Here is a 57,671-nt window from a genome sequence, read left to right on the forward strand (position 1 = left end):
TTCGTCTTCCATGGCCGTGCTCATGTGTCATTCCTTTCAAGGTTAACACCTGAGCAGGATTTCACTGGGTCAATACAGTTCCTAGCAAGTCAACTTTCGTTCACTTTCGATCTCGTGAAGAAAGGCAACAAGATAACGCCGGGTTATCTGGCAGTGTTGCTCGCCCAGAAAGGCCTGAGCATTGCCGACCTCGCCGCCGGGAATCGGTTTGACTGCGCAATAACCGCTTTGCTCTTGGGTACGTCGCTCACAAAGGCGATTGCCCTAACAACATTCACTGGACCGGCGCATCTCGCCATTACCGCCGCCGAGCTTCTTTCTGAGTGCTACAGGATGGACAAGACATGCGGGATATCAGATACAGCCTATAAGGAAGTTGAAAAGGTTTCGTTGCCTGCTTATATGTGGCTTGAGCAAGGCATTGTCGAATGGATGTCGCGCGGAGGAACGTAGCCAGATGCCCAATCCCTCGTTGCAACGGACGGCCTTCTGCCGCCGCTGAACTCCACCGTTAGGCCTTAATCAGTGATCAAAACAGTATCTGAAATGCTCCTGGCCTTTATGAAGGCGGAGAGCAAAGCGTTAGCTGACTACGACCTCAAGCATGCCCCATCGATCGGGAATATGTATGAAGGGTTGTCTTCGAAAATTCTGGATAGCGCAGTTCCGCCTGGCCTAGACCTTAGGGTAGTAGACGGCTTTATTGTCGACGCACAAGGCAACATGTCCGGGCAAATTGATTGCATGCTTGTGACGGGTGAGGGAGAGCAGATTCCATACACAAAGTCCTATAAGTGGCCGATTTGGGATGTCCTTGCGGTAATCGAAGTTAAGAAGAATCTATATGGGGCTGAACTCGCAGATTCGTTTCACCACCTTCGTCAGGTAGCGGAATCATTCAGCAACTGGTTATTTACGGAAGGCGGCGAGAAGCGCTCATTTTCTCTTGCGCCGGCGATGCGTGCCTTTTCCACAATCACAGGAGTTCACGCACCACGGTACGCGGATCGCGAGTCTCTTCCAGAGCCGCTGCAGCTTATCTATCACACGTTGGTTAGTGAACAGATCACGCCTATCTTGATTGTTTTTGGATACAACGGGTATAAATCGGAGACTGGCCTTCGGGAAGGGCTATATGGTTTTTTGAAGGACCGAGATTCCGGCAAGGGATATGGCGTGCCGTCTTTTCCTCATCAGATCACGTGCAACGGAAACTCATTAGTGAAACTCACAGGACAGCCCTACATGGCTCCGATGGAAGGCGATTATTGGACGTTTTACGGGTCAACGAAATCAAACCCGCTCTGGGTAATGATTGAGTTGATTTGGACGAAAATTGCGAACCGTTTTTGCATCGGCATGCCTTGGGGGGAGGATTTAGACGTTGAGGTAATACATCGCTTGATTGAAGCCAAAGCGGTCGTTGAAAACGGCCAGGGAGGCTGGATGCTGAACTATACGTCGATGAGCGGTGAAGATGATGTATCTATTCATCAGGAAGCATGGACGCCAGTATTTGTTTCAGATACCCAATTCGTAATCTTCAATCAACTATGCAACAAAGAGGGTGTAGACATTACCGAACCTGCTTTCGTTGAGTACATCTCCAAGAAAGAGAAGAGTGTAGAAGCCTTTGTTGCCGATTTGCAAAAAACGGGCTTGGTATCACTTGACGGCACCACTTTGAGACTTACGACTGCGGAACTTATGTGCGGTATATTTCCGGAAGGTGGGTTTGCCGTGGGCGAGAACAACACTGGGCGCATGACCAGATACATGCACAGGAAAATGCATGAAAAACAGGCCTAATCCATCATTCAACACGGACTGGCGCGATAAAGCCGCGCTAGCCGGTAAATTCGGACGCTGAACGACAGCTTTCGTCAAAGCTCAGCGGCTGCCTTGGGTCGAAAGCTGTCCTCGAGCGAGAGGCATACTGCATCTGCTACCGCAGAGACCCTGCCTTTGGCACCCCTTAAAGAATACAAATCCGTCAGATCTACGCAACTTTTCACAGGATCACGCATGACAGAACTTATCGAGATTCTAAAGTCCTGGCCGGCAGTTTCGGCAGCTACCGTGGCAGCAATAGCGTCTCTGATAAAGCTGACCAAATCGATTTTCTATTTCAATGACGAACAATTACAGAAGCGCAAAATAAAGAAAATAACCTTCCTCGCAAAGGAGTGCGAGAAGAACCAAACATTAAACCAACTGGTCGAGATCGCGAGAGACGAAGAGGTCTTTCGGAACATGTTTGGGAGAACAGGGTCGCCACAGTTTCTTCATGCGCTTAAGCGCGCTTACGATACAGGAAGGTTCTCGTTGTCTGAGCTTCGACTTTCCTCCTCATACCTTAATGTTAAGGATGAAACCCTTGTCGTAGACTTAGGATGGGGAGCGCATGCACTGCTCTGGTTTTCGATTGGTGCCATGATCCTCATGGGGCTGTACATTGGAGTTTTACTATTCACTATATTCGGGACTCCCTCCGGAAATTCCTACATAGCAGCCCTCATGCTAATGGTTTTTTACTTTCTTTTTGCTTGGTTCATGGGAGGCGATGCACGAGCCGTACTGATTGCAAAGAGAGTCCGAAAAAATCTAGACGGAATCGAAACTTCTCCCTAACCCAATGAATAAGTTGTTTTCCAGTCACGATCTTCCGCAACAGATCACGATCTGTCGTATGCAATACGCGCATGAAGCGAGCGGCATCTTTACCTCAGACTTTTCTCAAAAAAATCTCACTGCTGAAGCAGCTTCACTTTTAGCCCACAAACACATTCGCACGCGGAGAGCTGCTTGACCACACAAAAGGACATCAATCAACCTTTTATTTTTAAAACCTGAGGTTTTGCCACAGCAATTAATCAGAGAAAAATATGAATTTGATTAGACTGACTCAAGCATTACTTTTCTTTGCTGCTTCCACGGCCTGCCAAGCCCAGATACGTGACCCCTCGCTACCAGATGAGTTTTACACGGGCTCGGTAGTTCTTGAATACAGCTTGTTTGGCAAGGGCGCCTCTGGGGCAAAGGATCTCAAGCAACTCCACGATCAAGGCGAGTGGACTTCCCTCGCACGAAAGGTAATTGAACAGAAATCACTCGGATACGACGTCTACTACTATTACTTGGCCGTCTCGGCAAAGAAGCTTGGCTTTGAAAGCGCAGCAAAGGCGTTCGGAGATCGAGCCTTGTCCAGCGCCGACAAGTGCAAAAGCGTTGTATTCCTTAACGTTTGCCAAGGAGTCGATGTCAAGCGAAGCATCAATGCGCTTTTTGGTCTTAATAGGAAGCTCGTTGAACTCCCTGTACCTGCAGTCCTTGAGCAACTCTCGCAGTCGCTTAGATCCCCGATCGGCATAGGCGAAATGAAGCTGGGCGACCGAATGGAGCAAGTGCTCAATCAGGACCAATCAAGAAGTGTACGGGTTATCGCCTCAACCAACAGAGGGGAGAAATTCGATGAGGATCTTGAGGTATCAGGTGCTGAGTTTGTAAGTGCGACCGTATCAACACCGCTAAGCAGCAAGCCACTTCCAGCCCAACTGGAGTTCAATGATGGCCGCCTCATCGGTCTTGAACTTACTCTGGGTGATGGGGAGCTTGGAAGCAGTCGCCTTCAGAGTGTCAAAAATCAGATTGAGGGGCGGTTTGGAGCACCGGCAAAGGTGCTTGAGGAAATGACAACAGTTCGCTGTGTTTTTGGAAATGCAAACTCATACGTGCTGAATAGTGGCAATAATTTATATACTTGGAACCATCCAATGAAGGATGGCTGGTTCGTTGTAGCTGAGTTAAGTGATTCAGCTACAGGTATATGCCCAGACAAGAGCACCTCGTCAAGAACAGAGGCGAGAACTGCCACTTATCGCGTCAGCCTCAAAAAGCTCTCTGCAAACCCTACAAAGCCATCTCTCTTTTGACGGCTTAGCTGAGCACTGAAGCCCAAAATGTGGTCGCCAATATTCAATTTAAGTCGGATCTAATTAGCCCACTACAGCCGGCCACTTCCCCTTACACCACCCTAACCTGCCACCTCCACCACTCCGCCGACACCATCCGCCCAAACGCGCCCACCATGTTTTCAATCCGCGCATTGAACCCTTCATCTGCCTTCCCGTCCGCCAAAAATGCCAGCGGCTCACTCCAGACGGCGCGGAAGCCCGGGCAGACCTTGTCGTCCATCACCAGGGCTTCGTAGCGCAGGCTCACTTCGCCCCAGGGGGCGTGGGCGAAGATGGGGGTGAGGGCGCCGCTGTCGAGGGCGCGGATGTAGTAGTCCATGTCCCGGTCGTCGGCCATGGGCATGGCGTCGGGGCTGGGGTCGGAGTCGGGGTCGACATCGGCTTCATCGATGGGCCGCTCTTCGTCTCGCGGCACGGCGTTGGACGGGCCCAGGGCCACCACCACGCCGGCGTCGCGGTACAGGGCCTTGAGGCGGGCGGCGAGGGCTTCGCTGGGGCCGTCGGTTTCCAGGGCGCGCATCAGGGCGCGTTGTTCGATCTCGAATTGTTCGTACTTGTCCATGGTGCAAGAGGGTGAACTGGGGCAAAGAGGCGGAAGGATAACGGAGTCGGGGTGGAGCGCGATAAGCGCCGTCTCGAACCGTCTGGTGATCACATCAGATCTGATGCAAAATATCATCAACTAGATCACATCAGAGGATAACGTCATGAGAACAACAGTCACGATTGAGGATGCGCTTTACGAACGTGCTCTGGAAGTCGCCGATCCGGCCATGGACCGGGCAGATCTGTTTCGGGAGGCCATCAAGACTTTCGTCCGGGTCCAGTCTGCTAAGCGTCTGGCGGCCCTGGGCGGGTCCGCTCCAGAAATGCCTGACGTACCCCGCAACCGGGACGTCGCGCAGCAATGACCGGTGTGCTGGTTGATACCTCGGTCTGGGTCGATCACCTCAGGCAGGGCAATCCGGATCTGATCGCCCTGCTGCACCAGGACTCAGTAATGATGCATCCACTGGTTCTGGGGGAGATCGCATGCGGTACGCCCCCCGCCCGTACCGCAACCCTGTCTGATCTGGGACAGTTGCAACACGCACGGCAGGCCACGGTGCAAGAGGTTCTCGACTTTGTCGGCCGGGAGCGCCTGTTTGGGCAGGGCTGCGGATTCATCGACATGTGCTTGCTGGCATCCGCGCTGCTGACGCCGGGTACCCGGCTATGGACCCTGGACAAGCGTCTGGCAGCCATTGCCGAACGATTCGAGGTGAGCTTCAACCCCCAAAGGCACTGAAGACCTGCAATGAATGAGGTTTTCACAAAGAATCTATCGCTGGCCGGCGATGCCGTGTGCCCCCGTCCCCACCCCGCCTTGATTTGCCCCATCCCGTGTGCTTGACTGCCTCACAGGGGCTCTCTTCCTGTGCGCTGGTGCACATCTTCTCTTCATGCCCGACACCCGGCAGCGCCGTGCTGGCGCGGGTTTTGGCGTCTTCCCGGCACGTCGGGTGACAACACCCATTTTGGGAAACATGCCGTCCGTGTTTGTCCTTGAAGTTTCATGAAAGTAGTGTTGAATGCATAAATAGCCCGTCCAGCCGGCGGTCGTCCGGGCGTGGATTTCGCGTTCGTCGAGGCCGCTGTCACCAAGGGAGATGCCATGTTCATTGCCGGAGCCAGCGCTACCCTGCGACGCCTGCTGGAAGATCAGCTGGTGGCTTCCGGGGGGCTGGACGGCTACACGGTGTCGCTGTTTTCCACCCGCGATTTCACCCCCAACCTCAACAGCCAGGTGGCGCTGTTTCTGTACCGGGTGGAGGTGGACGAGGCCCGGCGCACGGTAGATCTGCCGCGCCTGGCGCCCAATGCGCCGCGGCGGCAGGCGCTGGGGCTGGAGCTTCACTACCTGCTTACGGTGTGGGGGCTGCGGGATGCAGAGGGTGAGCAGGTGATGCTGGCCCGCTGCATGGACATCCTGGATCGCCATGCGGTGATCACCGGCCCGCTGCTCGACCCACGCTACCAGTGGGAGCCCGAGGACGGCCTGCGGGTGTCGATGAACCACCTGAGCACCGAAGACATGCTGCGCCTGTGGGACAGCCTGGAGCCGCCCTACCAGCTGTCGGTGCCCTACGTGGTGCGCACGGCACGGCTGGCCGCCCGGGAGCGGGCTGACCCGGCGATTGCCGATTCCCGCACGCTGGTCTTCACGCCCCAGGTGCCCTGATGCTCGCCCCCGCCGACACGCCCCTGGCCTGGGCCGCCCGCCACTCTCCCGACAGGATCAGCGCGGTTGGCGTGCTGGCGGTGCGTGTCCGGCGCTATCTCACCACCAACGCCGACCCGAGCCTGGCAGCCCTGCCCGGCTTGCGGGTGCGGGTGGCCGGGCGTCCTGAGCGTCCCATTTGGCACGAATCCACCGGCCTTTACGGCTTTCTGAACATCCCCTCGGGCGAAGCCCGCATCGAGATCGACGACCCCGCCGGCCGCTACCAGCCCCAGGCCATCACCGCCACGGTGCCTGATCGCTCCGCGCTCAAGGCCGCCCTCGAAGCCGCCGAGGCGCCCCCCGTGGTGCCGCCGCCCGCCTATCCGGCCGTCGATCTGCGCCCCGCGCTGGCCATGGGCCTGCCACCCGGCACCACGGCGATCTGGGGCGTGCTGCGGGACGGCAACCGTGCGGTACCCGGTGCCCTGCTGGGCCTGGCCACGGTGCGCAGCGGCGCGGCCGATGCAGTCAGCACCCTGAGCGGGCCGGACGGCAGCTTTCTGCTGGTGCTGCCCTTCGAGGTGATCGACCGCAGCACCACCCCGCCCACGCGCAGCTTCAATCGCAGCCTCACGGTGTTCGCCCCGCGCCCGGCGCTGGCCGCGGCCCTGGCGGCGCAGGGTTTTATGGCCGGGCAGCCGGCCAATGTCTTCGGGCTCTCGGCGGCCGAGCGCAATGCGCTGTTCCTGCCGCGGGGCTTTCAACTGCGTGAGGCTGGCGGCGCCCTGCACCCGCAGGTCGGCGGCCAGAATCCGCCCGTTTCGGTTTCGGTCGGCAGAAAAGTCCGGCTGGATATCGAGTTGTTACCCTAGCCATGATGGAGGCTCGACATGCCTGAATACCTCGCTCCGGGAGTTTACGTCGAAGAAACCAGCTTCCGCGCCAAGTCCATCGAGGGCGTGGCGACCTCCACCGCCGGCTTCGTCGGCCAGACCCGCTTTGGCCCCACCACCGGTCTGCCGGCACTGGTTACCGGCTTCGAGGAATACCAGCGCCTGTTTGGCGATGGCGATGACCTGCTGCTGGGCGGCGTGCCCACCCCCAACCAGCTGGCCCACGCGGTGCGCCTGTTCTTCGAGAACGGCGGCAAGCGGGTGTATGTGTCGCGCATCTTCGTGCCCACCGGGGGCAGCTCGGTGGCGGCCAGCCGCTCGGTCAGCCCGGCCATCTCGGTGCTCGGGGTCAATCGCTTCCTGCGGGCACGCTTCGCCGGCCGGGCCGGCAACGTGGTGGTACGGGTAGCAGCCACGCGCAGCGGCAACCTGCTCACCGGCACGGCGGGCAACCGCCGGGTGATGGGCCTGCGCCTGGGTGACGTGGTCGAGGCCGGCGCCCTCAAGGACAGCCGGGTCGACGCCGCCGGTGCCAACGCCGTCACCGCGGCCAACATCTACAGCGTCAGCTTCGACGCGGCCGGCAACCCGCTGCTCACCAATGCCGGCGGCAACCTCGACCTCAACGCGGCCGCCCTGGCCGCGGTGCAGAAGGTCACCCTCGACTTCAGCATCGGCCCCAACCTGGACGGCTCCACCGGCACCCGCAGCGAACAAATCCAGCGCCTCTCGCCCCACCCCGACTCCGACCTCTTCGTGGGCCGCATCCTGCGCCACGAAGACCCGGACGCCGGCATCGAGCCGCCCGCCGACCGCAGCCAGCGCATCTACTTCGATGCCGTGGCCGCCCTGCCCACGGTAGCCGCCCAGCGCACCACCTTCGCACGCGACCTGCTCACCAGCCTGGTGGCCGCCTCGCCCCTCACCCTGGGCAACGGCAGCGACGGCATCGCCCCCGACAGCGCCGCCTTCACCGGCGGTGGCAGCGGCCACGACGCCACCGGCCTGGCCGCCCTGGGCGAGATCGAGGACATCGCCATCGTCGCCGCGCCAGGCTCCGCTGCCCTGCCCCCGCCCATCGACCAGGCCGTGCGCGACGCCCTCGTCAGCCACTGCGAAAACCTCCGCTACCGCTTCGCCATCCTTGCCGGCCCGCGGGAGGCCGACCAGGCCGCCATCCGCCAGGTGCGCGGCCAGCACGACTCCAAGTACGCCGCCATCTACTACCCCTGGCTTGTCGCCACCATGCCCGGCAGCGCCCGGGAGACGGTGCTCTACTCCCCCGAAGGCGCCATGGCCGGCATCTACGCCCGCAGCGACATCGAGCGCGGCGTGCACAAGGCACCCGCCAACGAGACGGTGCGCGGGGTGCTGCGCTTCTCGCGCAATGTGAACAAGGGCGAGCAGGACGTGCTCAACCCCGAAGGCGTCAACTGCCTGCGCTTCTTCGAGGGCCGCGGCTACCGGGTGTGGGGCGCCCGCACCATCAGCTCCGACCCCGAATGGATCTACATCAACGTGCGCCGGCTGTTCATCTACCTGGAGCACTCCATCGACCGCAGCACCCAGTGGGCGGTGTTCGAGCCCAACAACGAAGAGCTGTGGCTCAAGATCCGCCTCACCATCGAGGGCTTCCTGTACGACGTGTGGCGCACCGGCGCCCTGCTCGGCTCGCGCCCCGAAGACGCCTACTTCGTGCGCTGCGACCGGACCACCATGAGCCAGTCCGATCTCGACAACGGCCGCCTGGTGTGCCTGATCGGCGTGGCGCCCACCAAGCCGGCCGAGTTCGTGATCTTCCGCATCGGCCAGTGGACCGCCGACGCTTCCATCATCTGAGCGCCCGCCCTCCCGGCGATAACTGCATCCTCAAAGGAGACCGGCAATGGCCACCCTGCGTGAAGACCCCTACGGCCCGTTCAACTTCAAGGTCACCATCAACCCCGCCAGCGGCGGCGAGTTTCGCGGCGGCTTCTCGGATGTGTCGGGCCTGTCCACCGAGATCACCCACGCCGACTACCGGGAAGGCACCGACGCCTTCAACCGCCCGCGCAAGGTGCCGCTGATGTACAAGGCCGGCGACGTGACCCTCAAGCGCGGCATGATCGCCTCCCTCGACTTGTGGAACTGGGTCAACCAGGTACGCCGCGGCAACATGGAAGCCCGGGCCACCGTGGTGATCGAGCTGATGAGCGAAGACCGGGCCAGCACCGTGGCCCAGTGGAAGCTCATCAACGCCCGCCCCTCCAAGTGGACAGGCCCTACCCTGGCCGCCAAGGGCGCCTCCGACGTGGCCATGGAAGAGCTCACCCTGGTCTGCGAAGACCTCGAGTTCGAGTGATTCCACGCCTGAACTGAGGCCCATCCCATGAGCGTCGCGCTGCTCGGCAGCCTGTGGCGTCCCGGTCTGCCCCCCGGCATCTACGAGGAGAAGCCCGCCGTGGCCTCCCGTCCGCGGGTGCGCCTGGATGTGGCCGCGCTGATCGGGCTGGCCGAACGCGGGCCGGTGAACACCCCGGTGGTCATCGACGACGCCCGCCAGTTCGAGGCCGTCTTCGGCCATGCCGTGCCGGGGCTCAAGCTGCCCCTGGCGGTGCGCCTGTTCTTCGCCAACGGCGGCCGGCGCTGTGTGGTGGTGCGCTGTGTCGACCATGTGAACATCCGCACCACGCGCCTGCTGCTGCCCGGGCTAAAGGCCGTGCGCGGCAACTCCCGCAAGCAGGTGCGCCTGGCCGCCCGCAACCCGGGCAGCTGGGGCAACCGCCTGCAGCTACGCTGCCAGCTCATCCAGCGCCCCATCGCCCTGGGGCTGGACCCGGTCACCAAAGCCCTGCGCATCCCCCCCGACCGCCCCGCCGTGGGCGCCACCCTGCGCCTCACCCGCCGCGCCGCAGGCCCGGGCAGCACACCGCGCAGCCGTTTCTTCCGGGTAGACCTGGACGCCGCCCGCCAGCCCATCCTGGTGCCCACGCCCACCACCCCCTACCTCGACCCCGAGCTGCTCGCCGCCGCGGTCGAGCTCACCCTGCGCCTCGACATCTTCCTCGACGGCAGGCTGGTCGAGAGCTGGGACGACACCGCCCTGCACCCCAGCCACCCGCGCTTTCTGCCGCGCCTGCTGGGCCGCCGCGCCGCCGCCGAAGCCCTGCTGCCCCCGCGCACCGACACCGCCAACCCCGAAGACCCGGCCTACGAGGCCGACCGCCGCTGGGGCAGCGCCGACGACCCGTGGGGCTCCGACTTCCTGCGCCCCAGCCTGCAACTGGCCGATGCCTGGCTGCTGCCCGGCCGCGAACTCTTCGCCGCACCCGCCGGCCTGCTGCTGTCCGCGGCCGACATGCCGCCCTCCCGCCACGGCCGGGACGCCAGCGCCAGCACCGGGCGCAACCACTTCTTCGAGGGCACCAGCATGGCCCTGGCCGACGCCATCGAGGACGCCGACCACCGCTTCGTCGCCTTCAACGCCCGCCCGCCGGCCCTGGACGCCCTGGGTGTGTGGGACCAGCTCCAGCCCTTCGAGCCGGTCGCCCTGGTCTGCATGCCCGATCTGCTCCACCCCACGCCCCCCGACGCCCTCACCGTGCCCCCGGCCCTGCCCGACGAGCTGTGCTTCGGCGCCCAGTGCAGCCGCGGCCAGGCCGAGCGCACCGCCAACGCCCTCGACTGGCCACGCCTGGGCTTTGAGGCCGGCGAGCTGCAGGACTACCAGCGCCGCCTGGTGGCCGACTGCGAGGCCCGCGCCACCCGCATCGCCCTGCTCGACCTGCCCCCCGGTCTGCGCGCCGGTGACGTAGTGGCCTGGCGCCACGGCGTGGCCAGCCCCCGCGCCGCCCTGTACACCCCGTGGCTGCGGGTGGATGCCGACGGCAGCGCCGCCACCGTGCCCCCCTCGGCCGCCGCCTGCGGCATCACCGCCCAGGTCGAAAACGACACCGGTGTGTGGGCCGCCCCGGCCAACCGCCCGGTGCTCGGCAGCTTCGCCCGGGCCGACGACGCCGGCCTGCCCGAGCCCGGCTTCCTGTTCGAGGAGCGTATCGACGAGATCCGCCGCACCGAGCGCGGACTGATGCTTCTCGGCGCCCGCAGCACCGCCACCGAGCGGGACTGGACCCACCTGTCGGTGCGCCGCCTGATCGACTGGCTCAAGGCCCAGCTCGCCGCCGACCTGGCCTGGGCCCCCTTCGAGCCCAATGACGCGGTGCTGTGGTCGGCCATGGCCAGCACCGCCCGCCGCCGCCTCAAGGCCCTGTTCAACGCCGGCGCCCTGGCCGGCCGCAGCGACACCGACAGCTACTTCGTGCGCTGCGACGCCCGCACCCACACCCCGGGCGATCTGGACGCCGGCCGGGCCATCATGGAGGTGGGCGTGGCCCCCGCCGTACCGGCCGAGTTCATCGTCTTCCGCCTCGTCCGCAGCGGCGCGGACGACCCGCGCATCGAGGTGCAGTGATGCCCGACCCGGCCCTGCTCTCCAACTTCAACTTCGCCGTGCATATCGAGCTGTCCGGCCTGGGCGGTGACGAGGGGCTGGCCCTGGGCAACCGCCGGGGCGCCTTCTCGGAGGTGCAGGGCCTGGAGATCACCCTGGAGCCGGTGAGCATCCGCGAAGGCGGCTACAACCGGGGCGCCCGCCAACTGGTCGGCAAGACCACCAGCCCGCCGCTGATCCTCAAGCGCGGCCTGTCCCTCGACCCGGCCTTCTGGACGTGGGTGCAGCGCTGCATCGACGGCACGTTTCCGCTGCCCTACGTGTCCGGCACCCTCCGCGTGCTGCAGGCCGACGGCAGCGCCCCTGACGCCGGCGTGTGGCACTTCGAAAACGCCATCGTCACCAAGGTGAAGTCCGCTGACCTCAACGCCGGCAACGCCCGCGAAGTGCCCCTCGAAGAGCTCCATATCGTCCATGAAGGACTGAGCAGGGAGCTGACATGACTACCGCCCAGTTCCGTCGCGCCAGCCTCGTGCCCTTCGATGCGGGGGGCAAGAACACCGAGGAAGGCCGCGCCATCCCCCTCGACTTCAACCCCGAAACCCTGACCCTCAAGGTCTCCGGCGGCGAGCAGAAGGACAAGGGCCGCAAGGGCCGCCAGCAGGTGCAGAACGTCGGCTCCTCCAAGGCCACCCTGTCCTTCGAGTGCGTATTCGACTCCACCCGCCCGCGGGACAGCGATACCGGCGAAGGCGGTGGCGGCGAGGAGATGCTCGACGTGCGCGTGCGCACCAAGCCCATCGCCGACCTGGTGCAGACCTACGGCAGCGGCAAGGAGCAGGCGCCGCGGCGGGTGCAGTTCCGCTGGGGCACGCTGCTCTTCAATGGCGTCATCTCGTCCCACCAGGAAGTGTTTGAATACTTCAGCCCCAGCGGCGTGCCCCTGCGCTCCAAGCTGCAGCTGACCCTCACCGAGCAGGAGTTCCGCTACGAGGTGAACGCCAGCGACGCCGCCCAGCGCCGCCAGGCTGTGGAGCAGGCCGCCAGCGACGCCCGCAGCCAGGCCAGCGCGGCCGGTGCCGGCAGCCTGCTGGGGGGCGGGGCCAACGGCGGCGCGGGCTTCGACCTCTCCGCAGGCTTCGAGCTGTCCGCCAGCCTCGACGTGAATCTGGACATGAGCCTGTCGGCCCAGGTGGGCTTGTCCGCCAGCCTGGGCGCCTCGGCCGACATCGGCATGGCGGTGGGCGCAGGCATCCACCTGGACGCCTCGGCGGCCATCGACCTGTTTGGCCCGGCCGCCCTCGGCAGCGCCCCCGGCGACCTGGGGCGCAGCGGGCTGACGGTGCCCAGGCCCTCCCCCGGCCTCGCCGCGGCCGGCGTGCCCCCCAACCCCTGGGCGCCCGACGGCCCGGCCCCCGGCAGCAAGGCCGCCGGGCTCGCCGCCGCGGTGAGCAGCCAGCGCGCCGCCGGTGCCATCGCCCCGGCGCCGGGCGCGGCCACCCCAGCCGCCGCCCCGCTGCCCGTGCGCGGCAGCCCACCCCTGGCCCTGCGGCGCAGCCCGCCCGCCGGTAGCCCCCTGTTTGCCAGCCGCAGCACGCCCATCGAAAGAGCCGCCGGCGAACGCCGCCCCCGCTGGGAGAGCCTGCCCAACGCCACTGCCACCCCGGCGGCCGCGGCCCACGCACACCCCGCCGGGCACACACACTGCAGTTGCGGCGGCTGCGGCTGCCGGCGCTGCTGCGGAGGCTGACCATGCCCGTCTCCATCGGCGAAGTCTCCACCACCATCGAAACCCTGCCGGGCAGCAGCCCTGCGGAGCCGGGCAGCAGCGCCGCGGCCGACGACGCTCCCTTCGAAGTGCGCATGGAAGACCTCCGCGCCCTCGTCCGCGCCCTGGTGGCCGAAGAGCTCGAACGCCAGCTGCGCCACCGGAGCGACTGTCCATGAGCGCAGAAGCCCCCTTCCTCGCCAGCGGCCGCCCCCAGATCAAGGTGGACGGGCGGCGTGCCGAGCGCCTCGAGGCCGACCTGATCCGCCTCGAAGCCCGCGCCGATGCGGCCGGCGTCGCCTCGCTGGAAGCAGTCTTCCTCAACTGGGGCAGCCGTGAGCCCGGCCAGCCGGTGGACTACGTGCATTTCGACACCGCCGACGTCGACTTCGGCAAGCGCCTGGCCATCGCCTTCAGCACCACGGGCGACGAACTGACCGTGTTCGAAGGCCTCATCACCGGCATCGGCGCCGCCTACCCCGAGCTGCGCCCGCCCGAACTGACCCTGCTGGCCGAAGACGCCCTCGCCGGCCTGCGCTACCGCCGCCGCACCCGCCTCTCCGAAAACCAGAGCGACGGCGACATCGCCGGCCAGATCCTCTCCGACGCCGGCCTCAGCCCCGACGCCGGGCGCAGCGGCGCCAGCCACGTGGCCCTGCTGCAGGTGAACGAAGATGAACTCACGGCCCTGCGCAGCCGCAGCGGCGACGCCCTGATCGCCCTGCGCGAAGGCACCGTGCACATCAACGAGGCCTCGGCCCTCACCGACACCCCGATCCGCCTGACGCGGGAGAACGAGCTGATCCGCTTCACCGTGCTGGCCGACCTGGCCCACCAGCGCGGCGAGGTGCGCGTGCATGGCTACGACGTGGCCGCCAAGGAGGCCATCCACGAAAGCGCCGGCGCCGACGCCATCCGCCCCGAAGCCGGCCCCGGCCGCCTAGGCCCCGAGATCGTCACCCGGGTGTTTGCCAACGCCGCCGACGACCTCCACCTGGAAGCCCCCGCCACCGCCGCCGAAGCCCGCAGCGCCGCCGAGGCCGCCCTGCGCCGCCGCGCCCGCCGCTTCCTGCGCGGGCTCGGGGTGACCCGCGGCACGCCCCAGCTGCACGTGGGCTCGAAGATCGAGCTGGTTGATCTGGGCCCCTGGTTTGCCGGCACCTACCTGGTCACCGCCGTCACCCACCGCTTCGACCAGGTGGAGGGCTACCGCACCGAATTCGAGGCCCAGCGGCCCAACCTGGGAGAGTCCACATGATTCCCGGCGCCAGCTCCGCACCGGCCGGTGAGCGCCCGCGCCTCTACGGCGTTTACCCCGCCATCGTCACCGACGTGCAGGACCCGGACAGCCAGGGCCGTGTGCAGATCCGCCTGCCCTTCGTCGGGGAGAGCGACGGCGGCAGCGCCCTGGCCTGGGCCCGCCTGGCCACCCTGATGGCCGGCGCCGACCGGGGCACCTGGTTCATCCCCGAGGTGGACGACGAGGTGCTGGTGGCCTTCACCGCCGGCGACCCACGCCGCCCGGTGGTCATCGGCGCCCTGTGGAACGGCGTGGATGCGCCGCCCGAGAGCATGGACAGCGCCAACAACCTTCGCTCCATCACCTCCCGCAGCGGCCACACCCTCACCTTCGACGACACCGCCGGCGCCGAGAAAGTGGAGCTCAAGACAAACGGCGGCCACACCTTCACCCTCGACGACGCAGCCGGCGGCACCGTCACCCTGACCCACTCCAACGGCGCCCAGGTGAAGATCGACGTGGCCGGCAACATTGAGATCACCGCCAACGTGCGCGTCACCGTGCAGGCCCCGGCCGGGCTGGAAGTCACGGCGGCCATGGTCACCGTCAATGCCGCCATGTCCACCTTCTCGGGGGTGGTGAAGGCCGACGCGGTGATCACCAACAGCGTGGTCTCCCCCAGCTACACACCGGGCGTGGGGAACATATGGTGACGACGGCCCCGGGCAGGCGCCTCCTCGTTCCAGCCGACCGCGCGCCCTCGCGGGAGCGGCTGCTGCCCACCGCGCCCTTCTTCCTGCGCGACCTTGCCCAGGTGCCCACCGAGGCGCCGCCGCGCCTGCTGTCCTTCGAGAGCGACAGCTTCATGGACGACTTTCTGGCGGTGGCCGCCGGCAAGCGCCCCACCCTGCCCCGGCTGCTGCCCTGGCGCGACTGGTCCGAGCCCCCGGCCGGGCTGGTGGACGCCCACGGCCAGGCCCGCTATGCCACGGCCAGCCTGGCCCGGCGCGTGCCCGCCAGCATCGATATCGAAGCCAGCAGTGGCCCGGCCATGGACGCCGACGGCATCCCCCACGGCCTCGTCGCCGCCGACAAGGCCACCACGCCGCCGTGGCTGCGCAAGCTCTATCTGCCCCTGCACGAACGCTTCAACCTCATCAGCTTCGACGTGGTCTGCGCCGCCGCCGGCTGGCCGCGGGTGGCCCGCAAACGCGTCAAGGGCAGCGGCGCGGTGATCCGCCGCCTCATCCCCGGCACGGCCAGCAGCCCGGAACGCTGGGAAGACTGGATCGCCGTGGATGAACGGCACGGCGCCTGGCTGCCCCTGCTGCCCACCGACCTGCGCACCGGCGCCCCCGCTGCGGCTCCCGTGGACCCGGCACGCCTGCCCGCCCCCAGCGCCGCCCTGGAGCTTCGCCTGCGCAGCCTGCTGAGCCTGGGCGCCGCCGATCCGCTGCCGCCCCTGGGCCTCCTCAGCGCGCCCCTCTCGCTGCTGCCGCCGGATGCCGGCCCGGCTGCCGAACACTGCACCCTCTACGGCTACCTGCCGGTGTTCAGCGCCGCCCGGGAAGTCCCCACCCAGTTGCAGGCCGGCGACACCCCGGCCGCCATCGCCACGGCCCTCAGCCAGCGCACCCTGGCCCGCCTCGACACCCTGTTCCAGGGCGCCACCGACCTGCGCAACGCCGCCCTGCCGCACCTGCGCAGCCTGCTCGACGCCACCGTGTTGCCGGCGCGGCCCTCGGCCGCCGCCGCAGCCACCGCCAACACCTTTATCGGCAGCCTGGGTGCCGCCGCCCCACCCGGGCTGGGCCAGGTGGGCAACACCCTCGCCCGAAGCATCGACCTGGCCCTGCTAGAAGCCCTGGCCCGCCTGTGGCAGACCGTCACCGCCCCCGCCACCGACGACGCCGACATCGCCGGCAACGTACGCAATGCCGATGCCCTGTGGGCCGCCAGCAACGCCGCAAGTGCCGCTACCGCCGCCGGCCTCTTCAACACCCTGCCCGACGCCGACCCCAACACCCCCGTCAACGAAACCGTGGTCTGGCTCACCGGCGGCGCCAACAGCGGCGCCTGGGACACCCTGCTGCGCCTGCGCCTGCACCAGCTCATGGACGCCTGGCTCGCCGGCACGGCCCTGCCGCCGCCCGCCCAGGGCAATGCCAGCCTGGTGGGCAGCGGCCACCTGGCCGTGGTGGTGGTGATGGCCCTGCTGCGCCTGCGCGGCTGCCGCCTCACCCTGGCCGCACGCCTCAACCAGGCCCTCTACAACGATCCCCTGGCTGCCGACCTCAAGGCCGTCGCCGCAGACGGCAAGCGCCAGCTGGGCCTGGCCGCCCTGGCCGAGCTGGCCGAAACCCTGCTCGCCCAGGAAGCCGCCCGGGGCGACATCCAGGCCACCCCGCCGTGGCCGCCGGTGACCCTGCCGGCCCAGTGGGTCCTCGATGCCCACGCCCACGGCGAGGCCATCGCCAAGATCTACACTCGCTTCGACGACGGCCTGGCCGCCGCCGGCAATGCCGCCGTGGATCAGCTCGCGGCGCGCATCGAGGCCATCGAGACCGAACTCGACACCGCCGTGGCCGGCCTGCGCCCCGGGCTGTCCATCGGCGCGGCCCAGCTCGGCCTCAACGAGCAGCCCCCCTGCGGCCTGCTGGTGCTGCCCGGCATCCGCGTGGCCGGCACCGTGCTGGCCGGCTTCCGCACCGCCGCCGCGGCCCGCTACACCGCCGAACCCGAACGCCTGGCCCTGCCCGAGGCCCGCAGCGGCGACGCCCTGCCGCGCCTGCGCTTCGACGCCGAGCACCTCTACGCTGCCTGGGCCTGGGTGCGCGTTGCCGGCCACAGCCCCTGCGAGCCCGAGCGCATCCTGTGGACCCGCCGCAGCGAGCCTTTCTCCATCGCCGACCCCACCGACCTCCTCGGCGCCCGCCCGGCCAGCATCCAGATGCCCGACATCCCCAAGCTGCTGCGCGACATCCCGCGCATCGCCCGGGCCCGGGCCAAGCCCTTCGCCGGCATGGCGGCGCCCCCCGGTTCGGGGGTCATCACCGGCGCCGAGATGGCCGACACGCGCCGGGATTTCGGCATCGGCATGATCTGCAACTTCGGCATCCCGGTGCTGACCATCTGCGCGCTGATCCTCTTCAAGATCATCTTCACCGTGCTGATCACGCTGCCCTCGTTCAGCTGGATGCTGTTCCTGAAGTTCTGCCTGCCATTTCCGAAGAGGGGACCATGAGCACCGCGCCGGGCCGCCCCCAGCAAGCTCGCACCGCAGTGCGTAGCACGGAGGTACTCCAATGAGCACAGACAAGCTCGGCCAGGGATTGCGCTTTCCGCTCGTCACCGGCGATGGCTTCGGCTGGGTCTCCGGTGCGGCGGCGGTGGAGCAGTCCATCCGCACCATCCTCCTCACCGAACCCGGCGAACGCATTGCCCGCCCCAACTTTGGCGTGGGCCTGCGGCGCTTCCTGTTTGCCCCCAACAGCCTCGAGCTGCGCACCCGCATCCGGGCCGCCGTTGCCGAGGCCCTGGCCCGGGACGAAGCCCGCATCCGCGTCGAATCCGTCGCCGTGAACACCGACCCGCGGGAAGCCACCGTGCTGCGCATCGCCATCCGCTACGAGATCCTCGGCGAACCCGGCGCGCAGAACCTGGTGTTCCCCTTCTACCTGAACGGGGGTGCCTGACATGGCCATCCAACCGCCCCGCCTCGACGACCGCGCCTTCGACGACCTGCGCGCCGAGCTGATCCGCCGCATCCCGACCCACGCCCCCGAATGGACCGACCACAACGCCTCCGACCCGGGCATCGCCCTGGTCGAGCTGTTTGCCGCCCTGGGCGACAACGTCCTCTACCGCCTCAACCGGGTGCCCGAGGTGGCACGCCTGGAATTTTTGCGCCTGCTGGCCATCCCGCCACGCCCGGCGCGGGCCGCCCAGGCCATGGTGCGCCTGGAGGCCCGCCGGGGCATCGCCCCGGTGCCGGTGGATTTCACCCTCGGCAGCCCGACCCTGGAATTCACTGCCGGCGACCTGCACTTCCAGGCCCTCGACGAGATCACCGTGCTGCCCCTGGAGCTCAGCGCCTGGGTCAAGCAGCCCTACACCGGCCCGCTGCTCGCCGGCGGCATCGAGAACGTCAGCAGCCTGCTCATCGACCACCTTGAAGTGGCCAGCGCACCGCCCCTCGCCCAGTACCGCCCCGTGCCCCTGGACCCGCCCAAGGGTGGCCGCCTGCCCGCGCCCATCTCCACCGGCGCCAGCCTGGACGGCCGCATCTGGCTGTGCCTGGCGGCCCCCGAAACCGCCATGGCCGACGCCCTCAAGGCCAGCGGCAACGATGCCGCTGCCGCCCGCAAGGCCCTGCGCGCCCAGCTTGGCGGGCAGGTGATCAACCTGGGCGTGCGCAGTGACGACGCCCTGTGCGGCAGCACCGACCACCACCGCTGCCCGGATGCCGGCACCGACCCCGCCCGCTGGCCCCTGCGCTGGGAGATCTCCACTGGCGGCTTCACCGGCACCACCCGGCACGTGGACCTGGTGCGCTACCAGCGCCTCGCCGTCATTGCCGACAACACCGACAGCCTGGGCCGCCGGGGCACCGTCCGCCTGCGCCTGCCCGATGCCACCGGCAGCGCCGAGCCCTTCGGCGACTGGACCACCGCCAGCTTCGCCCTGGCCGACCCCGACCTGCTGGGCATCGGCGAGCTGCCCCCGCGCATCGACAACGCCAAGCTGGCCGAGCGGGTACTGGGCTGGATCCGCGTCAGCCGCACGGACGCCACCCACCCGCCCATCCGCCTGCGCTGGATCGACGCCAACGTGGTGCGCGTCGAGCAGGCCATCACCACCGCCGCCGAGCTGCTGGGCTATGGCGACGGGCGCACCGGCCAGCGCCATGCACTCTCGCGCACCCCGGTCATCCCCGGCAGCCAGCAGGTGCAGGTTTTCGGGCCCCTCGGCTGGGAGAACTGGCAGGTCGTGGACACCCTGGCCCTGGCCGGCCCCGACGACCCCTTCTACACCCTCGACCCCGCCGACGGCAGTGTCACTTTCGGCGACGGCATCCATGGCCGCATCCCCCTGCCCGGCGAGGCCATCCGCTGCCTCACCTACAAGCACGGCGGCGGCGTGCGCGGCAACGTGGGCGCCGAGCGCATCAACAAGGTGTTCCGCGCAGCGCCGGCCTCCGCCCTGGCCCTGAAGGCCGCCAACCCCCTGCCGGCCGAGTTCGGCGCCGACGCCGAGACCCTGCCCGAAGCCAGCGCCCGCATCCCCGAGGTGCTGCGCCACAACGACCGGGCGGTGGCCCGCGACGACTTCGCCAACCTGGCCCTGGAAACGCCCGGCGTACAGGTGGGCCGCGCCCACGTGCTGCCCCGCCACAAGCCCCACGAGCGGGTGGATGGCGTGCCCGGCGTGGTCACCCTGATCGTGCTGCCCGCCTACGACCCCCTGCAGCCCGACCAGCCCGGCCCCGACAAGGAGATGCTGCGCCGGGTGTGCGCCTGGCTGGAGCCCCGCCGCCTGGTGACCACCGAGCTCTACGTCACCCCGCCCCAGTACGTGCGCCTGTCCTGCTCGGTGGCCGTCGAACCCGACGCCGGCGCCGGCGAGGAGACCTTGCGCCGCCACATCGAACTGGCCCTGCGCCAGCACCTCGCCCCGCTGCCGCCCTACGGCCCCGACGGCCAGGGCTGGCCCTTCGGCCGCGACGTGCGCGACCGGGACATCGAAGCCGCCACCCTGCGGGTGCAGGGCGTGCGCCTGGTGAATGAAGTGCTGGTGGTGGGCGAGAAGATCAGCCGCAGCGGCGTGCGCAGCCCGGTGGAAGAGAGCGTCACCCTGCTGCCCTGGCAGCTGCCCGTGCTGCTGGAGGTGAAGGTCAGCATCGGCGCCAACGCCAGCGCCGAAGAACTCCCGCCCCTGGACAAGCCAGCCGACGCCACGCCGCCCTCCAGCATGCCGGTACCGGTGGGCAAGGAGGAATGCTGATGAGCGGCCCGCGCTTCGCCCACCTCACCGGCCGCCCCATGTGGGAGCACTGCGACCACCTGGACACACGTATCGAGGGCAGCCCGCCCGCCGTGGTCCTGGCCACCGCAGCCGCCAGCGACGGCACCTCACCTGCCCCGGTACTCAGCCCCGCCGACTACGCCGCCTGGGAGGCCCGCCTCGGCAGCGCCGTGACCCTGCCTTGCGCGCCGGACCAGTGCACGGCGGCGCAGGTGCTGCTTGCGGCCCCCGCCAAGCCCCTCTGCGTGCTCACCCCCGAAGGTTGGCTGCCCCTGCCCACCCCGGCAGCGGCGCCCGCCGCGCCAACGCCCGGCCTGGAGTTTGCCCCCCTCACCCCCGCCCCGGCCCCCACCGCGCCCGACGCGATCGCCCTCGACCCGGCCGGCCGCTGCTGGCTGCTGGACCGGGCCGGACGCCGCCTGATCCTGCTGGCCCCCGATCTGCAGGTGCTCGCCGTCGAGCCCCTGCCGCCGGGCATCGACCCGGGCGGCTTTGCCTGCAGCGCCTTCGGCCTGGTGGTCGCCGACCGGACGGAACCGCGGCTGCTGGTGCAGCCCTGGGGCGGCGCCTGGCACGGCTACCAGGCCCCGGCCAGCGCCGGCCGGCGCATCGTATCCCTCACCGCCAACCCGGCCTGGCCCGAGGCCGTGGCACTGGTCGAAGGCGGCCCCGACCGCTGGCAGCTGTTCCGCGTCGGGCCGGGCGGCGCCGTGCTGCACACCCTGCCCATGGCCACGGCCCCGCTGCCGCTCATCCTCACCGCCGCCGACCGGCTGCTGGTGGGCGAGCTTGCCCACCGCCCGGGCGACCCGCAGCCCACCCTGTTCCGCGAATACACCCTGCGCCCCGACGGCGTGGAGGCCGAGCGCGGCTTTGCCGTGCGCAGCTTCGACGGCCGCGCCCTGTGGCTGGAAGCAGACCCGCAACAGGGCTGCGACAGCCTGCGGGTGATGGCCAGCACCGCCGCCGGCGCCCGCTCCCTCTACCCCCGCGAGGCCGACCTGACCGGTAGCGGTGTGGTGGAAACCTGGGCGCTGGACTCGGGGATCTTCGGTTGCCAGTGGCACCGCCTGTTCATCGACCTGTGCCTGCCGGCCGACTGCAGCGTGCACATCGAAGCCCGCAGCGCCGACGACCTGCCGCCCTTCGAGATCCGCCACCGCGCCCGCCTCCCCGCCGACCGGGTGGGCGACACCCGCCCGGCGCCCATCGACGACCCGTGGCCGCCCCTTTGCCCAATCGTGGACGACACCGCCGAAGGCTGGGTGCCCCTGGGCGTGGCCGACCCGCGCCCGGCCCGGGCCGACGTGGCCTTTGCCGGCAGCGTCGGCGAACGCCCCTCGGAAGACCCGCTGGCCAGCGCCCGCCAGCCCGCCGCGGCCCTGCCGGCCGGCATGCGCACCCTCGAATACCTGCTCACCGCGCCCCCCGGCCGCTACCTGTGGCTGCGCCTGCGCCTTGCCGGCACCCGGCGCCAGGGGCCCAGCCTGTTCGCCCTGCGCGCCACCTTCCCGCGCCCGTCCCTGCTCGACTACCTGCCCGCTTACTGGCGCTCCGATCCCGCCGGCGCCGACGCCACCGAGCGTGCCCTGGCCCTCTTCGAAGGCTGGATGACCGAGATGGACCAGCGCATCGACGTGCTGCCCCAGCTCATCGACCCGCGCCTGGCCCCCGCCGAGGCCCTGCCCTGGCTGGGCAGCTTCCTGGCCCTGAGCTTCGACACCCGGGTGCGCGAGGGGGTGCGCCGCGAGCTGTTGCTGCACATGGCCGAGCTGTACCGGGCCCGCGGCACCGTGCCCGGCCTGGCGCGGCTGCTGTCCATCCTGGCCGAAGCCCCGGTGCAGATCATCGAGGGCTTCCGCCTGCGCCGCCCCACCGCCGCCTTCGTGGGCAGCGCCCTGCTCGGCCCGGCCCTGGAACTCGGCGGCAGCGAGAGCACCCTCGACGCCGCCGGCCTGGAAGACTGGGAGCAGGAACTCGCCGGCGCCCACGCCGCTCTGCTGCTGCGCCGCGCCGCCCAGGACAAGCCCTGCCCGGCCCGCGACCCGGACGACCCCCTGCCCGACGACGCCCTGCTGGCCTTCTACCGCCGCCACGCCCACCGCTTCACGGTGATCGTGCCGCGGACGCACTGCAGCACCCTGGCCGCCGTGCTCGAGCTGGCCATCGAAACCACCAAGCCGGCCCACACCCTGCATCGCTTGTGCTGGCTGGACGCCGGCTTCCGCGTCGGCAGCGCCAGCCTGGTGGGCATCTCCCATCTGGGGCCGGTGGACCGGGCCGAGCCGGCCGTGCTCGGCAGCGCCGTGCTGTCCACCTTCAGCACCCTCCACCGTGGCCGTCGTGAAGACCGCTACCCGTATTTCAAACCCATGAACCCATGGGAGGCATCGCCATGAGCACCCCCACCTCCGCCGAGATCTTCACTCCCCTCGACGATCCCGATCCGGCCACCCCGGGCGATCCCTTCACCCGCCTGCGCTACAGCTACGGCCAGCTCCTCGGGGCCGAAGACTTCAGCGCCGAGCAGCGCTACTTCCTGCTCCGCAGCCGCCTGCACAACGCCGCCCTGCACGGCTACGGCACGGTGTGGGGGCTCAAGGTGGGCAGCCAGGAAAACGAAACCGCCCTGACCCTCACCTGCGACAGCGGCCTCGCCATCGACCCCCTGGGCCGCGAGGTGTATGTGCCCCAAAAGGTCTGCCTGGACATCACCGGCCTGGCCGCCACGCGCTTCTGGGCCGATCTGACGGCACCACCGCCGGCCCCGGGCGCCGAGGCCGCAGCCGACAACCCGCAGCGCCGCGTCTACGTGGTGCTGCGCTACCGGGCCTGCCTGAGCGAGCCGGTACCGGCCATCACCCAGCCCTGCTCCGGGCAGGACGCCGGCCTGGCCCCGTCCCGGGTGCTGGATGGCTACCGCCTGTGCCTGGAGGCTGCGCCGCCCGACCTCACCGGCCTGCCGATCCGCGACATCACCACCCGGGCCAACCCGCCGGCCGACGCCCGCGCCCGCCTCCTCGAACACCTCCTCGACCCCGACACGCCGCCCCCCGCCCGCCTGTGGAGCGGCACCGACGACGCCCCGCTGCTCCTCGCCGTGCTCGACCTGGAACCGGTGGGCGAGCCCGCCGAGCGCGTCAAGCTGGTCGGCAGCATCGACAACAGCGTGCGCGCCCTGCTGCCGGCGGTGCAGGCGGTGGCCGACCTGGCCCTGGGCATCCACCTGGAAGCCGCCGGCACCGCAGCACGCTTCCAGGCCGGCAGCCTGCAGAGCCGGGCGGGCGAAGGGGCCGACGCGGCACGCAGCTTCATCGACTTCAGCACCACCCGCCCCGTGATGGTCGCCAGCCTGGCCACCGGCTCGGTCCGGGTACTGCGCTTCGACGAGGCCAACAAGCAGTGGCAGCCGGTAAGCGTTGCCAGCCAGACGCCCTCGGCGGCCGGCCTCGCGCTGGTCATCGACGAGGTGCTGCCCGTCGGGGCACCGATCCAGGTGTGCCTGCTGGGCACCGGCGCCGAGGCCATCCTTGACGAGGGCGGCCAGCCCCTGGCCGGCGCCGTGGGCGAAGTCGTGCCCCCGGGCGTCGGCCGCGACGCCTGCCTGTTCACCGTCCACCCCACCACCGCCTGAGCCGGAGGCCGACATGAGCACGAACAAGTGGAAGAACATGGACGCCGGCCTGCTGACGATGATCGCCAAGGTCGCCCGCAACGAAGCTCTCAGCGCGGCCGACGAGGTGTCCATTGCCGATTTTCTGAAGGGCTATGCGGGGGCCGGCGCCGAGCCCGGCTTTGCCGGCGGCCCCAGCGGCGACGTGCGCGGCAGCAACAACCTGCTGCGCACCAACTGGTTCAACGGCCGCTACCTCACCGCCGAGGCCTTGTCGCGCCAGGACGTGTATTTCGACACCCGCGCCCGCCTCGCAGCCCACGCCCAGATGCCCGGCATCGCCTGGGGCCTGGGCCTCTCCGCCGACGGCCTCAACAACACCCCCATCGACACCGAGGGGCGCTTTGGCGGCCTGCCCTCCAGCCGCACGATCACCCTGCGCCGGGGCCTCGCCTTCGACCACATCGGCCGCCCCATCCTGGTGTCCACGCCCTTCAGCTTCAGCATCGACCAGCTCATCGGCGCCTATCGCAAGACACCCCAGAAGGTGGTGGGCGGCGGAGTGGATTTCATGCCCTGCGTGTGCCTGGTGAATGACCCGGCCGGCCCCACCGGCGGCAGCGCGGCCCTGCCCTCCGGCCCCTTCCTGCTGATCATCCAGCCCGGCGAAACGGAGGAAGGTGGCGCCAAGGTAATGGGCGAGATCTGCGGCGGCGCGGCCTCGGCCAACTGCCGCGCCGACACCTGGCGGGGCGGCTTCGGGCTGTCCCTGGTGCGCTTTCCGGTGGAGCTGCCCTTCCGCCAGGATCTGCAGTCCGCCTGGGATCTGCGCGGCACCCTGTCGGCCTACTTCTTCGACGTCTTCGAGCACCCCCTGTGGAAACGCTGGGACCCGGACTTTGCCACCGCCGGCCCCTTCTGCGCCGACACCGGCCCCGGCCGCCACGACGCCGCCGCCATCGCCCTGGCCATGGTTTACCTGGGCGAGGACGGCAGCGTGCTGTTCATGGACCAGTGGATTCCCCGCCGCACCATCTGCGACACCCCGGCCGAGGACTGGCACCGCACCCGCTTCGGCGCCCCGCCCCGGGCCGCCGCCTGGGCGCGCATCCACCAGTTCCAGTGCATGCTCTCCGAGAGCCTGCTCAAGCGGGCCTCCAACGCCGACAACGGCAACCTCTTCCTGCGCGGCTTCCGGCACATTCCGCCCATCGGCTTCCTGCCCGTCAAGCCCGGCCCCGCCAACGCCGAGCGGCCCATGGGCATCCCCCTTTTCGACAGGCTGCTGGGTGCCACCCAGGGCGCCCAGTGGCTGGTCTCGCCCCTGGTGCGCAATGCCCTCGGGCAGGCGGAGGACTACTTCCAGGGCACCCGGGTGATCACCTACGGGGTGGTCGCCCTGCACGACGACGACATCCTCGAAGACCTGGCCAACGTCTTCGACAAGGACCCGATCCAGCTCAGCCTGCGCCCGCCCCGCAGCAACCCCGACCCTGCCACCGGCGCTGCCGGCACCGGCACCTTCAAGCCGTCCCTGTACCAGGCGGGCACGGTGCAGACCGCCAACACGGCCGCCCTGCCCGGCATCCTGGGCGTGCTGGCCAACCTCTTCGACGTGCTGGGCATGGACGAGCTGGTGAATCGGCGCACCGAGATCGTCAAGCTGGTGGTGCCCCTGCAGGGGCTCACCCGGCAGCACCCGCTGGTCGGCCGCCTGCAGGAAGACGCCCTCAACCAGGCCCAGTCCTGGGGCGTGAACCCCCTGCTCACCGCAGCCAACCCCCTGGGCCAGCTGGGCACCCTCAACGACACGGCCGAAGCCCTGGCCGGCCTGGTGGCGCGCCTCGGGCTGGACATGCTGCCGCGGCATTTCGTGGTGTATGTCAAACAGCGCCTGGTGCTGCTCGACCTGCTGTTCTACCTGCTGGAGATCCTCCAGTTCCTGCTCAACTTCATGCGCGAGATCCAGAGCCTGGGCAGCACCGCTAACACCGGCAGCACCGGCAACGCCCAGGCCAGCGTGTCCACCGAGCAGGTGCGCACCCAGTACCTGCGCCAGCCGGCCGAGAAGCGCGCCATGGTGGAAGCCATCATGGCCGAGCCCGACGTGCAGGCCAGCATTGTGCGGGCGGCCGATCTGAGCGGCTCCGGCATCGCCGTGACCACCCGCAACCAGGCCTTCCTGGACAAGGTGCAGAGCACCGAAGCGTCCCTCGCCAACACCATCGCCGACCCCGCCGAGCGCAAGCGCGTCGCCCTGGGCCAGGTGGCCGACAGCTACGCCACCGAATACCCGGACTACCAGCTCGTCCAGGTGCTCGCCGCCGTGCAGCCCCAGCACACGCTCAACGTGGTGAGCCAGCTGTCGGTGAGCCGCAGCGCCGAGCTCAAGCGCACCCTCGCCGACGACCTGGTTCAGGACGGCCCCGCCGTGCTCAAGTCCGACGAGGCCCGGCCCCTCTACACCGACCTCAAGTCCAGCCTCGAAAACCGCAAGGTGGCCGACTATGTGGAAGCCAGCGACAGCCCGCTGACGGTGAAGGAAGTGCTGGCCCGCTCTCCCGAAGACGCCGAGAAGCTGCTCGGCGCCGAGGGCTACACCGAGTTCCGCAAGCGCTACCAGGCCGACCGGGCGGCCGCCATCGTCGGCGCCGAGGCCCTCGCCAAGGGCGTGCCGGACGAACTGGCGGTGAAGGTGGAGGCCGGCATCCAGGCCGGCAAGCCGGCCGAGAGCGTGGTCGAGACGCTGAAGGCCGAAACCGCCGCCAACAGCGCCAGCCGCCCGGCCCTCGACCAGACCGCCACCCTGCTGCGCATCACCGGCGGCCAGGCCGGCTTCCTCAAACTGGTGAAGCGCACCTGACGCCACCGCCATGAACGACGTCGTCGACATCGGCCAGCTGTCCACCCGCATCCGCAGCGCGGACGCGGAGCACGCCCAGGCGCTTGCCGGGCAGGTGCGCCAGCTGGCCGACCGGCACCTGGCCCGGGCCATGGAGGGCACAGGCAGCCGCGCCCTGGCCCGCGCCCACCTGCCCGCCGGCGCCGTGGTTGCGGTGCAGCGCCTCGACCTGCAGCTCAAGGTGGCCGCCGACGTACCCGTCCATGAACTCGCCGCCGGCTGGGCCGCCGCCTTCGAGGCCGGCCTGGTCCGCCTGCTGGCCACCATACCGCCCGGTGACGTGGACGACGATGCCCCCGCCGTGTGGTTTGCCGACCCCTGGGCCGCCGAGCAGCGTCACCTGGAACGCCGCCTCGCCGGCATGGCCGACGCCTGGTGGGCCCCGGATCTGGCCGGGGACGACGACACCTCCGCCGCATCCAACGCGCTGGCCCCCCTCGACGCCTTCTCCATCCTGCAGCGCTGGCTGCGCCGCGACCCGGCCCGCACGGTGAGCACCCTGGCCGGCATGGCCCGCGCCGACGCCCGCGCAAGCACCCTGCTCACCCCTGGCGAGGCCGCCAGCTTCACCCGCATGCTGCTCCAGCAGCTTGCCGCCCCGGATGCCGCTGGCCCGCAAGGCACCGCCGCCGCCCCCGACGGACCGGGCAGCCGGGAGCCCCGGACAACCCTCCAGAGTGCCCCCTCGGCGGCGGACATGCTTCCAGCCCACCTCCAGGCGGCCTTCGCACGCCTCGGCCGGCATCACCAGCGCCTTGTCACCCACGCGGCCAGCAGCAAGGCCGTCGCCCCCTGGCTCGTCGCCCTGCTGCTGGCCGAAGCCCCCTCCCTCAGCAAGCTGCCGGCGGCAATGCTGGCGGGCCTGCTGGAACGTGTCACCACCGCGCGCCCCGACCCCGCGCCGGTGGCCCCCTCCGCAGCGCCCCCAGCGGCGGCCAGTCAATCCACCACCGGGCCTGCCGAAGCGCTCCCCAACGCCACTGCCCAACATGCAGTGAACGCAGGCGGGCTCCTGCTCCTGCTGCGCCCGCTGGTGCGCCTGGGCCTGTTGCCTGCCCCCGAACACCTGGGCACCGCCCTCGGCGACCTGGCCCTGTGCGCCCTGCGCCGGGCCTTCGCCCCCCTGCCGCCCGGCGAACGGGCCGTGGCTGAAGAGCGGGAGCGCCCGCTGCTCAGCGTGTTTGCCCCGGAATGCGACTGGCGCACGCCCATCGCCCTGATCCCCCTGCACGATCCGGCCGCCGCCCACGCACTGCTCGATGCCCTGGTCGCCGCCATCCCCGCCGACATTGCCGCCGCTCCGGGGGCCCTGCGCCAGGTCTTCGGGCCGCTGCCCCCGGCCTTCCCGACCCAGGCCGACACCCACCTGGCGCGCCTGCTGCTGCGCCCCGGCCTGCTCGGCGTCACTCCTTGGGATGCCGAGCTGAGCTGGCCCCTCGCCAGCATCGACCTGGCCCTGCGCCGCGCCGGCTGGGACCAGGACCCGGGCTGGCTGCCCTGGCTCGGGCGCAGCGTTCGCCTGCGCTTCGGAGACCCGTCATGACCGGCCCCCGCGGCAGCGCCCTGCTCGACCTGTGGCTGGCCCTGGCCGCCGGTCGCCTGCTGCTGCGCCGACCCGATGACCCGGGCCTGCTGCGCCTGGCCGCCCCCCATCTGGCCACCGGCACGCCCCAGCTCCTGGCCGAAGCCATCGCCAGCGGCGCCGACACCCTGTTCTCCGCCCTCGAAGCCCGGCCCGATGCCGAACCCCTGGCCCGCATCGCCGGTGGCTGCCGGCTGTCCGGCTTCGACCTGGACCTGCTCGCCCTGGCCGTGCTGCCCTGCTTCGACGAAGACGCCGCCGGCACCCTCACCGCCCTCACCGGCGGGCCGCGGCGGGTGCCCGTGGGGCTGGCCCTCAAGCTGCTGTTCGGGGATGTGGCCGACCCGCTGGCAGTGCGCAGCGCCCTGCGCGCCTCGCCCCTGTGGCACACCGGCCTGATCCGCCCGGACGAAGCCCGGCGGCCCCTGCTGGAACGCCGCCTCGACCCCACCGAAACCCTGCTCGCCGGCCTCGACGGCCTGGCCCCGGCCGAGGTGGGCACCGGCTGGCAGGTACGTCAGCTCGTGCCCCCGGCCCGCCCGGCGGCCAGCATCCGCCGCGCCGCCGGCCTGATCGCCGACATACCGGGCGTGTGCCTGCACCTCTCGGGCCAGGCGGAACGCGCCGAGGAGGTGCTGGCCGTGGCCGCCGCGCCGGCGCCCGCCCTGGTGCTCGACGCCCCTGACGACAGCACGCCCGCGCCCTGGGCCGAGGCCCACCTGCTGCATCTCGCCACCGGCGCCCGGGTGGCCCTGCGCACCGGCGCCGGGCAGCTCGGCGCCTCGGGTGCAGTACCGCCGGCCATGGTCATCGCCCCGCCCAGCTTTTCCCTGCACGGCCCCGGGGCTCACCTGCGCCGCCTCGAAGTGGGCAGCAGCGACCCCCTCGAACTGGCCGACGCCTGGCAGCAGACCCTGGGCTGCAGCCAGGCCGACGCCGACGAGCTGGCCGGCCGCAACTGGATAGACGACGACACCCCGGCCCTGGTCGCCGCGGCCCTGCCCGCCGACGCCGGCCTGCCCGAAGTCCTCGACGAGCTGTCACGCCTGACCCCGCCCCGCGCCCTGCGCCTGGCCACCCGGTCGACACCGGCGGTGGAGTGGGCACGGCTGGTCTTGCCGCCCCAGACCCGCGACCGCCTCGAGGACCTGATCCGCAGGGTGCGCCGGCGCGTCAGCGTGCAGCTGCGCTGGGGCATGAGCACCGGCCGGCGCGGCCGCTCGGTGATCGGCCTGCTGTACGGCGAATCCGGCACCGGCAAGACCCTCGCCGCCGAAGCCGTGGCCACCCGCCTGCACCTGCCCATGCTGTCGGTGGACCTCTCCCTGGTGGTGTCCAAGTACATCGGCGAGACCGAGAAGAACCTCTCCGACCTCTTCGCCGCCGCCGAGGGTTACGCCGCCCTGCTCTTCTTCGACGAGGCCGACGCCCTCTTCGGCAAGCGCACCAACGTGCAGGACGCCCACGACCGCTACGCCAACATCGAGGTGAATTACCTGCTGCAGCGCCTCGAATCCTTCGAGGGCTGCGCCCTGCTCGCCACCAACCTGATGCAGGGCGTCGACGACGCCTTCATGCGGCGCTTCGACCAGGTGGTGCACTTCCCCCGCCCGGGGGTGGCCGAGCGCAATGCCATCTGGCGCGGGCAGCTCCCCGCCAGCCACCTGGCCCCGCAGATTTCGATCGAGCAGCTGGCCGAGCGCTTCGAGCTCACCGGCGGCGAGATCCGCAATGCTGCCCTGTCGGCAGCCTTCAAGGCCGCCGACGGCGGTACGGTGGTCACGGACGGCCTGATCGATGCCGCCGTGGCCGAAGAGTTCAGCAAACAGGGCCGGCCGTTCCCGCGCCGGCAGGGAGCCTCTCCATGACCGACATCGCCACCATCCTGAGCCAGGCCAGGACCAAGCTCACCACCTGGCAGGCCGAAGCCGCCAGCGCCGCCGCCAGCGGCGCCTCGCAAACCCAGTCTGCCGACGCCGCCTGGGACGCCGTGGCCGCCATTGAGGCCGCCACCAACCACGCCGAAGGCCTGCGCACCCAGGTGCTGGCCCGCAACGACACCCTGGCCGCCGCCCTGGCCGCCCGCAGCGCCGCTCTCGCCGAAGCCGAGCTGGCCCGCAGCGACGGCGGCACCCCGCCCCTGGCCGACGCCACCGCCACCGCCCTGCGCGGCGCCGTAGCCACCGCCGCCGGCGTCACCCCGGCCACCAAGCTCGACGGCGCGGACTACAAGACCGCCGTCAGCACCGTGGACACCGCCATCGCCGCCCTCGACGACACCGCCCTCAACGACCTCGCCGCCGCCCTGCTGACCCTCGAAACCAAGCTGCAGGACTACGAAGACGCCGAAGCCCTGGCCGAAGCCGCCCTCACCGCCGCCGAGACCGCGCCGGCCATCATCGCCAACGACCTGCACCGGGCGCTGGTGCAGCGCGAAGCCGCCACCACCCTGGCCAGTGCCGGCAACAAGCCCGCCGCCGTGCTCGCCTACGTGGACTACCAGGCCGCCCGCAGCCGCCTCACCGCGGCCACCGCCGCCGCCGTGGCCACCAAGCTGCAGACCGACTGGAACACCGCCCGCGACGCCCAGCTCTCTGCCGCCGCCGACCTCCTCTCCGCCCAGCTCGCCGTCATCCAGGGCCAGCTGGCCCTGGCCCGCAAACGGGCCGAGATGACGGCCAAGCTCGCCACCCGCGATGTGGTCGCCAGCGCCGCCGTGGACGCCGTGCTCAACCCGCCCGCCCCGCCGGGGCCGTAGCCGGGGCTGCCACACCCGAGGCCCGAGTGCCCACGCCATGAGCCGCAGCCCGCCCCTCGCTGATCCCAGGCCAACGCGATGCGCCAGCAAGGCACCAGCGCCGGAAGCAAGCCACTCGGTCGAGTCAGCCCCCGCAGCGGAGGCCACCGGGCTCTCCACCCACATCGACCAGCGGGCTGGGGGTGTCGGCACGGCCCCACCCCCGGCCACTCCATCAGCACCCCGGGGTGGGAATCAGGCCGATTACCTGCAGCGCCGGCTCGGATCACCTCCCGGGTCCGGCCCGGCGCTCCCCCAGCGCAATATGCTCGAACGACTGTTCGGGGAGCCTCTCGGCACGCTCGACCTGGCCTTCGGCGTTGCCGCCCCGGGCGGGCAGCGCAATGCCCATGCGGCGGCCCGGGGCAGCCGTGTCGAGTTTGCCGATCAAGCCCCACCCGTCGATCTCCTGGCCCATGAACTGGCCCACACGGTGCAGGCCCGGCGTGGCGCCGGAGGGGCCGGTGACAGTCGCGACAGCCTGGAGGCGGAAGCCCGTCTGGCGGCGCGCAGCGTTTCCGGCGGCACCCCGGTGCGACTCAGGGGCCGTGCCGCCGACGCCTGGCTCTATGACACGCCGGCCTCCCCACAGGGAGCGGACGCCCTGCGCGCCGCCTTGAATCCGCCGGGCGACCAGGGCTTTTCCAGCACCCGCGTGCTCTCCATCCTGCGGGAGAACGCCGCCCCCGCCGACATGGCCCGCCTGCGCGCTGCGTACGGCGCCAACTTCTTTCGCGATCTCAAGCGCCGCCTCACCGACACGACCTGGGGCGAAGCCCGCGCCTACCTGGGCGCCCAGCTCACCCTGGCCGAGAACATCCAGACCCGCACCGGCATCCTGATCGACGATCAGGCCGGGGTCTTCGAGACCCTGGAGCGCTGGCCGGACGACGACGCATTGCGCATGATCGAGGACGCCCAGGGCATCGCTGCCCCTGCCCCTGCCGCTGCCTCCGGTGTTGCGCCAGCTATCGCGGCGCCAGCGCCCACCGCCCGGGCAAGCTGGGCCGAGGTGCAGGATGCCTTGAGCCACGCCCTCGATGCCGACGGCCAGTACCGGGCCACGCAGATCCTGCTGGGAAAGGCAGAGCGCGCCCGCGCCAACCAGCCCCCGCCGCCACCGGGCACCCCCGCCCGGGAAGACGCCGTGTCGAAGCAACGGGTGGCCTATGCCCTTGCCCGCATCGTCTCGGCCGAAGCCGCCGGGCGTGCCCGCGATGCCTTCCTGGCCATCGCCGATCTGAACGCAGCCCAGCGGGCCGCCCTGCGCCCACGCCTGGACGGTGGCAGCTGGCCGCGGCTGGGTGCCGCGATGGACAGGGTGCGGGCGATTGCCGGCGAGCCCGACGATGCCGCGGCCCTGGCGCAGGCCTTGCGCGGCGCCGGCGACGGAAGCGGCGAGATCTCTCCGGCGATGCTTGAGCACGCGGCCGGGCGGGCCGGTGCCATGATCGCCAATGCACGGGCCCGGCTCGCCGCCCTGCCGCCGACCTCCAGCGAAGAACGCAACCGCATCACCGCCGAACTGGAAAGCCTGGAACGGCGCTTCCACGAAGGGACGCTGGTGCAGTCCCTGTACTTCGCCTCCCATGAAACCGGTAGCGCAACCCTTAAGGCCCTGGGCACACCCGAAGAGCAGGCGGCCCAGTTCACCATCAACAAGGTGGGCAACTTCGACGAACTCCTCGCCTTCATCCGCAAGGTGCCGGCTGCACGGCGCCTCGCCATCACCGAGTCACCGTGGTACCAGCCCAAGCTGACCCAGGTGATGGGCATCAACCCGGACACGGCGCGGATGAACCTGCTGCTGGCCGCGCTTTACGAAGGCAACCCGCAACTCGCCAATACGGATTTTCTGCGCCAACAGCAGGCCATGCTGGACGCCTACGACATCGAACGGGCGTGGAACCCGGATGACCCGGTGCCGGTGTGGATCACCCTGTCCCGCAAGAGCCCGGCCCGCCTCCAGGCCCTGGTGGAGCTGATGCGGTTTCAGCCCGACGCGGAGAAGAAGACCGCCCCGCCACTGTATGCCCTGCTCCAGCGCCTGGAAGCCGGCATCACGCGGGAACGCATCCTGGCCCGGCGCCTGCGGCGGGGGCTCGCCGGTGACGGCGCAACGCTGCTCCGGGAAGACGCCATCAAGGTTCGCGGCAGCATAGCCACAGCGCAGATCGACAACCCCCGGGCCTTCATCGAACTCGTCATCAACACGCCGGCAGCCCAGGCCGAGCTGCGCCGCGGCATGGTGATCCGGCGCCGGCTGACAGAGAACCCGAGCCTGCCTGTGTCCGACGAAGATCGTGATCTTGCCGCCATGTACGATGCAGCCCGCCAGGCCGCGGCGCAGATCGGCGACAAGGACGCCGCCCTGCGTGAGGCCTTCGAGAACGTGGCCTTCGGCGAGCCGGACCTGCGCAGCGCCCACGCCGGCCAGGACCCCGCCGTGGAAGCCGACTTCATGCACTACCGGCTGGAAGAGCGCCTCGCTGCCGTGCGCACCCGGGGTTCCCGGGCCACTACCGACAGCCTGAGCTGGGCCGGGCCGACGGTGGACGAGAATGCCGCGCGCTTCCGCGTTTATTACGACCAGGTGCGCCTGCGCGGCATCGGCCGCCCCGAGCTGGCCCAGCTGGCGGATTTTTACTACCGGACGATGGCGGCGCTGGATGCCTTTGCACCCGCCAACCGGGCCTTCGCCGCCACCGCGGCACAGCTTGTGGCGGCGGTGGCGGCCACCGTGGTGGTCTCCGCCGCCAGCGGGGGCAGCCTCGGGCCGGTAGCCGTCGGCGCCCTCGCGGCCTTCATCGGCGGCGCCAGCGCGGGGCTTACCGGCGCCGCCATCCGCGGCAACTCCACCTCCGGCGAAATGCTCACCGATGTGGCCACCGGGGCGGTGGAAGGAGCGGTCTCGGTGGTGGGCTCGGCCCTGGCGGCAAAGGCGGTCCACGGCGCCACCGCCGGCCGAGCTGCCGGACAGGCTGCGCGCATGGCGGGTGGCACCGCCGTGCGGACGGCAACCGGGGGCACCGGCGCGGCGGTGGCCGAAGCCGTCATCGACGGGGCGATTGGTGGCGCGGCCGGCGAACTCTTCCAGACCGCCATCGACGAGGCCACCTGGGACCGCGGCGTGGCCTCGGCGCTGGCCGCCCTGCTCGCCGCACTGGCGAGGGGTGCGGGCATGGGAGCCGGTGCCGGCCTGGTTGGCGGCCTGGCGTCGGCGGGCCTTGGCGCGGCGTGGCGGCGCATGGCGGGCAAGCACGGCCAACAGGCGGTGAGCGAAGTCATGAGCGCCTTCGACCACATTGCCATCGGCAAAGCCGATCAGCTGGCCGGCCTGTCCGAACCCCAGCTGGAGGCCCTCTTCCACGCCCGCCGGCTGGCCCTGGCCGGCGACGACGAGACCGCCATCGCCCTGCTCCGGCAGATGGACGTGGTGCCGGAAGGCAAGGCCGGAGAACTGCTCGACGCCTTCCGGGCACGACGCAAGCTGGTAGAGAAGGCCGCCGCCGAGATGGGCATCTCCATCGACGACCCGGCCCTGGCCGAGCGCCTGCGCCTGGGCAACGTGATGGTCACCACCGACCTGGCCCCGGGCGCCGCCCAGGTGCGCTACGCCGTGGGCCTGGACGGCGTGAAGAAGCTGGAACTGTGGGTGGGCCGCGGCACCCGGCTGGGCGACGTCACCATCCACCAGGCCACGGCCGACGCCCTGCGCCGCTGGGGCGAAGACACCGCCAACCTGCGCGGCATGCTCGAGCGGGTGCGGGCCTGGGCGCGGGGCGGCACCCTCTCCAACGAAGAAGAAGTCATCCTCGAACTGCAGAAGCACGCCCACATGATCGAGGCGCGGGAGCAGGCCCTGTCGGGGCTGACCCCCGGCACCGACACCGCCCGCCGCCTCGACGGCGAGATCGCCACCCTGCGCAGCGATGCCGAAGCGCTGCAGGCGCGCCTGGGCGGCTTTGGCGTTCCGGAAGGCGTCATCGCGGGCTTTGGTGATAGGAACCCTTACGAAAGCAAGTCCCAAGGGGATCTGGAACGACTGCTCGACAACTCCGGCAGCTTCCAGCGGCAGCAACACTCGACCAGCGGCAATGCGATCAGCGAACCCGGCTTCAGGCAGGGCCAGTCCATCGACCGGGGGCGCCGGGGCGCTTACTTTTCGCGTCAGCTGGGCAACTCGACCTTTCCGGATATCTACGGCCGCGACTTGGCCGCCGGCGCCAACGTATCCATGGAGATCAAGACCCCGGGCCCCTTCGACACGGTGTCCACCTACTTCACCCAGCGCCACATCAGCCAGCACATCCTGGCCCAGCATGGCGGACGGCTGGAGCACCTGCCCTCTGGCTCCCTGCAATACCTCGTGGTGGATCTCCGCTTCTGCCGGCAGCCAATACCGGAAGCCCTCGACCAGCTCTCCCGGGCCCTGAGCGCCTATCCCCAGGGTGATGCCCGGAGACTCTGGTCCGGCGTGCGCTTCATGACCGGCCCCCTCGACGGCACGCCGCCGACACTCTCCAGCGTGATGCAAATACCATGAACCGCTATTTCATGCGCACGGCCATGCCCCCCATCACCCGCGACCGCCCCGCCGAACAACGCGCGGAGCGCATCGCCCGCGGTGAGCGCCCGGCCCGCAACAGCCGCTTGGCCCGAGATGCCGCCCCATCCGCCCTCGGCCTGGGCGCCGGCCAACCCCTGCCTGCCACCGAGCGCCGCTATTTCGAGAGCCGCCTCGGCGCCGACCTGGCCGGGGTGCGCGTCCATCCGGACACCGAAGCCGCCACCCAACTGCGCGCCAACGCCTTTGCCGCCGGCCGCGACATCGGCTTTGCGCCGGGGCGCTGGCAACCCGGCACGGTGGAGGGCCGGCGCCTGCTGGGCCACGAGCTGGCCCATGTGCTCGAACAGGGCAGCAACCGGCAGCCCGCCGTGCAGCTGGACGAGGCCGCCAAGCCCGAGGACGCCGACAAGGCCACCGAAGCCCTGACCGAGGGCGTGAAGACCGTCGTGGAACAGGCCAAGGAGAACGAAGGGGTGAAGAGCGCCCTCCTCGACCCGGCCAAGAACTACGCCCTGCGCCAGTGGAACCCCCTGGGCACCGCCGAGAAGGTGGGCGTGGCCGGCTTCGGGGCCGGCACCTACGGCCTCGCCCTGGGCGCCGGGCTGGCCGACCCCGCGGGGCGCAAGCTGCTGTCGGACGTAAACCTGGTGGCGCCCCTGGGGCTGATTCCCTATTCGACGCTCACCGGCTTCAGCTACGTGCTGCCCGCCACCCCGGGCAGCCCCACCCTGTTCAAGGCCAGCTTCTCCGGCGATGACCTGCTCGGCCTGGCCCACCAGAAGGTCTCATGGATGCCACCCATGACCCTGAGCCTTGACCTGGGCTGGAGCGTCGACCCGTCCGGCGCGGTGAGCCTGAGCACCGCCAGCGCGGTTTGGGGCGTGATGCCCGGTGTGTCGCTGAAGCTGGGCAGCGGCGCGGTGCCCGAGTGGAAACCCATGGTCACCGGCCCGGACGGCCGGAGCGCCACCATCATGAAGTCGGTGCCCGACCCTGCGGGCAGCACCCCGACACCCACGGGCGCCGGGGTGTTCGTCACCGTGGATCTGCTCAAGGCGCCCTTTGTGCCGGCGCCGGTGCGGGCGGCCCTGGGCGGTGACACGAAAGGAAAGTGAGGCCATGGACACCCGCAGCCTTTCCCTCCCGGCCACGTTCCACCCCGCACCATGCCCGTCAAGGCCGATCACATTGCCGCCGACAAGCCGGTAAAGCTTGGCGCCACCCACGACCCGGCGGAGGCCAGTGCTGACCGGCTGGCCGAGACGCTGATCGCGCCCACCGCCCAGCCCCTTGCCTGCAGTGCCTGCGCGGCGGGCGACGCGCCCTGCCCGGCCTGCGCCGGCGGAGCAGCCACCCTGCGCCGCAAGGCGCTGGCCGATGCCCCCGCCGGCAGCCGCACGCCGGCTGCAGTCGGCGAGGCCGTTACGGGGCCGGCGGCGCCCCTGCCCGACGCCACCCGGCGCCACTTTGAACATCGCCTCGGCACCGATCTGGGCACCCTGCGGCTGCACACCGGCAGCGCCGCCGCCCGTGCCGCCGACAGCGTGGGCGCCCGGGCCTTTGCCCTGGGCCACGACATCGTCTTTGCGGCCGGCGAGTTCCGCCCCGACACCCGCGACGGCCAGCGCCTGCTCGCCCACGAGGTAGCCCACGTGGTGCAGGACGGGCCCGGCGGCACCCTGCGCCGCACGCCGACCACCCCGCCCGACCCGGCCAAGGACGCCAGCGACGACGAGCGCCAGCTCAAGAAGATGGAGCTGCTTCCCGAGCACAACTTCATCAACGACGCCGCCAGCGTAGGCGGGCTGACCGCCTGGCAGGCCCGCTACCCCTTGTCTTACGCGGAGATGAAGAAGCGCGCCGTGGGCGTGTACGGCGAAGCGGGCTACGAACGCCTCCTCGCCGCCGACGGCCAGGTGCTGCCGCTGGTGCAGAAATCCGAAATGCTGATGACCCGGCTGACCGAGCTACGCGACCGCTACGACGCCGAGGACGAAGCCGCCCACACGGTCATCGATGCCTACGCGGGTACCAACTATCTCGTCGGCGACAACGTCCGCGGCTGGTTCGACCTGGACTACGACTGGCTGGGCCAGCAGTACTCCAAGTATGACAACTTCGACCTCGGGCTTTTTCAGGCGCTGCTGGCCGAGGATGTGGACACCCTGATCGAGCGGGTGGCCGAGAACGCGGACGCCGCCAAGCTGGAAGCCGACGAGGAGAAGGAACGCAAGGAGGGCTGGATCGAGGACGGCGCCGACGTGCTGGGCAGCGTGGTGGCGAAACGGGACGACGTCTTCTTCGACGACGAGATTGCCCTGGAGAGCGTGCTCGACCCGCCGGAAGGCAGCGACAAGGCCGCCGAAATGCTGGCCGTGGCCCGCTACGCCGGCCGCATGTCGGCGGTGGTGAAGGTGAAGGAGCGCTACTACGCCTACAGCCTGTCGGAAGACTTCGACATCTCGAACGTGTTCTGGGGCAAGCAGCTCGATGCCTACTCCCGCGTAGTGCCGGCCGGCCCGCTGGGCGGGGCGGTGGTGGCCCTCACCACCACCAGCGGCCTGCCCCTCAAGGGTGAAGACGGCGGGCGCTTCAAGGGCGGCGATCAGCTCAACAACCCCGAGTCCTATCTCGACGCCGACACCGAGATGCTCTCGTCGGGCAAGGCCGACGCCCTTGGGGTGAGCCCGTCGGTGATGTTCCGCAGCATGGTGCGCAACCTGGCGCTGGTGAATCTCAAGCAGGCGGAAGCCAATCTGCAGGGCATCGAGAAACAGATGAAGCCCGACTTCGGCATCGACCCCGCTGCCGGCGCCGCGCTGCAGAAAGACACGGCCCGCCTGCGCGAGCTGACCCTGCAGGCGGAGCGGCTGGCGGTGGAGATCGGTGACGGAGAGGCCAGCGTCGAGCAGGTGGACCGCCGCGACGCGCTGCTCTCGGAGATGGGTGGCATCCTGCAGCGCAGCCCGGCCGCCGGACTGTTCGTGAAGAACAGTCGCGATCCGGACGACAAGGACCCGGTCGAGGACGACCAGATCGAGGACAAGCTCGCCGACAAGCAGAGCGGCGACGCGGCCCTGGCCGCCGTCAAGGAAGCAGAGGCGCGCAAGGCCAACATCGACAAGGTGCGCCTCGCCCTGTTCAACGACCCGGATTTCGTGCTCGGGCTGGACGTGCTCCACGAAGCGGTGCTGGCCCATTTCCCGGAGATGGACCGCCTGCGCATCAAGGCCGAGCTGGTCTTCAACACCATTGCCTCGGTGGCTGCCACCATCGGGCTTCTCGGGCTCGATCTGGCCCTGCTGGTGGCCGGGTTCTTTACCGGCGGCATGACCTGGCCGGGCCTGATGCTGCACGGGGCCGGTACCGCCCTGGGCCTGGCCCAGGCCGGCCAGCAGATCAAGCACGCCCAGATGGTGGACGCCATGTCCGAGCTGGACGTGGAAGGCGGCTTCCAGCTGGCCACCCCAGGCCAGGCCAGGAGCGCGCGCAACTGGGCGCTGGTGGGCTCGGCCCTGAGCTTCCTGTCGGTGGTCGGCCTGGCCCGCACTGGTGCCAAGCTGCTGGCCGCTACCGAACGCGAGGCCAACCTGGTGGGGCGCATCGCCCGCCAGGCGGGCGTCACCGAAGACGTGATCGCAGGCGCCCTGCGCAAGAACTGGCGCGGCATCCCCAACCCCGACAAGGGCGCCCTGCGCAGCATGGTGCTGGCCAAGCTGCCGGAACCCCTGGCCCACCGCTATCGCAACCTCGCCATCGAGGTGCTCAGCGAGGAGGACTGGGCCCGCCTTTACGGGCCGAAATCGCCCTCCCACGCAGCCACCGAGTTCACCCGCAATGCCGCCGGCCAACTGGTACCCACTCGCATCCTGTTCCGCCGCAGCGGCAACATCTTTGCGCTGCACGAAGAGGCCACCCACATCGCCCAGGCCGCTGACAACCCGGAGCTGGCCAACAAGATCGAAGCCGTCTCGAACCTGACCAAGGGCATGTGGGCCGCCAAGAGCCTGCCTGAAAAGCTCCGCGCCGTGCGCGGCGTGCTGGAGGTGGAACTGGACGCCCAGGAACGCATCCTGGCCCGGGCCCAGCAGGTTGGCGACACCGAGACCATGGACGACGCCTTCGCCCAGATGGAGAACCTCTCCGTCAAGCTGGCCGAGGTGGATCAGTCCATCGCCAACCCGGCCTCGCGCCTGCCGGGCTGGTTCGACGCCGCCGAGATCCCGTCCATCTTCGCCAGCCCGCGCCTGCCCCGCAGCCGGGGCAGCTGGAGCGGCGCCCCCGGCAACTCCATCTGGAAATCCACCAACCCGAAGGTGAAGGCCATTGTCGGCAACAAGGGCGTGCGCTTCAGCAATGGCTACCCGGACTTCCGCGACTACTCCATCGGCCAGGTCAACATCGGCCAGACCGGCCATGCCGGCGATTTTGCCGAGGCCGACATGAAGTTCGCGGAGGGCATCGCCAACGGCACCCGCAAGCCGCCGGAGGGTTACGTCAAGGCCGACTTCATGCACAACGGACAGCCGGTGGCTGCCGGCACGGAGCGCTTCCGCCGCGCCGCAGGTTTCACGTGGCATCATCACCAGGGCGGCAACCAGATGATGCTGGTCCCCACCAAACTGCACGCCAACGTGCCCCACACCGGCGGCGCCTCTGCGGCCCGGGCCGGCGGCCCCTGACAGGAGACAGCCCATGCCCGGCAACACCCCCATCGACGCCATTCTCGCCCGCTTCGGCTTCTACGCCCTGGCCCCCCACGCCCAACCACCGACGCCAGATGCCCTGCGTCGGCAGGCCGCTCAGGCCGGCGTCACGCTGCCAGAGTCCTTCATCGCCTTTTCAAAGGAGCACGGCGCCGGCGCCTTCGAGCAGCGGGTGGGGGTGGACCTGCCCGCAGGTAGCCCTCTCGGCCCGGTTTTCATCGTGGACATCCTCTACGCCGCCGGCGCCCCCGAAGACTGGGACGCCCTGGCCCTGCGCGACGACACCTACGACGGCCGCCTGCCCCTGGCCGCCATCCCCATCGCCACCGACCCGGGCGGCAACCTGCTGCTGATGGCCCCGGACAGGGGTGCCATCTACGCCTGGGACCACGAACACCTGGAGCTCGACGACAGCGCCCTCGACCGCATCGCGGCCGACCTGGCCACCCACGGCGTGGCGGTGGACGAGCACGACATCGACCAGCTGGTGCTGATGTGGGAGGAACGCCACCCGGGGCAGGTGGCCAACCCGACCGGGCACGGCAACCTGTACCCGGTGGCGGAGTCGTATGAGGCGCTGTTTGGGGGGATGCGGGTGGTGACGGGGTAGCCGAGTGGCCGAGCAGTGGCCCCCCTATCCGTCCCCCGCTCAGGTCTTCACACCCGGCGTCGTCGCAGGCGCTGGCTTGATGCCCACCCCGCGCAGATTGACGAGCTTGCCGAGCAACTCGAACCAGAAAGGTGCGCCGAAACCGGCCATCAAGGCGGTTGCCAGCCAGCCGAACAGGGCGGTCCATTCGAGCTGAGACCAGACGTCACCGATCCATGCCACCTTGGGAAGGCGGGACAAGGTAGCGATCAATGAAGCGTCCAGTTTCTTCGAGTACTCCGCGTTGCGCTTGAGATAGTCCTGCAGCGCCTTGAGGGGGGCCTCAGTATCCGGCGCACGGATGGCTGCCGCGATGAGACGGGCAAGCTGGGGGCTCAGGACGCGGGCCGGCAGGCTGGACGGTATGCCGGTGGCGCTGAATTTGAGAATCGCGGCTTCGCGCACCGCGTCCTTTGTGCCACTGATGTAGCGGAGCCATTCGCACAGATTTGCCTCGGTGCCAGGCTCGGTGCCTGCCGACGAGGTCGATGATGGGCAGGCATTCATGTCGGCGGGCGGGAACAGCGCGGCGAAGGCTTCGCTGCGTTTCTGCGGGTCGCTCGCCGTAAGGAGCTGGTGATCCATCCTGGCCTGATGGGGATCGAAATAGTTGTCCGCCTGAAGACGCTGCAAAGCCGCCAGATTGGTGCTTCGGGCCGCGGCCTCTTTCTCCACCTTGAGCGCCGTCACGGCGTCCACGTTCTTGTCGAGGATGGTGGTACGGATACGTAGCGCGGCGGTGAGGTCGTCCACGCTGCGGCTTCCGTCACCCGGATTGACCAGACGCGCCATTCCAACCGCGTCGGAGCGCAAGGCCTCGTCCTGAAGAAGCCTCTTGGCGACGTAGAAGGTGTCGAGGTTGAAGCACAGCGCCAGCGCAAAGGCCACGCCGATCAGGATGCCCTGGGTGGCACGTTTGTACCAGCCGGAGGCCCGTTCCATGGCCGCGTCGAACTGGCCTGCCAGCTCCTTCTCCAGCGCCTGAACACTGTTGATGCCCTTGCTGAAGGCGCTGTTGAGCGAGTCGGCAAGCCCGGGAGGCAGATCCTTGAAGCCTGCGTCCTTGAGCTTGTCCTGCACCTTGGTGAGATCGAGGGGCTGCCCCTTGTCCTGCTTCAGAGCGTCCCGCACCAGATCGAGAATCGCCGAGGCGTAGGTCTGGGAGGGAATGTAGCTTGGCGCGGATACGGTGCTCCCGAGCAGGACCGGGGGCGAATGCAGGGCCTGGATGAGCCCGTGCTGATAGAGCTTGTCGCCCCAGTCGGTGCCGGGCTGGGAGGACTCCGCCTTGTGCAGCAGCCGGGTGATGAAACGCTTGAGCCCGGTGGCACGCAGGTTCGTCCAGCTGGCACCAAACTCGACGATGAAGGATGCCGCCACGGCAGTGAGCAGGTAGAGCAGCGCGAGGCCGATGAGCAGATCGAGCAGGTTTTCCATGATTGTCTCCCTGAAGAAGGTGGGAGGACATTACTTCCGACAGCAGGAAGATGACATCGCCCGAACGGGTGATATGTTCAATCAATACTTCTATAGTTCCCGGGTGACAACCCGCTTGCAGACAGGAGATTGGCCATGAACGCGCCTGACATGTTCCAGATCGACCCGGTGATTTCCGCCCTGTACGAGGCCACGCTGGAACCCGAGCGCTGGCGCGATGCGCTGCAGGCAATGGCCCGCCTCAGCGGCGCCCAGGCGGCAGTCTTCGTGGATATGGATTACGCGCTGTCAGTGCTGTGGCGCCATGTGCTGCACAACGTGGACGAGGAGGCGCATCTCACCTACCTGCAGCGCTACGCCCAGATCGACCCACGGCTGCCGGTGATGATGAAGGCCCCCGAACTGCGCTGGGTGTCGGATCTGGAAGCACTGCCCGATGCCATCCGCCTGGAGAGCCCCGTATACCGGGATTACCTGCGCCCCGCCGGCTTGAAGGAATGCCTGATGGCAAAGACGGCGGTGGAAGGTGCCCGCCACGGCAACCTCGTGCTGTTGAGGATGGGCGTGGAAGACGTGTTCAGTGCGGAGCAGCGGCAGCTCCTCGACCTGCTGTTGCCCCATGTGGACAGGGCAATCCGCATCTCGCGCCGACTGGCGGCCTTTGCCCGGGCGCTGGCCTTTGGCGGCCGCGGGGTGGAGGAATATGCCGACCCGGTGGCCACCCTCACGGAGCGCGGCGACATCAGCGAGGCCAACCCTGCATTCGAGGCGCTTCTAAAGTGTCAGTCGCTTTTTCGTGCCGGCATGAACAAGCGCCTGGAGTGCATTTCGAGCGATGCACAAGGGCGCTTTCATCAGGCCTTCTCCGATGCGCTGGAACTGTCGAAGGGCAATACCCGCCACGGTTGGCGGAGCATGCCGGTGCTCACCGTGGAGCGAGCGGACGGCCCGCCCTTTCTGGTGACGGTCGCCCCGCTGATGCAGTTGCAGGGCCACCCCTGGTTCGAACGCACGGGCGTGCTGGTGAAGGTGTCGGACCCCCTGCGCCCACCAAGCGGGAGCGTGTTGCAGGAGGGATTCGGGCTTACGCCGGCCGAGGCGCGTCTGGCCTGCGCGCTCCTGGCCGGCGGCACCCTGAAGGATGCCGCCACGAGAATCGGCATTTCGCCCAACACGGCCAAGACCCAACTTCAGGTGGTATTCCAGAAGACCCGTACTGGTCGTCAGCAGGAGCTGGTCTCCTTGCTGAGATCGATTCCGCACTGAATCCGTACGCAAGGCAGGCCCCAGCGGCCGCATCAGATGGACGCACCCACCTCAGCGCAGCCGATGCAGCCCCGGCGTCGGAATGGCCGCGGCCGTGATGGCGGCGTCGTAGGCGGCCTGGGCAGCCAGTACGGCGTCCATGTTGCGCTCGGCCCAGTGGGCCAGGGCTGACACCGTATCGGTGAGGGTGTCGCCCAGGGGAGACAAGGAATACTCCACGGTGACCGGCACCGTGGCAAACACCGCCCGGGCGATCAGCCCGTCCCGCTCCAGCTTGCGCAGGGTCTCCGACAGCACCTTGGGGGTGATGCGCATGATGTCCCGCTTCAGGCTGTTGAAACGCACCGGCCCGTCCTTCAGGCGGTCGAGGATCAGCAGCGCCCATTTATCAGCCAGCCGGTCCAGCACCAGGCGGGTGGGGCAGCGGTCCTGATAGACGTCGTAGGGCAGTTCTTCCTGCGTGCTCATGAGCTCTCCAATGGCAGTTACCTCCAGGTAACCAGGTTACGTCGCGGTGCCTTCTTCCGCCTCGCACCCGGCATCGAGACAATACACCCGGTTTCCAAAACATACTAAGGAGTACGAAACATGAGCAAGAAGATTCTGGTTCTGGGCGCGGGCGGGAATGTGGGACGGCCGCTGGTAAAGGCACTGATCGCCCGGGGCGAAGTCGTCAAGGCCGCCACCAGGAGCGGGGCTGCCGTGGAAGGCGCAGAAGGCGTGGCCTTTGATTACGCCGACCCTTCCACCTTTGACGCGGCCTTTGCCGATGTGGACCGGGCCTACGTTATGCTGCCCGCCGGCTACGTGAACATCACCGCCCTGCTCCTGCCTGTGGTCCAGGGTCTGGCGGCCCGGGGCGTGAAGATCGTCTTCCAGAGCGTGTTCGGTGTGGATGCGGATGATTCCATCCCTTACCGCCAGGTGGAGCTGGCCGTGGAAGCCGCGGGGGTGCCCTTCGTGATCCTGCGGCCCAACTGGTTCGCCGACAACTTCCACACCTTCTGGCGCGAGGGCATCGTGCACGGCGGCATCAGCCTGCCGGCAGGCCAGGGCAAGTCAAGCTTCATCGACGCCCGGGACATCGCCGCAAGCGCCGCCGCCGCCCTCACCCGCAGCGACCTTGACGGCCTGGCCTTCAACCTGACCGGCCCGGAAGCCTTGAGCTATGCCGATGCCGCCGCCGTACTGAGCCAGATGATCGGCCGGCCCGTGGCCTACCAGGCCATCGACGACGCCCGCTTCATCCAGACCCTTCAGGACCACGGCGTGCCGGCAGACTACGCAGCCTTCCTCGCCACCATCTTCCATCCGGTGAGGGAAGGCTGGACGGCACCGGTAAGCGACGCGGTGACCACCCTGACGGGCCACCCGGCCCGCAGCCTGCAAACCTACGCCGCGGATCACGCCGCACACTGGGCTGCGTAAGGGACTGCGTAAGGGGCTGGCACCGCGACCATCCGGCTTGCCGGCGGCCTGCACGGGGCCTGCACGGGGCCCGTGCCATCAGGGAAGGCGCACGGAAGACGCACAAAACAAAAAAGCCACTCTTGCGAGTGGCTTTTTTGCGGGATTGGTGGTCGGGGAAAGAGGATTCGAACCTCCGGCCCCTGCGTCCCGAACGCAGTGCTCTACCAGGCTGAGCTATTCCCCGACGCTTTCGCTACCAAGTCAGCGATGTTTTGCTGACCTTCAAAACCAAACAGCCGCACATTATATTGTAGATTCGACGTTTTGTGAAGCTTTTTTGAATCACGTCGAACTTCAATACTTCCGTGCGACTGCGAACTTTGACAATTCTATCAAGGAATCCTTGAAAATGGAAGCAGGAAGCGCATCCAGTGCGTTCAAAGCGAGTTCTGCCTCGGCTTCTGCCACTTTTCGGGTCGCTTCGATGGCGCCGGTGGCGCGAATCGCCTCCAGAACCGCCGGAAAATCGTCGCGACCACCGTTTTCGATGGCGGTACGCACACAGGCGGCGTGTTCGGCGCTGCCATGCTTCATGGCGTGGATCAGCGGCAGGGTCGGCTTGCCTTCGGCCAGATCATCACCGATGTGCTTGCCGGTGTCAGCTTCGTCACCCGAGTAATCGAGCACGTCATCGATCAGCTGGAAGGCGGTGCCGATGTGCATGCCAAAGGCGGCCAGCTTGTCTTCCATCTCCTCCCCCACTCCACCCAGGATGCCGCCAAGTCGGGCTGCTGCTTCGAAGAGCTTGGCGGTCTTGTAGCGGATCACGCGGAGGTAGTCATCGACCTCCACATCGGCGTTGTGACAGTTGAGCAGTTGCAGGACTTCGCCTTCGGCAATCACGTTGGTGGCGTCGGCAAGGACGCGCATCACCTTCATGTTGTCGGCGCCGACCATCATCTGGAAGGCGCGCGAGTAGAGGAAGTCACCTACCAGCACCGAGGCGGCATTGCCGAACATGGCGTTGGCAGTCTTGTTGCCGCGGCGCAGCTCGGACTCGTCAACGACATCGTCGTGGAGAAGGGTTGCGGTATGGATGAATTCCACCACCGCCGCCAGCTCGCGGTGATAGCTGCCCGAGTAGCCGGCAGCGCCAGCCGTGAACAGCACCATGGCGGGACGCAGGCGCTTGCCGCCGCTGCCGATGATGTACTCGGCCACCTGGCGGATAAGAACCACGTCGGAGTAGAGACGATCCCGGATGACGGCATCGAGCGCCTTCATGTCTTCGGCGATCGGCGCGTAAAGCTGCGAGAGAGACAAGGCAATGCCCAGACTAGAAAAAACGCGATGGTAGGGGCCGACTGCGATCCCGTCAAGCCGCCGGGATCAATGCAATTTAACGAAACGGGACTTCGGCATCGAGGGCGAGCAGCAAATCGGGCCGGTCGGAGAAAAGGCCACTGACACCCCACTCCACAAGGCGCCGTGCGGCCTCCTGCGTGTTCACGGTATAGACCATCACCCGCAGCCCGGAGGACTGGACGGCCTGCACATGCGCCGCCTCTAGCCCCGACAAACCCATATTGACTGAGACGCAGCCCAGCTGATGGGCGGCCGCCAGGGCTTCAGGGGAATATCCTTCGACGAGTACGGCCCTGGGCAGGCCCGGAACCTGCTGCTCCACAGCCTGCAAAGCCTCAATCGAGAAGGACGACAGCAGCACCTCAGGGCGCGCGTCCTCAGGCAGGGCCTCAAGCAGAGCGCCCACGACGTGGCCTGTCTCGGCCTCAAAGCCCGCAGCCGGCTTGATCTCCACGTTGGCGGCCAACCCCAGCTGATGACAGGCGGCAAGGGCGAGCTCAAGGGTGGGGATCATCTCGCCACTGAAGGCCGGATGAAAATGCCGCCCCACGTCGGTGGCCAGCAGCTGCGCAGCGCTCAGGTCGGGCACCACGCCCGGCAGCCCGGCGGTCCGCATCAGGGCTTCGTCGTGAATCAGCACGGGGATCTTGTCCCGGGACAGCATCACGTCGAATTCAACCGCCCGGCAACCCAGCCGGGCGGCAAGTGACAGCCCGGCCAGGGTGTTCTCCGGCGCGTGGGCGCCGCCGCAGCGATGGGCCAGCAGCAACGGCCACGACCAGCCGGACATGGACGGATCAGTCCAGCTGACGGGAGCGGGCCACTGCCGTGTCGAGAGCCAGCTTGGAGGGCTTACGGTCTTCCCAGACCGACTCCAGCTCTTCCTCGATGATCTTGCGCACGGCGGCACGCTGGGGATAACTGCTGGCCTTGCTGATGGCAGTCACCTTCTTGTGGGTGAGCTGCTGCACGCCAACGTGAATGTTAAGCAGATCCGCAGCCAGCAGACGGCTCTCGGAGGCCAGCAGACCGGCCTGGTTGAGCGGCAGGTAGCCCGCATTGCGCTGCCACTCGACCTGGCTCTCGGCGGTCAGCATGAAGCTGACGAAGCGCGCCACCGCCTTGTACTCGGCCGGGCTCTTGCCGGCGCCGATCCACATGGCGGGGCCGTCGGCCAGGGTGTTCTGGGGTGCGCCGTAGTAGTCCTCGTGGTAGGGCAGGCTCGACACACCGACGTCGAAGGCGGCCTGGCGCTTGAGGGTCGGCCAGGCGCCGGAGGGTGCGGTCAGCACGGCACATTCGCCCTTGGCGAAGCGCTCGGTGGCCTCGTCCTCACGGCCGAAAAGGTGGAGGTAACGGGCCTTGACCCAGGAGGACAGCATGGCCACATGCTTGACTTCAAGCATGCCGTTGATGGCCAGGGAGGCTTTCTTGCCTTCGGTGACCACCGGCTCGTTGTGCCAGGCGCTCATGTTCTCGACAAGGATCCATGCAGGCTGGGCGGTGGTGTAGGGGCAGACCTGACCGGCCGCCACCAGCTTGCCCAGATCAGCCTGCAGCCCCTGCCAGGTCTTGGGTGCGACTTCGGGATCGAGGCCGGCTTCGCGGAAGGCCTGCTTGTTGTAGAACATCACCGGGGTGGACAGGCCGACCGGCAGGGCAATGAGGCGGTTGGCGCTGTCGATCGGAGTCGGCGTCATCATCGCCGGCGCACGCAGGGTCTCGAAGCGCTCGCCGGACTCTTTCATGACCTGGTGCAGCGGACGGTAGCGTTGCGGGCCGGCGAGGAAGCTGGCCAGATCACGCTCGCCCAGGATCATCAGGTGCGGCAGGCTGCCCTCGTTCCAGGCGCGGTCGTGGAGCACGACCTTGGCGTTGGGATGCGCCGCGTTGTAGCGGTCCACGAGCTTCTGCAGCTGGGCACCCTTGTCGGCGCCGAGCGTATGCACAAGCTCGATGTCCTTCACGGCAACCGGGGAGGCCGCGGCAGCAGCCGGCTTGGCGGCGGGTTTCTTGGGGGCCGCCATGGCGTGGGCGGAAAAGAGGCTGGCGATGGCAACGCACAGGGCGCCGCGGTTCAACATATTCATGGGGATCTTGTCCACGGACGGAAGAAGAGGGGTCAGCCCATAATTATAAGGAGAACGACACCTGAACAACACGGCAGATTTGCCTGCCCGGATTCAAGTCGGAAGCGCCGGGGCCGTAGACCCTTCATAGCAATCCTGCTCCCCCCGCCATGACAAAACCGTCCCTTCGCTTCGTGCTGGCCCTGGCCACCTGTGCCGCCGTGACAGGGGGCTGCGAGCAGCTTGGCATTCCGGATCCGGTCAAGGTCAGCGCCCAGGCGGAGGCCGAAGGCAAGGCCATCGGCAGCGCCTGCCGCCATGCCGGGCGGGCCATCGAGGACTGCTACACCCTCAACACCACGGCCTCCAAGGCGGCGGTGTTTGCGGGCTGGAAGGAAATGAACGACTACATGGTGGAGAACAAGATCGCCGAAGTCGTACCCCTGCTTCCCCCTCCCCCGCCCCCCGCCCCCCCTTCGTCCAAGAAGAAGAAAGCGGCAGACCACGGCAGCGGTGAAACCGGCAAGGACAAGCCGGCCTCCGCCGAGGGCGGAGATCACGCGGAAGCCGACAGCCCGGCGAAGGCCGAAGCCGACACGCCCCCCGAATCCGAAACGCGCAAGCGGCGCCGATCCCGGGAGTGAGCCTGCAGGTGAGCGTCAGGGAGTCCGGGCGCCGATCAGCGCATCCCGGTGCGACTGCCACCAGGCGATGAACTGATCCACGGGCATGGCCGGTGCATACAGGTAGCCTTGGGCCCGGTCACAGCCCATCTCATTGAGCACTGCCTCGGTGGCCGCGTCTTCGACACCTTCGGCCACCACATCCAGGCCGAAGGTGTGAGCGACACGCACCATCAGCTCGACAATGGCCCGATCGTTGTCGGTGAGGGTGATGCGCTCGACAAAGGACTTGTCGAGCTTCAACTCATCCACCGGCAGACGACGCAGGTAGTCCATGGACGAATACCCCGTCCCGAAATCGTCCAGGGCAAGACGACCGCCGCCCACACGCAGGGCATCGAGGTTGCGGACGGACATGCCGTCCCGCGACACCAGCCCCCCCTCGGTCAGCTCGAAGCACATGCGCGACTCGGGTACCCGCCAGGTTTCGCAGGTCTGCCGGATGAAGAGCGGCAGTTCCGGGTCCTTCAGATCCTCGGCCATGAGATTCACCGACACCGCCACTTCACACCCGGCCGCCGCCAGCGTTGCCAGCACCTGCCCGGCCTGCTGTATGACCCAGCGCGACAGCTCCGCCATCAGGCCGATGCGCTCAAGCACCTGCAGGATGTCGGGCGGCGATGCAAACCCCTGCCCTTCCCGTCGCCAGCGCAGCAAAGCCTCGGCACCGACGAGCCGGCGTGACGGCAGGGCAACCTGGGGCTGCAGGTAGAGCTGAAACTGGCGGGTTTCCAGAGCCCGGGCCACCTCCGACTCGAACCCCGCATCGCCATGGCTGCGCACCGCCGTGTCGGAGCAATACAGGTCGAAGGCCCGGCCGGACGCCTTCGCGGCCACCAGGGCCGCACGGGCAGCATGAACCAGGCCGAGGGGGTCGGTGGCGTGCTCCGGCGCCCACGCTCCACCGGCATGAAAGCGCCCCCGCTGCCCGGGAAAATTGTTGCCCCGCAGGACTTCACAGGCATCCACCAGCTTGCTCCCGGCCAGGGACACCTGGGCCGGATGTTGCAGTTCCGGCAGGATGACCGCCCATTGATCGTCGCCAAGGGCACACAGGATGTCGTTGGCGCGCAGCACCGCCCGCATCGCATCCGACAGGGCCAGCCGCAGGTGGTCACGTTCATCCATGGCCAGCACATCCACGGAGCGCCCCCATTCAATGTCGAGCACCAGCAACCCCACCGCCTGCCCGTCGGCAACATGGGCCAGGCCTTCCGTCAGCAGGGTCAGGAAGCGCCGCCGGTTGGGGATACCCAGGACCGCATCCCCATCCTCGGCATTGAGCCGGAAGGCCTGTTCATGGTCGATGGACACCTCGCACAACAAACCGCCCAGGCACCAGCCAAGGCGCACGAGGGCCGACAGGATATCGAGTTCCAGTCGGTGGACCATGGCTCGATCACTGAAAAGATGCACCTGGCAGGACGCCATCAGTGCCTCGATGGCGATGAAGGGAAACTCCGCCACCGCCCCGCCCAGGTAGCACTCGGACCATAGATCCACCAGGCGTGCCGGCCACGCGGGCGTGAAGTCCCACTCGGTGATCCGCGCCAGCTCGATGCAGAAGGCCCTCAGGGAGGGCTCCACCCCGGCCACCGCGTCGCCAAGATCGAAGCGGGACAGCAGTGCATCTTCCAGTTCGCCGGCGCGGATGATCCGCCCGAAGGCCCGCACTGCCGCCTGCTCCCCCTGTCCGACGCCGTAGCGCAGGAGCAGACGTGCAAGGGCATCCTCGTCGATGACCGGATGAGGGGAGCGCACCAGATGCGGTGCCAACGTATTCATGCGAGATAGAAAGCCGACGGATCGACCCCGAACGCGCCGGGCGGCAGGGCCCGGACGATCTCGTAGGGTTCTCCGGTGGCGCAGGCGGGGTCGTAAAGGAGATCCAGGGTCTGGGGATAGGTGCTGTGCTTCTTGTCCGGTCCGAGCAGGATCATCACCCGGGGTTTGAGACGACGGATCCGGTTCTGGGACACCACCACGGCGACCTCACCGGAATTGAGCTCCACCAGCGTACCCACAGGATAGAGACCGATGCACTGGACGAACTGGTCCACCGTACTGACCGAGAAGCGCTTGCCCCGCAGCCCCCGGACCGCGTCCAGGGCATCCTGGGAGCTCACCGCCACTCCATAGGAACGGTCCCGGGTCATGGCACAGTAAACATCGCAGATGCCGGCAATCTCCGCCATCAGGCCCAGATCATCCCCTTTCAGCCCGGCCGGATAACCACTGCCGTCGACCCGCTCGTGGTGGCGGGCGATGATCTCCATCATCTGGGGCGTGGCGTGGGGGCAGGCTGCAAGGATGTGCAGTGAAAAATCCACGTGGGTCTTGAAGATCTCGTATTCACGGGGCGACAGGGCCCCGGTCTTGTGAAGCAGGCGCTGGGGCAGGCGCAGCTTGCCGATGTCCTGCAGCACCCCGGCCATGCCCAGGGTGGTGATCGATTCCTCGCCCAGCCCCAGGGCCCGGCCAAAGATCATCACGTGGGCGGCGACGTCGAGGGAATGGTCATAGCTGTACTGGTCGGTCTTCTTCAGGCGCAGCAGCCACAGGAGGGCGTCCGGATTGCGGACGACGCTCAGCACCATTTCAGACACCACACCGCGCAGACGCTCGAGATCAGGGCTCAGGTTGTTCTGGACATCCCTGGCGATCTCCGCCAGCAAGCCCTGCACCCGGGTCACCACCGGCAAGGCGTTGACGATCTCCTCGTCCAGCGACGTACTCGGCTCGACGAAGCTCATCCCCGCAGGCCCGGACGCCCCCGGGCCTGCTTCGTGGCTCGCCGCCCGCGCGCCGGGGCGGGCAGGACGCTCGTTGTAGATGGTCACCAGCGGAAGCATGGCTGACGGCGCCGGGGTACGCCCCTCGGGAAGCCGCTCGCCGACACCTTGCTGGCGGGGTTGTCCCGCCTCGGGATAGCGCCGGAACCAGGGCGCGCCCGGCTCCTCACCCACATCCGCAGGCCGGGTCGATTCGGCCGTGAGACCCCGGAGTGACTTGAGCAGGGCGAAAAAGTCCAGGGGCTGACGTCGCTGCTCAGGCTTGACCACGAAGGACCCCAGCGTCGCCGGCTGGCGTTCCACCGCGGTGCCGACGGGCTCCGCCGGCGCGCTCCGCCAGGCATCCCCCACCGAGCGTGCGCGATCCACATAGACGAAGCGGCACACCTGCCGGATCTGCAGCAGCGTCGCCTCATCCTCAATCAGGAAACCCTGCATCAGGAAAGGCGACTCGAGCCACGGGCGATCAAGCTCCGAGACGAACATGCCAGCACGCAGGTCCTGCGCCGCCACGATTTCCTTCAACACACCCTCCGTCCAAGCATTTCAGCTCCGCAACACTTCACCGCAGTCGACGTGGATTTACGGCGCCGGGTTTGGAAACTGGAGATGAACCGCCTCAATCTCCCGCAGCACTCCGGCATCCAGGCGCAGCTCGCAAGCATCGAGATTGGCTTCGAGCTGGGCCAGGGTGGTCGCCCCGACGATCACGCTGCCCACAAAGGGCTGGGAAGCGACAAAACCGATCGCCAGCTCGGTCGGCGTCATTCCGTGCTGCCGTGCCAGGGCAGCATAGGCCGCCACGGCCGGCTGCACGCCGGGTTTGTCATAGCGCTGCCCAAAACCCGGAAACAGGGAGATCCGCCCCGGCGCCGCGGGGTTGTCGAGATACTTGCCGCTCAGGTGCCCGAAGCCCAGCACCGAATACGGCAGCAGGCTGACCTGCTCGCGAAAGCACACTTCCGACATGGATTGCTCGAACACCCGGTTGAGCAGATTGAAGGCGTTCTGCACGGATACGACCCGGGGCAAGCCCAGCGTGTCTGCCACCCGCAGGAAGGACATCAGGCCCCAGGGGTGCTCGTTGGACAGGCCCACGTAGCGGATCTTGCCCTCCTTCACCAGCTCGGCAAGAGCCTCGAGCTGCTCCTCGATGGGGGTCGCCGGCCGCTCGCCCTCCGGATCGAAGCGCCACTGCCCGAACATGGGCTGATTGCGGGCCGGCCAGTGCAGCTGGTACAGATCGATGTAATCGGTGCCCAGCCTGACCAGGCTGGCCTCGACCGCCGCGCGGATGTTGGCGCGGTCGAGGGAGGCCGGACCGCCGCGGATCCAGGCCATGTTGCGCCCCGGCCCCGCCACTTTGGTCGCCAGCACCACGCTGTCCCGAGGGCGCCCGCGCAGCCACGATCCGACGATGGACTCGGTGTGGCCATAGGTATCGGCCCGGGTCGGCACCGGGTACATCTCGGCTGCGTCGATGAAATTCACCCCCCGCGCAAACGCGGCATCCAGCTGGGCGTGGGCCTCGGCCTCGGGGTTCTGCTGGCCGAAGGTCATCGTGCCCAGGCATACGGAAGACACCCGCAGATCGCTGGTGCCAAGATTGCGGAGCTCCATGAGCACTCTCCAGATCATAAAAAAGGCTGCCCCACCGCCCACGGCTCCAACAGGAGCCCGTGCCCGGGGCAGAAAGGCAGCGGGCCGCGATCGGTTATCATGCCCACCGCAGGCAAGCGCCACATTACGCATCAAGACGGGCAAACAGTCTCTGCCCCGGATTCTACACACCCACCGTCCCCTTCAGCCCCCTCAGCCCATGCAGCCCGCCCCTACGCCCTGCCTTTCCGTTGGCATTCTGGTCCAATGCCGCCCCGGGTTCGAACCCGATGCCAGCCTTGAACTGCAGGCTGCCGCCCGTGCCGCGCGCCTCGAAGGCTGCAGTGTCGACGTGGCCAACAGCGGTTTCACCCTGTTTCAATTGAACGCCCCGGTCGCCCACGACGCGCTGCGGCGGCGCTTCGATCTGTCCCGCCTGATCTTCTCGCGGCAGGCCTGCCAGCTGGTGGGCAGCATTGACGACCTTCCAGAGAAGGATCGCCTGAGCCCGCTGATGGACGCCATCACGGCTCTCGGAGAGCGCTTTTCGGCGCTGCTGCTCGAAACCCCCGACACCAACGACGGCAAGGAGCAATCCGGCTTCCTGCGCCGCTTTGGCCCCCTGCTCGACGATGCCCTCACTCAGGCCGGGCTGCTGCGCACCGACTCCCCCCACCTGCCCCGCCTGCACGTCTTCCTGGCCAGCCCGAAGCGAGCCCTTCTCGGCATCAGCCTGGCCAGCGAAGGCTCCGCTTGGCCAATGGGCATCCCCCGCCTGCGCATGCCCAAGGACGCCCCCAGCCGCTCCACCCTCAAACTCGCCGAGGCCATTGCCGGCCTGCTCACCGAAGAGGAGCAGCGCGCCACGCTGCGCCCGGGCCTGCAGGCCGTCGACCTGGGCGCCTCGCCGGGGGGCTGGACCTGGCAGCTGGTGAGCCGTGGGCTGCGGGTCACCGCCATCGACAACGGTCCGATGGCCCCGTCGGTGGTGGCCACCGGGCTGCTGGAACACCTGCGGGTGGATGGTTTCACCTGGAAGCCGCGCAAACCGGTGGAGTGGATGGTCTGCGACATGGTCGAACAACCCTCCCGCATCGCCCCGCTGATGGCTGAATGGGTCGCCAGCGGGCGCTGCCGGCGCAGCATCTTCAACCTCAAACTGCCCATGAAGCGCCGCTACGACGAGGTGGAGCGCTGCCGCGCCCTGATCGACCAGCGGATGCGCGCGGGCAACATCAAATACACCTTGAGAATCAAGCATCTCTACCACGACCGGGAAGAAGTCACCTGCTATCTCACGCGGCGTTGACAGCAACCCGATGTATAATGCCGGACTACTCAAATGGTGCAGTGCACTAAGCGCCGCACCGCGATCGTGATCACATCCATGTCGTTTTCCGAACTCGGACTCATTCCTGAAATCCTGCGGGCCGTCACTGAAGCCGGCTACACCGAACCGACCCCCATCCAGCGCCAGGCGATTCCTGTCGTGCTGGCCGGGCACGACGTCATGGGCGGTGCCCAGACCGGTACGGGCAAGACGGCGGGCTTCACCCTGCCCCTGCTCAACCGCCTGGCGCGCCATGCCAGCAGTTCGACCAGCCCCGCCCGCCACCCCGTCCGCGCCCTGATTCTGGCGCCGACACGCGAGTTGGCCATGCAGGTGTTCGAGTCGGTCAAGATGTATTCCAAACATCTGCCCCTGCGCTCCACCTGCATCTATGGCGGGGTCGACATGAACCCGCAGATCCAGGAGCTGCGCCGCGGCATCGAGATCGTCGTCGCCACCCCGGGCCGTCTGCTCGACCACGTCCAGCAGAAGACCATCGCCCTCGGCCAGGTGGAATTCCTGATCCTCGACGAAGCCGACCGCATGCTCGACATGGGCTTCATCCCCGACATCCGGCGCATCCTCGCCCTGCTCCCGGCCAACCGCCAGAGCCTGCTGTTCTCGGCCACCTTCTCCGACGAGATCAAGAAGCTCGCCGACCAGATGCTGAAGAACCCGCAGCTGGTCGAGGTGGCCCGGCGCAACATGGTCAGCGAGACCATCACCCACGTCGTCCACCCGGTTTCCAGCGGCCTCAAGCGCAACCTGTTGGCCCACATCGTGCGGCACGAGGACGAGGCCAACCAGGTGCTGGTGTTCGTGGACACCAAGTTCGCCTGCAGCCGCCTGGCCCACTTCCTGGAACGTCACGGCATTTCCGCCGACTCCATCCACGGCGACAAGAGCCAACAGGCCCGCACCGAGACCCTCGAGAACTTCAAGTCCGGCAAAGTCCGTGTGCTGGTGGCCACCGACGTGGCCGCCCGGGGCCTGGACATCGAGGATCTGCCCTCGGTAATCAACTTCGAACTGCCCCACACCGCGGAAGACTACGTCCACCGCATCGGCCGCACCGGCCGCGCCGGCAAGTCGGGCAAGGCCGTGTCCCTGGTCAGCTCCGAAGAAAAGCATCGCCTCGCCGACATCCAGAAGCTCATCAAGCTCGAGATCAAGCAGGAGATCGTCCCTGGCTACGACCCCGAGCCCGATTTCTTCGATGCCGACGGCAGTCGCCGCCGGCGCAGCGCCCCATCCTCCCGGCCGGCCGACGGCGCCGCAGGCACGTCGGGCGGCGAGCGCGGCAAGCGCAACGAGCGCAGTGAACGCCGCCCCGAGCGCGGGGACCGGCCCGAACGCACCGAACGCGAACGCCGCCCGGAGCGCAGCCGCCAGCCCTCGCACATCGCCGCCGACGGCTTCGACTTCAGCAAGCCCTACCAGCAGAAGGATGGCGCCGTGCCGACTGCCAGCGAAAGCAGCAGCAACGAGGCCGCCCTTCCCCAGAAGAACCAGCGCCCGATCGCCTTCCTGCTGGGGGGGCTGGGCCGCAAGCACTGAGCACCGCGCCAGCCCGCTGCAGGCCTCCTAGCGAATTCAGTGTATTAACGAATTCTGATAGTCTTCTCTCCGGAATGCACAACAAGGAGGAGAAAACATGAAGGGGAGATTCTTTGCAGCCGGGTTGCTGCTAGTGGCAGCCCTGCCTGCTGCGGTGCACGCGGCAGACCTGAAACGCGCTGAAGAAATCGTCGGCGGTCGCTGCTTCCTGTGCCATGGCATGGACGGCGAAGCCGCATCGGCACTGTACCCCCGCCTGGCAGGCCAGCATGCCGAGTACATCGCCAAGCAGCTGTCCGACTTCAAGACCGGCAAGCGCAAGAGCGACACCATGTCCGGCATGGTGGGCGACCTGACCCCCGAAGAAATGAAAGCCCTCGGCAGCTTCTTCGAACAGAAGAAGCCCGGCCGCAACGGCCGTGCCGACGCCGACCTGGCTGCCGTAGGGCGCTACATCTTCACCAGGGGCAACCAGTATTCGGGCGTCGCCTCGTGCACGTCCTGCCACGGTCCCCAGGGCCATGGCACGCCCCAGCTGCCCCGCCTGGCGGGCCAGCAGCCCCTCTACCTCGAGAACCAGCTCAAGCAGTTCAACACCCGCGAGCGCAACAACGACAACGCGGTGATGCACTCCATCGCCTCCAAGCTCACCGAGCTGGAGGTCAAGGCCGTCTCGAGCTACATCTCGACCCTCGAATGATCCGGGCCGGATAAAAAGCGGGGCCGCCCTTGCAGCGGCCCCGCTTTCATTTTCGGCCCGGTGTCAGACCAGCATGTCGGCCCAGATGTTACGGGCCCAGGCCAGGGCATACT

The 57,671-nt window shown here is 68.4% G+C and carries 45 protein-coding genes and 1 tRNA gene (1 of these 46 running past the window's edge); 35 read left to right on the top strand and 11 right to left on the bottom strand.

Features of this window, described 5'->3' with window-relative positions; translation table 11 throughout:
* The 4 genes from L6Q67_RS18990 to L6Q67_RS19005 all read left to right on the top strand — a co-directional run.
* On the top strand, positions 1-453 hold a 453-nt coding region (locus L6Q67_RS18990), incomplete at its 5' end, for a hypothetical protein (protein ID WP_296573249.1).
* A 72-nt stretch (positions 454-525) separates the two neighbouring features.
* A complete protein-coding gene (locus L6Q67_RS18995; RefSeq protein WP_296573251.1) occupies positions 526-1,809 on the top strand; it encodes a DUF6602 domain-containing protein in 1,284 nt (427 codons plus the stop codon).
* A 216-nt stretch (positions 1,810-2,025) separates the two neighbouring features.
* On the top strand, positions 2,026-2,631 hold the full coding sequence (locus tag L6Q67_RS19000; RefSeq protein WP_296573254.1) for a hypothetical protein: 606 nt from the start codon (positions 2,026-2,028) through the stop codon (positions 2,629-2,631).
* Positions 2,632-2,885: 254 nt separating this feature from the next.
* Positions 2,886-3,932, top strand: a complete 1,047-nt coding sequence (locus L6Q67_RS19005; RefSeq protein ID WP_296573259.1) for a hypothetical protein — start codon at positions 2,886-2,888, stop codon at positions 3,930-3,932.
* Between the two features lie 91 nt (positions 3,933-4,023).
* Here L6Q67_RS19005 and L6Q67_RS19010 read toward each other — a convergent pair whose 3' ends face one another.
* The gene (locus tag L6Q67_RS19010; RefSeq protein WP_296573262.1) at positions 4,024-4,536 is read right to left on the bottom strand and encodes a hypothetical protein; all 513 of its coding nucleotides are present in this window, start codon (positions 4,534-4,536) and stop codon (positions 4,024-4,026) included.
* Positions 4,537-4,681: 145 nt separating this feature from the next.
* Between L6Q67_RS19010 and L6Q67_RS19015 the strand changes: the two genes are divergently transcribed.
* From L6Q67_RS19015 to L6Q67_RS19135, 25 genes are all read left to right on the top strand, one after another.
* Positions 4,682-4,885 (top strand): type II toxin-antitoxin system VapB family antitoxin, encoded by a 204-nt coding sequence (locus L6Q67_RS19015; protein ID WP_296573265.1) that lies wholly within the window; start codon positions 4,682-4,684, stop codon positions 4,883-4,885.
* Complete coding sequence (locus tag L6Q67_RS19020; protein ID WP_296573268.1) at positions 4,882-5,262, top strand: type II toxin-antitoxin system VapC family toxin; 381 nt, start codon at positions 4,882-4,884, stop codon at positions 5,260-5,262. The genes L6Q67_RS19015 and L6Q67_RS19020 overlap by 4 nt, the downstream gene beginning before the upstream one ends.
* Positions 5,263-5,628: 366 nt before the next feature.
* The gene (locus L6Q67_RS19025; protein WP_296573271.1) at positions 5,629-6,195 is read left to right on the top strand and encodes a DUF4255 domain-containing protein; all 567 of its coding nucleotides are present in this window, start codon (positions 5,629-5,631) and stop codon (positions 6,193-6,195) included.
* Positions 6,195-7,049 (top strand): hypothetical protein, encoded by an 855-nt coding sequence (locus L6Q67_RS19030; RefSeq protein ID WP_296573274.1) that lies wholly within the window; start codon positions 6,195-6,197, stop codon positions 7,047-7,049. The genes L6Q67_RS19025 and L6Q67_RS19030 overlap by 1 nt, the downstream gene beginning before the upstream one ends.
* A gap of 18 nt (positions 7,050-7,067) precedes the next feature.
* Positions 7,068-8,909, top strand: coding sequence for a phage tail sheath subtilisin-like domain-containing protein (locus L6Q67_RS19035; RefSeq protein WP_296573277.1), 1,842 nt, complete (start codon positions 7,068-7,070; stop codon positions 8,907-8,909).
* Positions 8,910-8,955: 46 nt separating this feature from the next.
* A complete protein-coding gene (locus L6Q67_RS19040; protein ID WP_296404825.1) occupies positions 8,956-9,411 on the top strand; it encodes a phage tail protein in 456 nt (151 codons plus the stop codon).
* A 27-nt stretch (positions 9,412-9,438) separates the two neighbouring features.
* Entirely contained in the window at positions 9,439-11,520 is a 2,082-nt protein-coding gene (locus L6Q67_RS19045) for a phage tail sheath C-terminal domain-containing protein (RefSeq protein ID WP_296573280.1), read from the top strand.
* Positions 11,520-12,002, top strand: coding sequence for a phage tail protein (locus L6Q67_RS19050; RefSeq protein WP_296573283.1), 483 nt, complete (start codon positions 11,520-11,522; stop codon positions 12,000-12,002). The genes L6Q67_RS19045 and L6Q67_RS19050 overlap by 1 nt, the downstream gene beginning before the upstream one ends.
* Positions 11,999-13,249 carry a hypothetical protein gene (locus L6Q67_RS19055; protein ID WP_296573286.1) on the top strand — a complete coding sequence of 417 codons (1,251 nt, stop codon included), beginning with the start codon at positions 11,999-12,001 and terminating at the stop codon, positions 13,247-13,249. The genes L6Q67_RS19050 and L6Q67_RS19055 overlap by 4 nt, the downstream gene beginning before the upstream one ends.
* A 2-nt stretch (positions 13,250-13,251) precedes the next feature.
* Positions 13,252-13,446, top strand: a complete 195-nt coding sequence (locus tag L6Q67_RS19060) for a hypothetical protein (protein WP_296573289.1) — start codon at positions 13,252-13,254, stop codon at positions 13,444-13,446.
* Positions 13,443-14,525 (top strand): hypothetical protein, encoded by a 1,083-nt coding sequence (locus L6Q67_RS19065; protein ID WP_296573291.1) that lies wholly within the window; start codon positions 13,443-13,445, stop codon positions 14,523-14,525. The genes L6Q67_RS19060 and L6Q67_RS19065 overlap by 4 nt, the downstream gene beginning before the upstream one ends.
* Positions 14,522-15,220 carry a phage baseplate assembly protein V gene (locus tag L6Q67_RS19070; protein WP_296573294.1) on the top strand — a complete coding sequence of 233 codons (699 nt, stop codon included), beginning with the start codon at positions 14,522-14,524 and terminating at the stop codon, positions 15,218-15,220. Before L6Q67_RS19065 ends, L6Q67_RS19070 begins: the two co-directional genes overlap by 4 nt.
* Positions 15,214-17,751, top strand: a complete 2,538-nt coding sequence (locus L6Q67_RS19075) for a hypothetical protein (RefSeq protein WP_296573297.1) — start codon at positions 15,214-15,216, stop codon at positions 17,749-17,751. Before L6Q67_RS19070 ends, L6Q67_RS19075 begins: the two co-directional genes overlap by 7 nt.
* 61 nt (positions 17,752-17,812) lie before the next feature.
* Positions 17,813-18,202: a GPW/gp25 family protein gene (locus L6Q67_RS19080; protein ID WP_296573300.1), complete on the top strand. Its 390-nt coding sequence runs from the start codon at positions 17,813-17,815 to the stop codon at positions 18,200-18,202.
* A 1-nt stretch (position 18,203) separates the two neighbouring features.
* A complete protein-coding gene (locus L6Q67_RS19085) occupies positions 18,204-20,510 on the top strand; it encodes a putative baseplate assembly protein (RefSeq protein ID WP_296573302.1) in 2,307 nt (768 codons plus the stop codon).
* Positions 20,510-22,930, top strand: a complete 2,421-nt coding sequence (locus tag L6Q67_RS19090) for a phage tail protein (protein WP_296573305.1) — start codon at positions 20,510-20,512, stop codon at positions 22,928-22,930. Before L6Q67_RS19085 ends, L6Q67_RS19090 begins: the two co-directional genes overlap by 1 nt.
* Positions 22,927-24,165 carry a hypothetical protein gene (locus L6Q67_RS19095; protein WP_296573308.1) on the top strand — a complete coding sequence of 413 codons (1,239 nt, stop codon included), beginning with the start codon at positions 22,927-22,929 and terminating at the stop codon, positions 24,163-24,165. Before L6Q67_RS19090 ends, L6Q67_RS19095 begins: the two co-directional genes overlap by 4 nt.
* A gap of 13 nt (positions 24,166-24,178) precedes the next feature.
* Positions 24,179-27,007: a hypothetical protein gene (locus L6Q67_RS19100; RefSeq protein WP_296573311.1), complete on the top strand. Its 2,829-nt coding sequence runs from the start codon at positions 24,179-24,181 to the stop codon at positions 27,005-27,007.
* Between the two features lie 10 nt (positions 27,008-27,017).
* Positions 27,018-28,589 (top strand): hypothetical protein, encoded by a 1,572-nt coding sequence (locus tag L6Q67_RS19105; RefSeq protein WP_296573313.1) that lies wholly within the window; start codon positions 27,018-27,020, stop codon positions 28,587-28,589.
* Positions 28,586-30,496 carry an ATP-binding protein gene (locus L6Q67_RS19110; protein WP_296573316.1) on the top strand — a complete coding sequence of 637 codons (1,911 nt, stop codon included), beginning with the start codon at positions 28,586-28,588 and terminating at the stop codon, positions 30,494-30,496. The genes L6Q67_RS19105 and L6Q67_RS19110 overlap by 4 nt, the downstream gene beginning before the upstream one ends.
* Entirely contained in the window at positions 30,493-31,386 is an 894-nt protein-coding gene (locus L6Q67_RS19115) for a hypothetical protein (protein WP_296573319.1), read from the top strand. The genes L6Q67_RS19110 and L6Q67_RS19115 overlap by 4 nt, the downstream gene beginning before the upstream one ends.
* Positions 31,387-31,690: 304 nt before the next feature.
* Positions 31,691-35,971 (top strand): hypothetical protein, encoded by a 4,281-nt coding sequence (locus L6Q67_RS19120; RefSeq protein ID WP_296573322.1) that lies wholly within the window; start codon positions 31,691-31,693, stop codon positions 35,969-35,971.
* Entirely contained in the window at positions 35,968-37,110 is a 1,143-nt protein-coding gene (locus L6Q67_RS19125) for a DUF4157 domain-containing protein (protein WP_296573327.1), read from the top strand. The genes L6Q67_RS19120 and L6Q67_RS19125 overlap by 4 nt, the downstream gene beginning before the upstream one ends.
* Before the next feature lie 51 nt (positions 37,111-37,161).
* Positions 37,162-40,677 carry a DUF4157 domain-containing protein gene (locus tag L6Q67_RS19130; RefSeq protein WP_296573330.1) on the top strand — a complete coding sequence of 1,172 codons (3,516 nt, stop codon included), beginning with the start codon at positions 37,162-37,164 and terminating at the stop codon, positions 40,675-40,677.
* A 13-nt stretch (positions 40,678-40,690) separates the two neighbouring features.
* A complete protein-coding gene (locus tag L6Q67_RS19135) occupies positions 40,691-41,311 on the top strand; it encodes an SMI1/KNR4 family protein (protein WP_296573332.1) in 621 nt (206 codons plus the stop codon).
* A 39-nt stretch (positions 41,312-41,350) separates the two neighbouring features.
* Here L6Q67_RS19135 and L6Q67_RS19140 read toward each other — a convergent pair whose 3' ends face one another.
* Positions 41,351-42,787, bottom strand: a complete 1,437-nt coding sequence (locus tag L6Q67_RS19140) for a hypothetical protein (protein WP_296573335.1) — start codon at positions 42,785-42,787, stop codon at positions 41,351-41,353.
* A 135-nt stretch (positions 42,788-42,922) separates the two neighbouring features.
* Here L6Q67_RS19140 and L6Q67_RS19145 point away from each other — a divergent pair, with 135 nt between their 5' ends.
* Entirely contained in the window at positions 42,923-44,053 is a 1,131-nt protein-coding gene (locus L6Q67_RS19145) for a helix-turn-helix transcriptional regulator (RefSeq protein WP_296573339.1), read from the top strand.
* 51 nt (positions 44,054-44,104) lie between these two features.
* Here the strand turns inward: L6Q67_RS19145 and L6Q67_RS19150 are convergent, their stop codons facing one another.
* The gene (locus L6Q67_RS19150) at positions 44,105-44,521 is read right to left on the bottom strand and encodes a helix-turn-helix domain-containing protein (RefSeq protein WP_296573342.1); all 417 of its coding nucleotides are present in this window, start codon (positions 44,519-44,521) and stop codon (positions 44,105-44,107) included.
* Between the two features lie 120 nt (positions 44,522-44,641).
* Between L6Q67_RS19150 and L6Q67_RS19155 the strand changes: the two genes are divergently transcribed.
* Positions 44,642-45,481 carry an SDR family oxidoreductase gene (locus tag L6Q67_RS19155; RefSeq protein ID WP_296573345.1) on the top strand — a complete coding sequence of 280 codons (840 nt, stop codon included), beginning with the start codon at positions 44,642-44,644 and terminating at the stop codon, positions 45,479-45,481.
* 149 nt (positions 45,482-45,630) lie between these two features.
* Here the strand turns inward: L6Q67_RS19155 and L6Q67_RS19160 are convergent.
* The 4 genes from L6Q67_RS19160 to L6Q67_RS19175 form a co-directional block, all read right to left on the bottom strand.
* Positions 45,631-45,707, bottom strand: a tRNA-Pro gene (locus L6Q67_RS19160).
* Between the two features lie 110 nt (positions 45,708-45,817).
* On the bottom strand, positions 45,818-46,747 hold the full coding sequence (locus L6Q67_RS19165) for a polyprenyl synthetase family protein (protein WP_367171658.1): 930 nt from the start codon (positions 46,745-46,747) through the stop codon (positions 45,818-45,820).
* A 115-nt stretch (positions 46,748-46,862) separates the two neighbouring features.
* Positions 46,863-47,618: a glycerophosphodiester phosphodiesterase gene (gene ugpQ, locus L6Q67_RS19170; RefSeq protein ID WP_296573350.1), complete on the bottom strand. Its 756-nt coding sequence runs from the start codon at positions 47,616-47,618 to the stop codon at positions 46,863-46,865.
* Between the two features lie 7 nt (positions 47,619-47,625).
* Positions 47,626-48,918, bottom strand: a complete 1,293-nt coding sequence (locus L6Q67_RS19175; protein ID WP_296573353.1) for an extracellular solute-binding protein — start codon at positions 48,916-48,918, stop codon at positions 47,626-47,628.
* Between the two features lie 149 nt (positions 48,919-49,067).
* On the opposite strand from L6Q67_RS19175, the gene L6Q67_RS19180 reads away from it, so the two are divergent.
* The gene (locus tag L6Q67_RS19180) at positions 49,068-49,541 is read left to right on the top strand and encodes a hypothetical protein (protein ID WP_296573357.1); all 474 of its coding nucleotides are present in this window, start codon (positions 49,068-49,070) and stop codon (positions 49,539-49,541) included.
* Positions 49,542-49,556: 15 nt separating this feature from the next.
* Here the strand turns inward: L6Q67_RS19180 and L6Q67_RS19185 are convergent, their stop codons facing one another.
* Genes L6Q67_RS19185 through L6Q67_RS19195 form a run of 3 tightly spaced genes read right to left on the bottom strand, consistent with a single transcriptional unit; the run spans position 49,557 to position 53,992 of the window.
* On the bottom strand, positions 49,557-51,365 hold the full coding sequence (locus tag L6Q67_RS19185) for a bifunctional diguanylate cyclase/phosphodiesterase (protein ID WP_296573360.1): 1,809 nt from the start codon (positions 51,363-51,365) through the stop codon (positions 49,557-49,559).
* Positions 51,362-52,897 (bottom strand): HD-GYP domain-containing protein, encoded by a 1,536-nt coding sequence (locus L6Q67_RS19190; protein ID WP_296573362.1) that lies wholly within the window; start codon positions 52,895-52,897, stop codon positions 51,362-51,364. The genes L6Q67_RS19185 and L6Q67_RS19190 overlap by 4 nt, the downstream gene beginning before the upstream one ends.
* Before the next feature lie 57 nt (positions 52,898-52,954).
* Complete coding sequence (locus L6Q67_RS19195) at positions 52,955-53,992, bottom strand: aldo/keto reductase (protein ID WP_296573364.1); 1,038 nt, start codon at positions 53,990-53,992, stop codon at positions 52,955-52,957.
* A gap of 199 nt (positions 53,993-54,191) precedes the next feature.
* On the opposite strand from L6Q67_RS19195, the gene rlmM reads away from it, so the two are divergent.
* From rlmM to L6Q67_RS19210, 3 genes are all read left to right on the top strand, one after another.
* Complete coding sequence (gene rlmM, locus L6Q67_RS19200) at positions 54,192-55,280, top strand: 23S rRNA (cytidine(2498)-2'-O)-methyltransferase RlmM (RefSeq protein WP_296573366.1); 1,089 nt, start codon at positions 54,192-54,194, stop codon at positions 55,278-55,280.
* 78 nt (positions 55,281-55,358) lie between these two features.
* A complete protein-coding gene (locus L6Q67_RS19205; RefSeq protein WP_296573368.1) occupies positions 55,359-56,858 on the top strand; it encodes a DEAD/DEAH box helicase in 1,500 nt (499 codons plus the stop codon).
* Between the two features lie 97 nt (positions 56,859-56,955).
* Positions 56,956-57,558, top strand: coding sequence for a c-type cytochrome (locus tag L6Q67_RS19210; protein ID WP_296573370.1), 603 nt, complete (start codon positions 56,956-56,958; stop codon positions 57,556-57,558).
* Positions 57,559-57,621: 63 nt separating this feature from the next.
* Here the strand turns inward: L6Q67_RS19210 and L6Q67_RS19215 are convergent, their stop codons facing one another.
* Positions 57,622-57,671, bottom strand: the 3' portion of a protein-coding gene (locus tag L6Q67_RS19215; protein ID WP_296573372.1) for an NAD(P)/FAD-dependent oxidoreductase. The gene runs 1,228 nt beyond the window's last position; the window shows 50 of its 1,278 coding nt (coding positions 1,229-1,278); its start codon lies beyond the right edge, outside the window — the gene reads right to left on this strand; its stop codon occupies positions 57,622-57,624.

Source organism: Zoogloea sp., assembly GCF_023150065.1.
Lineage (GTDB): Bacteria > Pseudomonadota > Gammaproteobacteria > Burkholderiales > Rhodocyclaceae > Zoogloea.

What these genes read in the sequence shown, in the direction of transcription:
- L6Q67_RS19000 (WP_296573254.1), top strand. Translation starts at nt 2,026, where the DNA reads ATGACAGAACTTATCGAGATTCTAAAGTCCTGGCCGGCAGTTTCGGCA.
- L6Q67_RS19005 (WP_296573259.1), top strand. Translation starts at nt 2,886, where the DNA reads ATGAATTTGATTAGACTGACTCAAGCATTACTTTTCTTTGCTGCTTCC.
- L6Q67_RS19010 (WP_296573262.1), bottom strand. Translation starts at nt 4,536, where the DNA reads ATGGACAAGTACGAACAATTCGAGATCGAACAACGCGCCCTGATGCGC.
- L6Q67_RS19015 (WP_296573265.1), top strand. Translation starts at nt 4,682, where the DNA reads ATGAGAACAACAGTCACGATTGAGGATGCGCTTTACGAACGTGCTCTG.
- L6Q67_RS19020 (WP_296573268.1), top strand. Translation starts at nt 4,882, where the DNA reads ATGACCGGTGTGCTGGTTGATACCTCGGTCTGGGTCGATCACCTCAGG.
- L6Q67_RS19025 (WP_296573271.1), top strand. Translation starts at nt 5,629, where the DNA reads ATGTTCATTGCCGGAGCCAGCGCTACCCTGCGACGCCTGCTGGAAGAT.
- L6Q67_RS19030 (WP_296573274.1), top strand. Translation starts at nt 6,195, where the DNA reads ATGCTCGCCCCCGCCGACACGCCCCTGGCCTGGGCCGCCCGCCACTCT.
- L6Q67_RS19035 (WP_296573277.1), top strand. Translation starts at nt 7,068, where the DNA reads ATGCCTGAATACCTCGCTCCGGGAGTTTACGTCGAAGAAACCAGCTTC.
- L6Q67_RS19040 (WP_296404825.1), top strand. Translation starts at nt 8,956, where the DNA reads ATGGCCACCCTGCGTGAAGACCCCTACGGCCCGTTCAACTTCAAGGTC.
- L6Q67_RS19045 (WP_296573280.1), top strand. Translation starts at nt 9,439, where the DNA reads ATGAGCGTCGCGCTGCTCGGCAGCCTGTGGCGTCCCGGTCTGCCCCCC.
- L6Q67_RS19050 (WP_296573283.1), top strand. Translation starts at nt 11,520, where the DNA reads ATGCCCGACCCGGCCCTGCTCTCCAACTTCAACTTCGCCGTGCATATC.
- L6Q67_RS19055 (WP_296573286.1), top strand. Translation starts at nt 11,999, where the DNA reads ATGACTACCGCCCAGTTCCGTCGCGCCAGCCTCGTGCCCTTCGATGCG.
- L6Q67_RS19060 (WP_296573289.1), top strand. Translation starts at nt 13,252, where the DNA reads ATGCCCGTCTCCATCGGCGAAGTCTCCACCACCATCGAAACCCTGCCG.
- L6Q67_RS19065 (WP_296573291.1), top strand. Translation starts at nt 13,443, where the DNA reads ATGAGCGCAGAAGCCCCCTTCCTCGCCAGCGGCCGCCCCCAGATCAAG.
- L6Q67_RS19070 (WP_296573294.1), top strand. Translation starts at nt 14,522, where the DNA reads ATGATTCCCGGCGCCAGCTCCGCACCGGCCGGTGAGCGCCCGCGCCTC.
- L6Q67_RS19075 (WP_296573297.1), top strand. Translation starts at nt 15,214, where the DNA reads ATGGTGACGACGGCCCCGGGCAGGCGCCTCCTCGTTCCAGCCGACCGC.
- L6Q67_RS19080 (WP_296573300.1), top strand. Translation starts at nt 17,813, where the DNA reads ATGAGCACAGACAAGCTCGGCCAGGGATTGCGCTTTCCGCTCGTCACC.
- L6Q67_RS19085 (WP_296573302.1), top strand. Translation starts at nt 18,204, where the DNA reads ATGGCCATCCAACCGCCCCGCCTCGACGACCGCGCCTTCGACGACCTG.
- L6Q67_RS19090 (WP_296573305.1), top strand. Translation starts at nt 20,510, where the DNA reads ATGAGCGGCCCGCGCTTCGCCCACCTCACCGGCCGCCCCATGTGGGAG.
- L6Q67_RS19095 (WP_296573308.1), top strand. Translation starts at nt 22,927, where the DNA reads ATGAGCACCCCCACCTCCGCCGAGATCTTCACTCCCCTCGACGATCCC.
- L6Q67_RS19100 (WP_296573311.1), top strand. Translation starts at nt 24,179, where the DNA reads ATGAGCACGAACAAGTGGAAGAACATGGACGCCGGCCTGCTGACGATG.
- L6Q67_RS19105 (WP_296573313.1), top strand. Translation starts at nt 27,018, where the DNA reads ATGAACGACGTCGTCGACATCGGCCAGCTGTCCACCCGCATCCGCAGC.
- L6Q67_RS19110 (WP_296573316.1), top strand. Translation starts at nt 28,586, where the DNA reads ATGACCGGCCCCCGCGGCAGCGCCCTGCTCGACCTGTGGCTGGCCCTG.
- L6Q67_RS19115 (WP_296573319.1), top strand. Translation starts at nt 30,493, where the DNA reads ATGACCGACATCGCCACCATCCTGAGCCAGGCCAGGACCAAGCTCACC.
- L6Q67_RS19120 (WP_296573322.1), top strand. Translation starts at nt 31,691, where the DNA reads ATGCTCGAACGACTGTTCGGGGAGCCTCTCGGCACGCTCGACCTGGCC.
- L6Q67_RS19125 (WP_296573327.1), top strand. Translation starts at nt 35,968, where the DNA reads ATGAACCGCTATTTCATGCGCACGGCCATGCCCCCCATCACCCGCGAC.
- L6Q67_RS19130 (WP_296573330.1), top strand. Translation starts at nt 37,162, where the DNA reads ATGCCCGTCAAGGCCGATCACATTGCCGCCGACAAGCCGGTAAAGCTT.
- L6Q67_RS19135 (WP_296573332.1), top strand. Translation starts at nt 40,691, where the DNA reads ATGCCCGGCAACACCCCCATCGACGCCATTCTCGCCCGCTTCGGCTTC.
- L6Q67_RS19140 (WP_296573335.1), bottom strand. Translation starts at nt 42,787, where the DNA reads ATGGAAAACCTGCTCGATCTGCTCATCGGCCTCGCGCTGCTCTACCTG.
- L6Q67_RS19145 (WP_296573339.1), top strand. Translation starts at nt 42,923, where the DNA reads ATGAACGCGCCTGACATGTTCCAGATCGACCCGGTGATTTCCGCCCTG.
- L6Q67_RS19150 (WP_296573342.1), bottom strand. Translation starts at nt 44,521, where the DNA reads ATGAGCACGCAGGAAGAACTGCCCTACGACGTCTATCAGGACCGCTGC.
- L6Q67_RS19155 (WP_296573345.1), top strand. Translation starts at nt 44,642, where the DNA reads ATGAGCAAGAAGATTCTGGTTCTGGGCGCGGGCGGGAATGTGGGACGG.
- L6Q67_RS19165 (WP_367171658.1), bottom strand. Translation starts at nt 46,747, where the DNA reads ATGAAGGCGCTCGATGCCGTCATCCGGGATCGTCTCTACTCCGACGTG.
- ugpQ (WP_296573350.1), bottom strand. Translation starts at nt 47,618, where the DNA reads ATGTCCGGCTGGTCGTGGCCGTTGCTGCTGGCCCATCGCTGCGGCGGC.
- L6Q67_RS19175 (WP_296573353.1), bottom strand. Translation starts at nt 48,918, where the DNA reads ATGAATATGTTGAACCGCGGCGCCCTGTGCGTTGCCATCGCCAGCCTC.
- L6Q67_RS19180 (WP_296573357.1), top strand. Translation starts at nt 49,068, where the DNA reads ATGACAAAACCGTCCCTTCGCTTCGTGCTGGCCCTGGCCACCTGTGCC.
- L6Q67_RS19185 (WP_296573360.1), bottom strand. Translation starts at nt 51,365, where the DNA reads ATGAATACGTTGGCACCGCATCTGGTGCGCTCCCCTCATCCGGTCATC.
- L6Q67_RS19195 (WP_296573364.1), bottom strand. Translation starts at nt 53,992, where the DNA reads ATGGAGCTCCGCAATCTTGGCACCAGCGATCTGCGGGTGTCTTCCGTA.
- rlmM (WP_296573366.1), top strand. Translation starts at nt 54,192, where the DNA reads ATGCAGCCCGCCCCTACGCCCTGCCTTTCCGTTGGCATTCTGGTCCAA.
- L6Q67_RS19205 (WP_296573368.1), top strand. Translation starts at nt 55,359, where the DNA reads ATGTCGTTTTCCGAACTCGGACTCATTCCTGAAATCCTGCGGGCCGTC.
- L6Q67_RS19210 (WP_296573370.1), top strand. Translation starts at nt 56,956, where the DNA reads ATGAAGGGGAGATTCTTTGCAGCCGGGTTGCTGCTAGTGGCAGCCCTG.